Origin of the sequence: Lysinibacillus sp. FSL W8-0992, from assembly GCF_038008685.1 — a bacterium.
Taxonomy (GTDB): Bacteria; Bacillota; Bacilli; order Bacillales_A; family Planococcaceae; genus Lysinibacillus.
The window spans coordinates 4495830-4553500 of sequence record NZ_JBBOZQ010000001.1 but is presented as its reverse complement, the minus strand read 5'-3'; the positions used below and the strand labels follow the sequence as shown (position 1 = coordinate 4553500).

Here is a 57671-nt window from a genome sequence, read left to right as displayed (position 1 = left end):
TTAAATATTGTAAATTAAGAATAGTAATATAGCCTTTTTCAAAGGATAGAATGTGATGTTTTTTAAGATCGTTCAACATTCGGTTAATCATTTCTCTACTTGTAGCACATAAATTCGCAATTTCTGAATTTGTTAATGGAAAGTCGATAAAAATTGACTCATTTTCTAATGGCTTCCCATACGTATTTGAAAGGCGAATTAGCGTAGAAAATAAAGCACCTTTTTTACCATTTAACACTAAATCACGTAGACGGCTTTGATATTTTAAATTTTCTGTTTGCAACCATTTCATATACTCTACCATTAAATGTGGCTGCTCCACTAATAGATGCTCTAATGATTTACGACTTAAAACATACAACGTTGAAGGTTCTAAAACTTTAGCTGTCATCGAAAAATAAGTGAGGTTACAAAATAATGAGCCTTCACCAATTATACTATCAGGACCGCAAATTCGAATTGTTAATTCCTTTCCATTTTCGGTTTCCTGGCTAATCGAAATAGCCCCTGTTTTAATATAATAAATTTCTTTAGCTCGTTCCCCTTCTAAGAAAATTTTACTATCTTTATTCACTTTAATAAAAACGCCATTATTTTTAAAAAGTGCATGCATTTTCTCTTGAATATTATCCATTAGTACCATATATCAAACACATCTCTTTCTTTTTGTAATAAAAATTACCTGTATTACAAAAGGATGACGATAATCATTTCGATATACTAAAACAACGAAACATACCACTATTATAACGTAATTTTCCATTTTTCAGTAAAATATTTTTGAGCTTTTTTTTTGCTACAATTTGTCGATTGTTGTAAAATAAAGTTAGTCAAAAAAGGTCAAACTTTTAATGGAATCAGAATAAGGGTAAAGATATAAAAAAGAAGAGAGAAGAGGAGTGCTACAATGCAATTTCAACAAACTGATGATAAAAAACCATTAGAGCAATTTGGTCGTAACTTAGTTGAAGAAGTAAAAAACGGCAAAATGGACCCTGTAATTGGACGTGATGAAGAAATTCGCAATGTGATTCGAATTTTAACGCGTAAAACGAAAAATAACCCAGTCTTAATCGGTGAACCAGGAGTAGGTAAAACAGCCATTGTAGAAGGGTTGGCACAACGTATTGTGAAAGGTGATGTTCCAGAAGGATTAAAAGAGTGCGTATTGTACGAGCTTGATATGAGTGCATTAATAGCTGGTGCAAGTTATCGTGGTCAATTTGAAGAACGATTAAAAGGCGTACTAAAAGAGGTAAAAGAATCTGAAGGGCGCATTATTTTATTTATCGATGAAATCCATACAATTGTTGGTGCTGGTAAAACAGACGGAGTAATGGATGCTGGAAATATGTTGAAGCCTATGCTTGCGCGTGGGGAACTCCACTGTATAGGCGCTACTACGCTAGACGAATACCGTATGTATATTGAAAAAGATCCAGCTTTAGAACGCCGCTTCCAACAAGTGCTTGTTCGTGAACCGTCTATTGAAGATACCGTTTCTATTTTGCGTGGTTTAAAAGAACGCTTTGAACTGCATCATGCAGTACGTATTCATGATCGGGCTATTGTAGCTGCTGCAGAGCTTTCAAATCGCTATATTACAGAGCGTTTTTTACCAGATAAAGCGATTGATTTAATTGATGAGGCATGTGCGATGATACGAACAGAAATCGATTCGATGCCGCAAGAACTAGATGCGGTGACTCGTCGTATAATGCAGTTAGAAATTGAAGAACAAGCATTGCGTAAAGAAAAAGATGAAGCTAGTAAAAAACGTCTTGAGCAATTACAAGAAGAGTTAAAAAAGCTTAAAGATTCATCAGAAGGGATGCGAAAACAATGGGAAGCAGAGAAAGAAGCATTGCAAGGCATCCAGAAAAAACGTGAATCACTTGATAAATATCGTCGAGATTTAGACGAAGCGGAAAGTAAATATGATTTAAATAAAGCTGCTGAATTACGACATGGCAAAATTCCTGCGCTTGAAAAAGAGATTCAAGAGATGGAGAAACATCTAGAAAATGGTAGTGAGACACGTATTTTGCGTGAAGAAGTCACATCTGACGAAATTGCATCAATTGTATCTCGTTGGACAGGTATCCCTGTAACAAAGTTAGTTGAAGGTGAACGTGAAAAATTACTGCGTTTAAAAGATACGTTACATGAACGGGTTGTAGGACAGGATAATGCTGTTCAGCTTGTTACAGAAGCAGTATGGCGTGCCCGAGCAGGCATTAAAGATCCACATCGCCCAATTGGTAGCTTTTTATTTCTAGGGCCAACAGGTGTAGGTAAAACTGAGCTCGCTAAGGCACTTGCTGCACAGTTGTTTGATTCCGAGGAGCATTTTATTCGAATTGATATGAGTGAGTATATGGAGAAACATAGCGTATCACGTCTTGTTGGTGCACCTCCAGGCTATATCGGCTATGAAGAGGGTGGACAATTAACTGAAGCGGTTCGTCGTAATCCATATTCTGTCGTATTACTCGATGAAATTGAAAAGGCTCATCCAGATGTAGCGAACATATTATTGCAAATTTTAGATGATGGGCGCATTACAGATAGTCAGGGACGAATGGTGAACTTTACAAATACCGTAATTATTTTAACATCCAATATAGGCTCTAGCTATTTAATGGAAGCACAAGAAGACGATGCTGGTGTTGAGGATTTAGTAATGGCAGCGCTGCGTCAGCACTTTAAGCCAGAACTTTTAAACCGAGTGGACGATATTATTATGTTCCATGCGTTATCTGAAGAACATTTCACTGCGATTGCTTGGAAATATGTTGAGCAGCTTGTAAAACGTGTAGCTGAGCAGGAAGTTACATTAGATGTTGCTCAAGAAGTAATAGATTGGGTTGTTGAACAAGGAGCAGATCCGCAGTTTGGGGCACGTCCATTAAAACGCTTTGTACAACGTTATATTGAAACAGCAGTTGCCAAGGAGTTATTGCGTGGCGAAGTACTACCAGGAGAGACTTTGCATATTAAAATGCAAAATGGTCAGTGTGTAGTCGAAAAATAACAAATAGAAAAAAACCTGTTTCGCATTAGGCGAGACAGGTTTTTTTATGATATTGATTAATGGTGGTCTGCAGCTTCTGGAGTTGGCTCGTTTGGAATGATTGCGCCAATAACAAAAATAAGTACAGAGAATACCAATGAAAGGATCGCACCAGTTTGGAAATCAAATGGTACTCCGATTACAGCACTTACTACGTAGTTTAACATTGAAACTAGTAAGAATGACCATATGAACGTTACGATATATTGCATTTAATTCACCTCAACCGAACTTTTTTATTACATATACATTATCATATCATAACATAAGTCGAAAAAAAAAGAACCTTTTATCAAAAAGTGGCGCATACAGAGCGGTGATTTATGGCAATTTTGTAACAACATTTTAGCTTGTCGGTAGAAGAGAATTATTTAAGCGGCGATAGAACAAGTTCTATCGGCGATAACAGAAGTTTTACCGGCGATTAAGAGACTTCAATCGGCGCTAACAGAAGTTTTACCAGCGATTGAACGACTACTATCTGGTATACTTAATTTAATTCACCTTGCACCATTCCTTCATTATGAGTTATAATTATGACCAGTTACTAATAATTGATAGTAAGAAAGCAGAGGGGTTGCTATATGAACGCAGGTATTATAGGTTTAGGCAGATACGTTCCTGAAAAGGTCGTTACGAATTTTGACTTAGAAAAAATTATGGACACTTCGGATGAATGGATTCGAACTCGTACAGGAATTGAAGAACGTCATTTCGCTGCAGATAATCAGGAAACTTCAGATTTAGCAGTGGCAGCTGCGAAAGATGCTATTGCAAAAGCAGGTATTACACCTGAAGAAATAGGATTAATACTTGTAGCAACTGTAACACAAGATCAAACATTTCCAAGTGTAGCATGTATGGTTCAGGAGCAAATTGGCGCTGTAAATGCAGCAGCGATGGACCAAGCAGCAGCTTGCGCAGGATTTATATATAGCTTAGTGACAGCAAAACAATTTGTAGAATCAAGCGCTTATAAATATGTCTTAGTAGTAGGTGTTGAAAAGCTGTCCAAAGTCATTGATTGGGAAGATCGCAATACGGCTGTTTTATTTGGTGATGGAGCAAGTGCTGCCATTGTCGGTCCTGTATCAGAAGGTAGAGGGATTTTATCATTTGAGCTTGGAGCAGACGGCACGGGCGGTAAGCATCTTTATTTAACGCAGCAAGAGACAATTGCGATGAACGGTCGTGAAGTATTTAAGTTTGCTGTACGTCAAATGGGTGAATCAGCAGTTAATGTATTAGACAAAGCTGGTTTAACAAAAGAAGATGTTGATTTTTTAATTCCACATCAAGCAAATATTCGAATTATGGAATCCGCACGTGAACGATTAGCATTACCAGCAGAAAAAATGTCAAAAACGATTCACAAATATGGCAATACATCAGCAGCTTCTATTGGTATTTCTTTAGTAGAAGAGCTTGAAGCAGGTAAAATAAAAGATGATGATTTATTAGTACTTGTCGGTTTTGGCGGTGGCTTAACATGGGGTGCCGTTGCAATGAGATGGGGAAAATAACATAGAAAATTGCTTGAGAGGAGTAAGACAATGAGTAAACGACGAGTAGTAATTACAGGAATTGGCGCTGTTACACCACTAGGGAATAGCATCGAAGAAACATGGGCAAACATCAAGGCTGGTAAATCAGGCGTTGGTGAATTAACGCGCTTAAATAAAGATCTATTTGCTGCCAAAATCGCTGCTGAAATAAAAGACTTTGATATTGAAAAGTATATTGAACGTAAAGAAGCTCGCAAAATGGACCGTTTCACGCACTATGCACTAGCAGCGTCTATTATGGCGATGGAAGATGCACAGCTTACAATCGATGAAGAATTAGCACCACGTGCAGGTGTATGGATTGGCTCTGGTATCGGTGGCATGGAAACATATGAACAACAATTTTTAACGTTCCAAGAGCGTGGCGCAAGACGTGTTAGTCCATTCTTTATTCCAATGATGATTCCAGATATGGCTTCAGGTCAAGTGTCTATTCACTTTGGAGCTAAGGGCATCAATTCTTGTTCAGTAACAGCTTGTGCATCAGGTACGAATTCAATTGGTGATGCATTTAAAGTAATTGAACGTGGCGATGCTGATGTGATGATTTCAGGAGGAGCTGAATCACCAATCGTGACGATGGCGGTTGCAGGCTTCTGTGCGAATACAGCATTATCGTTAAATACGGATCCTCAAACAGCTTCTCGTCCATTTGATAAAAATCGTGACGGCTTTATTATTGGTGAAGGTGCAGGGATTGTTATTTTAGAAGAATACGAACATGCAAAAGCGCGTGGCGCAAAAATTTATGCAGAAGTTCTTGGTTACGGTTCAACTGGAGATGCGCATCATATTACTGCACCAGCTCCAGAAGGTGAAGGTGCTGCACGTGCGATGACTCAAGCATTAGAAGATGGTGGAGTAGACCCTTCACAAGTTGGCTATATTAACGCACATGGAACAAGTACACCATACAATGATTTATTTGAAACACAAGCAGTAAAAACTGCTTTTGGAGAACATGCTTATAAATTAGCGATGAGCTCTACTAAATCAATGACAGGTCACTTACTAGGTGCAGCTGGTGGTGTGGAAGCCATTTTTACAGCACTAGCATTGAAAGAGGGCATTTTACCGCCAACAATCAATTTAACAGAGCCAGACCCAGAGTGTGATTTAGATTATGTGCCGAATGAAGCTCGTGAAGCGAACATTGAATATGCAATGAGTAATTCACTTGGTTTTGGTGGTCATAACGCAAGTCTATTATTTAAAAAAATTGAGGAATAAAAAAAACGTCAGCCTAATTTACAAGGCTGACGTCTTTTTTTAAAAGCTAGCGAATAGAAAAGAAAGTAAGAAGAAATAGAAAGGATGCCGTTTATTTGTTTCGTCTTTTTATATTTTTAATGAGCTATGGATTAATGATACTTTCCATTGGCAATTTAATTTTATATTTAAATTACCGGACTCTTGGTTATTCCTGGTCAGTTGTCTTTAAATTTATTATGCATACGACAGAATTTTATATGGCAATTGGAGCTTGTATTGTACTTTGTAGCGTTGTGCTCGATTTTGGTTTTGATCGAACAGCTAATCTTAAAGATAAGGCATAAATGTTACGGGCACCGCTAATTCTACTGCTACTTTTTGGGCCAAGTCTTCACCTTGCTTATCATGATTTTTCGCTAAGTATTCCATACCTTCGATAACTGAATCTGTTTCAAGATCAATCCATTCACCAAACTTACACATCCATGTCGTCAGATCAGCTAATAACACCTCTCCTAAAGGAAGCTGTTCTAATTCTAAATTAGCGCGACAATGGCCACACCATAATGGATCTGCACCAAAGTCACTTTCTAACAGTAAGGCTTTGATTGTTTTATTGCAATGTTCACAGTGCATATGCTAATTCCTTTCTTAGCGACGTGTGCGACCTAAGCCCATAGCTTGTTCCATGCGCTTTAAAGTTGCGCTAGCAATAGCATTTGCCTTTTCTGCGCCTGCATCTAAAATGATATCTAATTCAGAGGATTCTACAAGGTTATAAAATCTTTCTTGAATTGGTGTAAGATGATCGATAACTGCTGTCGCCACACCTTGTTTAAAGCCACCATAACCGATACCATCATATTTTTTCACTAAATCATCAATAGATACACCTGTAATAGCCGATTCAATCGTTAATAAATTTGAAACGCCAGGTTTATTTTCAACATCAAAAGCCACAATACCATCAGAGTCAGTTACTGCTGATTTAATTTTTTTCTCAATATCCTTAGCTGTATCTAAAAGCTTAATTGTTGCTTTTGTATTTGGGTCGGACTTGCTCATTTTTTTTGTAGGCTCTTGTAAAGATTTAATGCGAGCACCTGCTTTTGGTAACTGAATTTCAGGAATTGTTAAAACTTCACCAAAGCGTTTGTTAAAGCGCTCTGCAAGGTCACGTGTTAGCTCAATATGTTGCTTTTGATCGTCTCCTACAGGAACAATATTCGTGTTATATAATAAAATGTCAGCCGCCATTAATGGTGGATATGTTAAAAGTGCTGCAGAAACTGTTTCTTTACCATGGGATTTATCTTTGAACTGCGTCATGCGCTCTAGCTCACCGATAGAAGCGACACATTGTAGCATCCATCCTGCTTGGGCATGGGCAGGTACTTCTGATTGGATGAATAGTGTGGACTTTTGAGGGTCAATACCAGTAGCGATATAAGTAGCAGCTAAATTACGAATGTTTTGACGTAGCTCTTTTGGATCTTGCGCAACAGTAATGGCATGTTGGTCAACGATACAATAAATGGCATTCCCTTCATCCTGTAAAGCTGGGAATTGCTTGAATGCGCCAAGATAATTTCCTAATGTCACAATACCAGTTGGCTGTACGCCTGAAAAAATTGTTGTCATAATAAGTTCCTCCTCGGGGTTCGAAAAATAAAAAAACATCATGCGTCCTCATTAGATTTTACTAATGAAGGGACGAATGATGTTCGAATCCGCGGTACCACCCTGCTTGCCTAAAAGGCCACTTAGCTTCGTAACGTGAAGAGACGAGCTTTGCTAATAGGTATCAAGTGCTTACTTGTACGTTCACAAAGCTAACTCGGAAGTCCATTCCAAATGCGTACATGATCTGTTTCCAGCAACCACAGACTCTCTATACATGTATATTGCATATGTACTACTCTTCGTCAGCGTTTTTAACTACATTATTAATGTAGAGATAATGCGCAAAATGCGCTTTTCTTATTGCACCACATTATAGTATAAAGACTTAGCTAAATGCAAGCCTGAAAAGTCAGTCTTTAGACTGAATTTTTTTAGTTTTGTAAAAAAAAGCAACCTACATTTGGAAAGTAGCGTCATAATTGTACACGTCTAAGTGACATTATTCTCGTTTGTATTTTTTAATTGAGAACAACTAGTTTCCGTATATCCATGTTTAAAATGATGTGCTAATGGGAATATTATTATTAGTTCGTTGGACATGCAAAGGAATTAGATACTTTAAGGTAGTATTAAAAGACAGAATATTTTGTAACAAAGTCATTTACTATGCATTCTTTTTTTCCTTGGAACTATATTCAAATACAGCAGAGTGCTGTATAATGGAACTGTAGTTTTACATTACATTAATTCTAATTTAACAAAGTGGCTTATAGATAACGAAAACAAAGAGAAAGGATGTGTCAGTATGATAGTTACTTTATTTACATCACCAAGTTGTACGTCTTGTCGTAAAGCGAAAGCATGGTTAGAGGAGCATGAAATCCCATATACAGAACGTAATATTTTTTCTGAACCGTTAAGCATTAGTGAAATTAAAGAAATTTTACGAATGACGGAGGATGGAACAGATGAAATTATTTCAACTCGCTCCAAAATATTCCAAAAATTGAATGTAGATGTTGAAAGCTTACCATTACAACGCTTATATGAACTAATTCAAGAATATCCTGGCTTATTACGACGCCCAATAATTTTGGACGAGAAACGATTGCAAGTAGGCTATAATGAAGATGAAATTCGACGATTTTTACCACGTAAGGTTCGGGCTTATCAATTACAAGAAGCACAGCGCATGGTGAACTAAAATCCTCCTATATTGCATAGAATAAATGTATTAGGTGTTACAAATGCAGAAGCATGCATGTTGTGACATCTATTTTTTTATGTTTTACTTATGTAAAAACCTTCAAACAAAACTAATAATTAATAGGTAAAAGTCATATATTTCCCTAAAAGTATGTTAAACTTGATTTAATCTAAATAGTTTACTACAATTTCAATAATTCAAATATCTTCTTTGAAATGGTGTATATCCTTTTCATTTTATGAAAGAACAGCATACAATAGAATTAGAGACAACTGTGAACAAAAAAATTATGATTACAGTTACTCGATGACTTTCTGTGGTGTGGTCAAAGGTTGAAAAACAAGGGAGTATGAAGGTTAAAAACAATGAATCAAAGCATACTAATTAAATAATACTGTTTTTCGACAAATGACAGTGAAGGGAGATGAGGTCTAGTGGACATCGAACGTGTAAATGAAAATACACTCAAGCTCTTTATTACGTACAATGATATAGAGGATCGCGGCTATAGTCGTGAAGAAATTTGGTACAACCGAGCAAAGGGTGAGCAACTTTTTTGGGATATGATTGATGAAGTGAATACGGAAGATTATTTTGATGTAGAAGGTCCGATTTGGATTCATATCAATGCGTCGGAAGTAGGCTTAGAAATCATTGTCACACGTGCACATATTTTAAAAGACGGTGAAACATTAGATGGTCATTCACATTATGATGAACAAAAAAGTATGTTTGCCCCATTCGACGAAGTTGGAGAGGATCTTCTTAGTCAATTAACTCAATTTGGTGACATGGATGAATCAGAGTTATTTATGGATACAGACATTTATGTTTATAAATTTAAAGATATAGATGAGTTAATCCCCGTTGCAAAACGGATGACAGACGACTTAGTGGATTCCTCATTATTCAAATATGAAGGTTGTTACTATTTAGTAGTAGACTTTGCAAACGCAGATGACGATTTAAATCGTCATGATAAGAACGCAGTCATTAAAGAGTTTTTAAGCCCTTCCAATTTCACAATTCATCGTCTTGAAGAATATGGCGAAAAAATTATGGAATACGATTGCTTCGAAACTGTTCGAAAATATTTTAGTTAACATCTTTTAGCTTCTTATCAGGAACTTTCAGACTGTAGACACACTCAAAGATTTGAGTATGTCTACAGTCTTTTTTTTATGTGGTAAAAATCAAATTTCAAAGAAAAGCAGATATTTAGTTGGCTTAAAGGATAACTTTCTTTACAATGGGTGCAAAAAGGAGAAAGATTGCCATGTTAATTGCCTATACAAAGCAGCAGCAATTATTTGTCTCATATCAACATTCGAGAGAAGCTCTGCAAATGTATCGCCAATATCAACAATTTTTTTGCCCTCAATGTCAGCAGTCTGTTCAATTAAAAATTGGTCAGCTCAATATCCCGCATTTTGCTCATATTGCTAGCCAATCTTGTGAACGACGATTTTCAGAAGGAGAATCACTGCTCCATTTGCGAGGAAAAATTCAATTATTTGAATGGTTGAAATCACTCGGGCATACAGTAGAGCTGGAGCCATTTTTAACGACACTGTCTCAACGACCGGATATTTTACTACAAAGTAAACAACGAGCAATTGCGCTTGAATTTCAATGTAGCGCGATAACAAATGAAAACTGGCAGTTACGAACTGAGGGATATGAGAAAAATAATATCCAAGCTTTATGGCTTTTTCAAACACCACAAAACAGTTATACAACGCAAGCTATTCAAAAAATTAGAATTTCTCCCATCCACCAAAACGTTATTAGTTATTCATCAAATAATGTGCCGTATTTAGTTACATATGATGCGAGAGCAGCTAAATTTAATTACTGGACGAATCTTCTTCATGTTCACGGGCATACTTTTATAGCGAACGTACTCGATATTCCACTTGAAACACAATACTTTCCATTTTATGAGCCGAAGTCAATTACGTATGAAGCATTTATTGTTTACTGGCATATTTATAAAAGAATGTGTCAACAGTATGTGAAGCAACGCTTAATGCGAAGTAAAAAAGGCGTACAAGACCTTTTTCTACGAAGCTGCTATGAATTAAAATTTTCACTCAATGCGTTGCCGCATTATATAGGTGTACCTGTTATAAATGCAAAAGCTATTCCGATTTTTTCAATTGAATGGCAAGCAATCTTGTTGGATTTTTGCAGAAAACGACAGTTACTACCATATGAGATGAGTAAAGAAGAAATTCAATTGTTTCTTACGCTACTCAATTTAGAGCCTACAAATTTAAGAGTGCAAGCTATTGAAAACTATGGAAAACTGTTAGGGTATAGTTTCCTTCAAGAAAAATACAGTATGGAAATTTTGGGAAAAGTATATGAGCATTTGTATAGTCATTTAAAAGTTTAAGAAACCTCATGAGGAGGAAAAGGTAGGTAGATTATTATTTGCAATTGTCGCAATATATTGAGAAAATGTTTAGAGTAAAGGAAAGTCATATATAAAGGGGGCTGGCTCATGGCTAGTAACAGCAATCGAGTTTTAATGAGAAATGAAGTACCAGTAGAGTTAACTTGGCGATTGGAAGATATTTTTGCCACTGATGAACAATGGGAAGAGGAGTTTAAGAAGGTCGCAGAACTGGCAAAAAAAGCACCTAGCTATGCAGGTACTTTAAAAAATGGTTCCGATGCCTTATTAGCAGTATTAACTTATTACGATGAAATTTATCAGCGTACAATGAAACTGTATACGTATGCGCATATGCGTAATGACCAAGATAAAACGAATAGTTTGTATCAAGACTTGTATGGTCGTATTCAAACGCTAGCGACAAATATTTCAACGGCACTCTCATTTTTAACGCCTGAAATTTTATCGCTAAGTGAAGAAACAATCGAAAGCTATTTAGCAGAAAATCAAGATTTACAATTATACAAGCAATCATTAAAAGAAATTTCAATGACTCGCCCTCATGTATTACCTGCTGAACAAGAAGCATTACTTGCGCAGATGGCTGAGGTGACAGGCACTGCTTCAAATACGTTTGGTATGTTGAACAATGCAGATTTAGTTTTCCCTACAGTGAAAAATGAGGACGGGGAAGAAGTTCAGCTCACACATGGCAATTACATTAAGTTTTTAGAAAGTAAAAATAGAACAGTGCGTGAAGCAGCATTTAAAGCGATGTATGAAACGTATGGCAATTTTAAAAATACATTTGCTGCTACTTTGACAGGCAATGTAAAAAAACATAACGTAAGTGCCAATATTCGTAATTATGATTCTGCACGTCATGCTGCGATGTCAAATAACTTTATCCCAGAAAGTGTGTATGACCAATTAGTAGAGACAATTCACAAGCATCTACCAGCTATGCAGCGTTATATTGCTTTGCGTAAAAAGTTATTAGGTGTGGATGAATTGCATATGTGGGATTTATTTACACCACTTGTCCAGGAAGTTGACATGAAAGTGCCATATGAGGAAGCTAAGGATATTTTAGTGAAGGCGCTAGCACCACTCGGTGAAGAGTATCAAAGCATTGTTCAAAGTGGCTTCGATAATCGTTGGGTTGATGTTATGGAAAACAAAGGTAAGACTAGTGGTGCTTATTCATCTGGTACTTATGGTACAAATCCTTACATTCTTATGAACTGGCAGGACAATGTAGATAATTTATTCACATTAGCGCATGAATTTGGACACAGTGTACACAGTTATTACACACGTAAAAATCAGCCATATGTCTACGGGGATTACTCAATTTTTGTGGCTGAAGTAGCCTCTACATGTAATGAAGAATTGTTGAATGATTATCTGCTAAAAACAATAGAAGATCCGCAGCAGAAAATTTATTTATTAAACCATTGGTTAGACAAGTTCCGTAGTACGGTTTTCCGACAAACAATGTTTGCAGAATTTGAACATATAATACACCAGATGGATAAAAATGGGGAATCATTAACAGCGGAACGTTTAACGGAAGTATATTATAATTTAAATAAGCTCTATTTTGGAGATGCAATCGTAATTGATGAGGAAATCGGTCTGGAATGGGCACGTATTCCGCATTTCTATTATAATTACTATGTATATCAATACGCTACAGGAAAATCTGCTGCCACTGCATTAAGTAAGCAAATTTTGGAGGAAGGTGAACCTGCTGTAGAACGTTATATTAATAACTTCTTAAAAGCTGGTTGCTCTGACTTCCCAATTGAAGTGCTAAAAGCAGCAGGTGTTGATATGAATGTGGCAAAACCAATTGATGATGCTTGTAACGTATTTGAACAACGGTTAAATGAACTTGAAAAGTTATTGTTAAATAATTAATTTATGTGGCTGTAGTAATCTTACTACAGTCATTTTCTTTGCTAAGTGGAATAGGTCATTCTAGAAAAATTTAATTAATAATGATTTTCTTAGATTTACAAATGAAAAAAAGTAACCATCTTGAAAAAATACTGTATTGTAATCGCTTTCTATATGACAAATTTGTGAATCTAAAGCAGGATACATTGCTTAATTTATTATTCCATGATAAAGTGAATCTTGTGAAATAAATCACAAAACAAACATACACCCCTTTGTTTGAACGTGAACATTTCTCCCATCCCCTTTGTGAAAAAGAGGCGTCTCTATCTGTCGAGGATAGAGGCGTCTCTTTTATTTTAGGTCTTTGTTGCTATTAGCAAAACGTCTTTGTGTCTTTAGTAGTTTTTTTACTAACTATCTCTTTTACTATTTTTGCTAGTGGTGCATTATTTTATTGCTAAGACTATTGAAACAATCTTTCCACTATCAATAATGTTTTTGACGCACTGCTTTTTCTTAGCAGTAGAAAATCAATTAATCTAATTACCAGTTTTATAAAACAAAAAAAAGGATAGGTCTCTGTCATATAATGAGCGAGTTCCTAACCTTTTGGAATATAAGTATAATTGCATTATTTAAGACGCCATAGTGTAGCGTGATCTGTTTGAATACGTTCTATCTTTTGTTGAAGCATACGTTTTTTTAATTCACGTTCAGCTGCTTGTTCTGTTAATGAATAAATAAAAGCTATATCATTTGTAGAAAGTGTTTGAAACTTTGAAAACAACTCTTCGATCGTTGGTAACGTTTGGCGTATAAGTTGCTCGTTCATCATCTCTTCTAAAATATGTTCATAAACCTCATAGGAATAACTACCACTCACTTTTAGACCTTCATCCTCAATGCATTCATTGAAAAATACGATACTAGGTACTTCATCAACTTCCATTTCCCGCTTTATATACAAATCGCATTGGAAGGCGCGTGCGGCTTCTTTTGAACCAAAGTCTACTACAAATTCATTCATATCTAATTGAACATCTTCGGCTATTTTTAAAAGCGTAGCATAGGAATTTACATCTTGATGGTTCAGTACAACATATTCCTGTAATTTCGATAAATAACGAGCTCCTGCGCGTTTCCCCTGTAATTCTGCCGCCTTTATAGCTATAGAAGGTAAAACAGGGTGATTAATATCCAGCTCAATCCCTGATTCACAACCTTTCATGCGCTTGCTCAGACAATTAAGTGAAGAAAGCTCTGTGCTTAAGACAATGCGCCATGAGAAATAATGATTGTACTCTAGTTGTAGTTTACGAATGATGGATTGCATACTAAAAGCTTCAGGACAAAGTGGATCTACGAAAATATACAATTCAATTGGCTTATTAGCAGTAGAAATCGTCGGTGTTGGTTCTTGCAACATTTGAATATTATTCACGTAATAATTCCCCCTCATCGTCATTAGGTGTATTAATCATGTGATGAGCTGTTAATACTAAACGGTGGTAATAGGTTTCACGGAACTTCCCTTCCAAGCCAACTTCATCCATTGCTTCAGCCATACATTCTAGCCAAGCTTGGGCACGATCGGGTGTAATTGGAAAATTCATATGACGCGCACGCATCATTGGATGTCCGTGCTCTTCAGTAAAAAGATTTGGACCACCTAAATACTGTGTTTGAAATTGAATTTGCTTGCGTGCTGTCTCTGTTAAATCTTTTGGGAAGATTGGTATAAGTTCAGGATGCTGTGCAACTCTTTTATAGAACGCATGTATGAGTTCAGAAAGTTTTTCAGCGCCCAGCTCCTCATAAGGAACAGTGTATTTTCGACTCATAAGTAAATGCTCCTTTTATTCTTTATAGGAAGTATATCGTAAAGTGCAAATCAATATGTTGATGTACAGTTTTAGCTAATACTATGTTGAATAGAAAAATGTGAATATCTTGTGACTACCTTCATTCTATCAACGTCCATTCGTTTACACAAACAAAGAGCACTTTGGAAATGTTTTCGCTAGAAAAGCACAAATTTCACCAACATGGGTGAAATTTGCTGAAAAAGACCGTAATTACAGGTTTTATGCGATTTATACAGTGTAGTAATTCATCACTTTTTTGACATAATTCTGTGTTTCCTTAAATGGTGGGATACCATTATATTTTGTTACACGAGAAGCACCAGCATTATATGCTGCCAACGCAAGTGTTGGATCATTATCAAATTTATCGAGCATTTGACGCAAATATTTGGCGCCTGCCATAATATTTTGTTCAGGATCAAAGGAATTCGTTACACCTAAAAATTGTGCTGTCTTAGGCATTAATTGCATTAAGCCCTGTGCTCCTGCATTACTGACAGCCAATGCGTTAAAGTTAGATTCTTGCTTTATAACGGCTGCAATAAGCTTGGCAGGTACATTATAGGTAGCTGCAGCCTTGTCAATAATATCGCCGTATTTGTTTGCTCCAGCAAGTGAATTTGCATAGGCAGTTGATCCAATAACATCATCTGATACATAGGAATCAAGACTAGTGCTGGATTGCATTTTTGCTAACGTAGCTTGAATAGAAGCAGGTATATATACTGAATTTGATCCACTATAGAGCAATGATTGAAGCGAGCTATTTGTAGTTCCTCCAGACATGCCTGTTAAACTACTAAGCTGATCCATGAAATTTGTTGAGCTTGATGAGCTCATTCCAAGTAGACTAGATAATTTTGCACTGTTAGTTGTTGTGGCATCGCCTAACATTTCATCAATCATATCAGAAAATAATGAATTGCTGTTTGTGAAAGAATTGGATGAAGTATTATCTGTAGAACCAAGTGTTTGCAGTGCTTGAATTTCAAGCATCGTTCTTAAAGATTGGATATCCAATTAGTTGGTCACCCTTTCGTTTGTACTATTAAGTAAGTAGCTGTAATTATTGTTTCTTAATTGATTGTAGTGCTTTCATAAAGCGGGCGATTTTTTTTTCAGCAATTTGTTTTTCTATACCATATTGCTGTAGAAATTCGTCGAAGATTGCATTTCCTTTTATTTCATCTTTTGTTTCATATTCTACCTCATAATCGTCACACTGCAAATAAAAAGAATGATCAAATACAAGAAGTCCGTCTTTATAAGGAATTTCGACACGGTCTGTAGTAAGTGAACCGAACACTGCTAATTGCTCTAATGGAATATTGTGTATCGCTAGTCTTTTTGCAACTTCAGGCGCATAAAAGCCTTGACCTGCAAGCATTTTTTCGGCATGCGCTGCTGTTAATTCGTCCGTCGTCTCTACATGTACATGTTTTGAAGATTTTTCTTTTAATGTACATTCATAATAATTGTCTATTATTCGAATACGAAGCCCACTTTGCAATTTTCGAATAGCATTAGATGGTGTGTCGAAATAATGATTTGTTTGACGATGAATAGCATTTTTTTTGATTTGGAAATCTTCTAGCAATTGCTCATATTGTTGTTTGGTTAACACATTTTTAAATTCAATTTCAAGTTGTTGTGCCATGTATGCTCACCCTTTATTATTAGTATTTAAACTTGATTTAGCTGAAGTCAGCCACATATACAATTGATTCAGTGAAGGCTTAAACCCCTGCGGAATCAACTTTAAGGTTCCATGCGGCGGTCACAGATTTTAAGAAGAGCTTTTCAAGTAGGCCCGAAAATAATCTGGATGCAAATACACCGAGACGTAATAGATTTTTAACCATAGTTTACTTGTAGTTTTGCAATTACACACTGCAACTATTTACCCCATATGATAAAATAAGAGGAAGAGAACGACGAAAAGGGGACCCACATGTGCGTAAAATATATACAATAGAATCATTTTATTTTGAAAACCAGCAACTTCATTTTAGTTTAAACGACAATAATAAAAATTTACAGTTAAAGCCTGCTGCTCAATTAATTGCAGACTCTGATGATTTTGCTTTTATTTATTTACTTGATGCAGGAGAGGACTATCATTATTTGCGTTTTCCACTAACTAGTTGGGAGAATCTTGTACATATTTTACAAGCTAAGCAAAACCCAATGTTAAAAATAGATGAGGAAGTTATTGAACTTACAAATTTTTACGATGAATTGGAAATGCTCGTGTATAATATTGAAGGAAATTACAATTACGGAGCAGAATTTGTTCAGGCAGTGGAACAACACTTCAAGGCAGTTCTCGCTGAATAAAAAGACAAAACGAACAGACGGTATTGCTTTTGTTCGATACCGAATGTCGGGAGGTTTTAGCGATGGGACAATGGGAGATTTTTTTAAGTCCTTATAAACAAGCAGTAGATGAGTTAAAAATAAAATTAAAAGGTATGCGTTCCCAGTTTGGCATTGTCAATGCAAATTCACCAATAGAATTTGTCACAGGACGAGTAAAGCCACTGGCAAGCATTTACGATAAAACGTTAGAAAAAGGACTAGCCTTTGAACCTTCGAAACAACTTGGCGACGAGCTTGGCGATATTGCGGGTGTTCGTATTATGTGCCAATTTGTAGATGATATTTCGACGGTGACAGAGCTAATAAGGCAACGTAAGGATATGCGCGTTGTTGAAGAGCGCGATTATATCACCCATAGTAAACCAAGTGGTTACCGTTCACATCATATGATTGTTGAATACCCCGTTGAAACCATTCAAGGAAAAAAGGTAGTGCTAGCTGAGATTCAAATTCGTACATTAGCTATGAATTTTTGGGCATCAATAGAACATTCACTAAATTACAAATACAAAGGCATGTTTCCAGAGGAAATAAAAAATCGTCTGCAAAGTGCCGCAGAGGCTGCATTCCGATTGGATGAAGAAATGTCATCGATCCGTAGTGAAATCCAAGAAGCACAGGCCTATTTTAGTGAATATAAAGAGGCATCGAATCCTAGTTTACTATCAGAGAAGGAGCGTGACTCACAATGAAATTTTCCATTCAATCACGTAGAGATGCACAATCGAATGAATTAATGGAGCTAGCAAAAACATATTTGCAAGACTTTGGATTAACATATGACGAAGAGACGCCTGAAATTGTTGTATCAATAGGTGGGGACGGAACGTTATTACATGCCTTCCATCGCTACTCACATCTGCTAGATCAGGTTGCGTTTGTCGGTATTCATACAGGTCATTTAGGATTTTATGCGGATTGGAAGCCTTCGGAATTAGAGAAATTGGTGTTATCCATTGCCAAGAAGGATTTTAATGTTGTTGAGTATCCTTTACTGGAAGTAAAAGTGGAGCATCATAATACTGATTCCAATACTTATTTGGCGTTAAACGAAGCGACGGTGAAATCACCGGATGTTACGCTCGTAATGGATGTAGAGTTAAACGGGAATCAGTTTGAGCGATTCCGTGGCGACGGTCTTTGTGTTTCGACTCCTTCAGGTAGTACAGCCTATAACAAAGCTCTTGGAGGAGCTATTATTCATCCAACATTAGCGGCACTTCAAATTACTGAAATAGCATCTATAAATAATCGTGTTTTCCGTACGGTTGGCTCACCATTGATTTTACCAGCACATCATCACTGTGTTTTACGTCCAGTCAATGAGCAAAACTTTAATATGACAGTTGATCATATTCAAGTTACACAAGGCGATGTGAAATCCATTGCTTTTAATGTAGCCAATGAAAAAGTCCGCTTTGCACGCTTTAGACCTTTTCCATTCTGGGAACGTGTGCATGAGTCATTTGTTGCAAATGAATAATAGCGATACACGTTTTACGCTCCGTTTTTTAGCTGAAAAGGATGGCCAATTATTACGTGAAGCTTTAGCAGAATGGCAAATATCCAAACGAGCCTTAACAGCTATTAAATTTGAAGGGGGCTTATTGACGGTCAATGGTACCGAACAAAATGTACGTTACCCTCTTCATATAGGCGATCAGATAGAAGTAAAATTTCCACCAGAAGAGAAAAGTGATGGGCTTGCTATTGAATATGGCAAGCTTGCTGTTATTTACGAGGATGAGGCTCTGTTAGTGCTCGATAAACCAGCACATCAAAGTACCATTCCATCTCGTGAGCATCCAACTAAAAGTATTGCAAATGATGTTTGCGGCTATTTCGAACAACAGAGTTTAGCTTCTACTATTCATGTTGTGACAAGACTTGATCGGGATACATCTGGCTTGTTATGCATTGCAAAACATGCGCATATTCATCATCTAATGGGTCTAGCCCAACGCCTTGGTGAAGTGTCACGTGAATATGAAGCAATTGTACATGGACATTTAACAGAAGATTGGCAGTCTATCGTGGCGCCCATTGGACGAAAAGAATCGAGCATTATTGAGCGTGAGGTACGACAGGATGGCCAATATGCTCATACGGATGTAACAGTATTACAGCGTTTTTCTGTTCAAGGAGAGCCGATGACTCATATTCGCCTAAAGTTGCATACAGGTCGAACACACCAAATTCGTGTGCATATGAGTTATTTAGGTCATCCGCTCGTTGGTGATGATTTATATGGAGGGAGTCGCGAACTGATAGATCGGCAAGCATTACATTGCGTATCGTTATGTTTGCAGCACCCTCTAACAAAAGAGAAGCAATATTTCACTAGTCCGATAAAGGATGATATGAAACAAATATTAAATAATTGAGGAGGTGTTCGCAAAATCGGGCATCTCCTTATCATTTTTACTAAAAATAATTATCTTAATAGCATGTTAACAGAAAAATAACCAATTGTAGGGTATAGTATAGTAGAAAGTTGATGTTATCTAAAAAAAGAGTTTGCACAAACAGTACATGCACACTATTATATAAAAGGTAGATTTACATCAACGTATGTAAAATGAATTCAACGCTCGGAAGGAGGGGACAAGCATGATAGAGGAAAGAAATGAAAAGGATGATGTGCAATTCGACGAGGCACATTTACGAGGTATGCTCGAGACCAATGATATTACCGCATTCCGTGATGAGTTTTTAGAACTTCATCCATATGATCAGGCAACGTTTTATGAAAAGGTGGAGCCTGATATACGAAAGATCATCTATTCGTACTTGTCTCCGACGGAAATGGCTGATATTTTTGAGGCAATCGAATTAGATGATGATGAATATAAAGCATATTTAGCAGAGATGGATCCAGCATATGGTGCGGAAATGCTTTCCCATATGTATGCGGATGATGCCGCAGACGTTTTAAATGAGCTGGATACTCAGCAACGAGAAAGCTACTTAGGCATGATGGATGAAGAAACAGCTGGAGAGATTAATGAGCTTTTGAGCTATGATGAATATACAGCTGGTTCTATTATGACAACTGAATACGTGGCCATTCCTGAAAATTCTACAGTTCGTTCGGCCATGGCGATATTACGTAAAGAGGCACCGAATGCCGAAACGATTTATTATATTTTCGTAGTAGATGAAGTTCATCGACTTACAGGTGTTATTTCTCTTCGTGATTTAATTATTGCTGACGAAGATACACTTATTCGCTCAATTATGAATGAACGAGTTGTAATGGTACATGTTGGAGATGACCAAGAGGAAGTAGCACAAATTATGAAAGATTATAATTTCTTGGCGACACCGGTTATTGATGATAAAGGTGAGCTTTTGGGGATTATTACAGTTGATGATATTATCGATGTTATTGATGAAGAAGCATCTGAGGATTACTCTAAATTAGCGGGTATTTCAGATATGGATAAATTTGATACAAGTCCTTGGCAAGCAGCGAAAAAACGATTGCCATGGCTTGTCGTATTATTGTTTTTAGGTATGCTAACAGCGAATTTAATGGGGCAGTTTGAAGATACATTAGATAAGGTTGCACTACTGGCGGTCTTTATTCCCCTCATCTCGGGTACATCGGGGAATAGTGGGACACAAGCATTGGCTGTTGCCATTCGAGGTATTGCTACAGGTGACGTTGAAGAACATAGCAAAATGAAACTGTTACTTCGAGAGGCTGGTACTGGAATTTTGACTGGTATTGTTTGTGGTATCATTGTTATCGGTATTGTATATATATGGAAAAACGAATTAATATTAGGCATGCTTGTAGGTGCGGCTATTTGTGGATCAATTTTAGTGGCAACTCTTGCTGGATCATTTATCCCTTTATTGATGCATCGCATGAAAATTGATCCAGCTGTTGCATCTGGTCCGTTTATTACAACGTTAAATGATATTACGAGTATTTTAATTTATTTAGGACTAGCGACAATGTTTTTAAGTCAAATAGGCTAAGAACCAATTTCTTCATTTTTGCATATTGTAGGGAAAAAAGGGAAGTGATAATTGTGGAGCGAGAGCCACGCTTATATATAAAATCACCAACTTATTTCTTAAACATTTCCAAAATGCTGCATGAGCTTGATTTGGATGAAAGTACGTCTGTGTACGTAAGGGATCAATATGAAAACGAGTCGAGTGAAGACGAAATGCTGCCAAAACAAATTGAAGAAAAAGTAGAAATACAAGTACAAGATCAAATGGATGAATATATAATTAAACAGTTACAGTTTTTGGAAAAACCGTTTCGTCAGAAGGCCTATCAGCCATTATTAATAAGTTTGAAAGATGGCAGAAAGTTGAGTGGAACTGCCTCAGATATGCAATTAGATTCACTTATGTTAACGTCGAGGGAATTTAATACGCAAGAAATAATTCACTTTGAAGATATCGAACAAATATTATGGCGTGGGAAACAATTGCCAACATTATAAAAAAAGTGTACAGCAGAGGATGCTGTACACTTTTTTTTTATGTGTAGTGTGTCAAAGGAGAAAGACTTAATCACAAATCCCTAAGTCAACATCAGCGATACATTGTACAGCGCAGAAACAAGATAAATCCACAGTAATACAGCTATCAGTTGAGTTCCAATCATCTACTTTACAAATTTTCTTCATATTGACGCAGCAGCCATCACGACTTAATAAGTCAACTGTGCTTTCAGTAGAGTCATAAGTACATAAAGGTTCTAAAACACGTAAAGTAGCACAGCATTCATCAAACATATCTTCGACACGGAAAAATACTGATGTACATTTACATGGATCTGCTGATGGTGAGCTAAAGAATGCTTTAAATGGAGTACCGTCTTTTGTAATTAACATGAATACGCGTGTATCTGCTGCTGAACGTGCAGGACTTACAATCCCGCCTAGTGGTTCTAAGAAACAATTTGCTGTACATGGGGAACACTCATCTCGCACCGCTTGATTTTGAATATCTAAAATTGCACGAACTACGTCACAAACGCAGCCTGCTGAATGGATAGGTCCAATAGGATTTGTTGGTTTACCACAACCCATATCGTCACCTCCTTTCTTTCTAACTACTTCTACAATATGTACTTTTAGAAAATGGAATCGGGCTTTCGTTTACTTATTCAAATGAATAGTTTTTTTCTGTGTGGAGAAACTGAGAAGAAAAGGAGGGTAAATACTTGAGGTTATTAAGAATGATGTTGCCTCTTTTAGTCTGTATGACATTGCTTATTGGATGCACGGAAAAAGAAAAATTTATTGTCTATGGTTCTCCGCAAAATGAAGAAGAGCTTGAGTCCTTATTAAAAGAAGAAAAATTTGTTGAAAAAACAACTGTTATTCAATATGACGATAAAATGCTTGTAGCAGTGCAAATTAAACCAATAAAAAAATGGAACAAGACTAAATTAGAGAAAAAACTACAAAAGAAGTTTGATGAAAAATACCCTAACAAAGAAATTTTCGTTTCAGCTGATTATAAAATATTTTATGAAGCAAATAAAATAAAAAAGGATCAACTTGAAGATAATAAACTAAGCGAAAAAATTAATGAGCTAGAGAAGCTTGCAAAGGAGGAAACATAATGGAAAAAGAGCAATATCAAAAACTTGAGCAAAATATAACACCGACTCCACCCTACTTAAAAAATGCTGTAAAAGCATTCGTAGTAGGAGGTCTAATTTGTACAATCGGACAAGCAGTTTCTCTTTTTTATATCGTTTTCTTTAATTTCACGGAAGCAACTGCTGGGAATCCAACGGTAGCAACAATGGTGTTTTTCGCAATGATTTTGACTGGCTTAGGTTTATACAAAAAAATTGGTCAATTCGCTGGAGCTGGTTCGGCAGTTCCAGTTACAGGGTTTGGTAACGCCGTTATATCGGCTGCAATTGAACATAAATCTGAAGGTCTCGTACTTGGTGTTGGCGGTAACTTATTTAAATTAGCTGGATCTGTCGTGTTATTTGGAGTAGTATCTGCATTTTTTGTAGCACTTATTAAATATATTCTTGTGACGATAGGGGTGGTTTCATGGTAATCATATTTCCATCAAAACCATCGTTGTTAGCTGGTGGCGTGGTGGCAGGACCGTTAGAAGACCGTAGTACTTTTAAACAATATTTTGATACAATCTACGACGATGAGCGCTGGCAAATGGAAACAAATGAACAAGGCCATCGAAAAATGATTGAAGAAGCATGTGAAATTGTGATGAAAAAAGGTGGCATTTCAACTGGAGAAGTCGATTTTTTGTTAGGTGGCGACTTAGTTAATCAAATGACACCTACTAATTTTGCTGCAAGGGAATTAGCCATCCCATTTATCGGATTATTTTCAGCATGCGCTACCTCTGTTTCTGCTGTTATTGTAGCTAGCCTTTTAACTGAGCTTGGAGCAGCGAATTTATCAATTGCCGGTGCTTCAAGTCAGCATAATGCGATAGAACGCCAATTTCGCTATCCTATCAATTATGGGGCGCAAAAACCTCAAACGGCGCAGTGGACAGTAACGGCTGCTGGGTATGCGCTTATTGGAAAACATCAAGAAGACGCTCCATTTATTGAAGCGGCGACGGTTGGAAAGGTTATTGATTATGGAATGGATGATCCATTTCATATGGGCGCTGCAATGGCACCTGCAGCCTTTCAAACGATTAAGTCACATCTTGAGGACCGCAAGCAAGAAATATATCATTATGATTTAATTTTAACGGGTGATTTAGGACAGCTTGGCTTAAAACTTCTTAAAGGGATGCTTGTAGAGAGTGGCATAAAAAATGAAGAACTAACACTTTTACGCGATGCTGGAGCAGAATTTTACGGTCAAGATGAAGCATTTCAATCTGGGGCAAGTGGAGCAGGTTGTTCAGCGGCTGTTTTTTTTAGTTATGTTATTCAAGAACTCCGAGCAGGCACATATAAACGAGTGCTTCTTGTAGCGACAGGTGCGCTACTATCTCCACTTTCATTCCAGCAAAAAGAAACAATTCCATGTACGGCACATGCGATAGAAATTACAATGAAATGAGGCAAAAGCATGGTTACGACATTTATTTTTGCATTTATTATAGGAGGCATTATCTGTGTTATCGGTCAATTATTAATGGATGTTGGTAAATTGACACCAGCACATACATTAAGTACGTTAGTTGTCGTTGGTGCCATTTTAGATGGAATGGGTTTATACGAGCCGCTCATTCATATGGCGGGTGCAGGTGCCACAGTACCTATTACATCATTTGGTAACTCTTTAACACATGGTGCAATGGCGGAAGCAGAAAAACATGGATTAGTAGGCGTGTTAACTGGAATGTTTGAAGTAACAAGCTCAGGAATCAGCGCTGCTATTGTTTTCGGATTTATAGGAGCATTAATTTTTAAACCAAAAGGGAATATTGACTAGACGAATACCCCTCTCTAATCTGCAACTTTACATATTATAGGTTGTAGAAGGGAGGGGTGCTTTTATGGGATATCAGGGCTGGTGTGCACAACCTTATGCAGGGATGAATAGCTGGAACAATAATTATTGTGGAGGTAATAACAATAGTGGCTATGGCTCAACATTTGTCTTAATAGTTGTCCTATTCATTCTTCTAATTATTGTTGGTGCTACTTTCGTTAACTAATTTTCTAGCTATTAGTGATTGATAAAAAGTTTTATATTATTTAGGCTTTAACTTCAATTCTGTGAGTATATAAATAACTTACTAAATTAGGTTAAAGCCTCCAACAGTTGTCATAGATGTTTTGTACAAAAGCTATGGGCTACAAATCATTAGCGACAATGATGTTGAGGTGGAATTGATAGGAGGGGGAACATGCATCGCTCGTTTTTTAATTCGATTGAGCAAAAGACAGGCGTTTCAATGGATGAAATCTTTGCATTAGCAAATGCAATTCAACATGCTGATTTTACCAATGAAAAACAAGTAAGAAAAATTGTACGTCGTGTCGGCAAAGTGTCTAATAGACAAATCACACAAGAGCTTGAAGATAAAATAGTAAAGTCTATTATTCAAGATGGTGCTTCACTAGACTTCGACAAGCTTGCTAAAATGATGAAGTAATGCTGAAAGCTAGCGTTATTTAGTATATAAAAGAGCTTAAATAGCTACTTAAAATAGAAAACTAGCTTCAAAAAAAGGTGTTACGATTATGCTTTGGCATATCGTAACACCTATTAATTAAATTATTTTTTCCATTGCTCGATGTGGTATACCGGCATCCATAAATTCTGGAGATGTTACCGTATAGCCAAGCTTTTCGTAAAAAGGAACAGCGTAGCTTTGCGCATGGAGTTTTAATTTCTTCTGGTCAATGGAAGTCGCGTAGTTTTCCATTTCCTTCATTATTAGGGCACCCAGTTTTTTGCCACGCTGACTTTGCAAAATACATACGCGTTCAATTTTTGCAGTATGCTCTTCAATGCTACGAAGACGAGCAGCACCAACAGGTTCATCGCCCTCATACATAATGAAATGTGTTGCAGTTTCATCTTGCGCATCACATTCTAAATGAAGTGGAACACCCTGTTCCTCTACAAAAACCTTTTTTCGAACAGCAAATGCATCGTCATGTTCTTTCTCTGTTTCAACTATCTTAACGTTATACAAAAATTATTCAGCTCCAGTCAATCGGAATGTTTCATATGTTGTCCATGACCCATCTTCCAATTGATATAAAAGATGAATACGATCAATACTATCTTTTTCATCAACCCCTGTCATGCGGAGTTGGCCAAAAATATCATCATGCTCTGAATCAGTCATTTTTTGTGCAATTGTAATGTGTGGGACAAAAACATGTTTAGAATCCCCAAAAGGAATTTTTTCTTCAATCACACGATGGAATGCTTGTAATTGTTGAGTTGGTTCGATGCGGAAATAAATCGCATTTGTTGTTGGGAAAAACGAACTAATGCGTGATGCGTGAATGCTTAAAGGTGCATGATTGGCAGCAATGTCATCTAATTGCTTCACGATGGATTGAATATCCTCTTCCGTTGCATCAAAGCTGTCCTTTAACGTCATATGCGGTGTAATCTTTGCATAATGCGGATCGTAACGTTTGCGATACGTGTTCGCTAAATCTTGCAATTTTTTTGATGGAAAAGCCACAATTCCGTACTTCATAGTCCATTACCTCCCGTAAATAAACAATTTTTCTATCTAAGTATAACAGAAAATTAAAAATACGTAATTTGAATCGCCCAACATTAATTGAAATTTTCAATTAATGCACGTCTTAAATCAGGTTTCCAATATTTCCATGTATGATTTCCATCGAACTCTTCATAAAATGTAGAAAAGCCTTTGCTTAACATAAGATTATGCAACTGACGATTTGGTGTTAAGAAATCTTTTATAGTTTTATCCATTGTTACAACTTTATCTTCGTTTTTGCCAACGATATGATAAATAGAAATTGCCCCTGGATCTTTGAAGTGTTCAACAGCTTTCAGTACATCTTCATCAACATAAGGTGATTGCAAAATAACTTTTCCAAAAATGCTTGGGTACTTTAAAGCAGCCATTAAGGAAGCGGTTGCAGCCATAGAATCACCGATGACAGCACGGCTCATACCCATCTGGTATGTTGCATATTCAGCATCCAAATAAGGAACAAGTTCATGTGCTAGAAAGCGCAAATAGGCTTCGTGTTGTTCACCACTCGGAATATATTTATGACGGCGATCTTTAATATCTTTATATGGAACAAATGCAATGATTAAATTCTCGATTTCATAGTCATCGATAAGTTCATCGGCTAGTTTTGTAATACCTCCTAGTTGGAAATAGTCCTTACCGTCTGATGCGATTAAAATATTATATTTGTATAGTGGAGAATAATTAGCAGGGACATAAATATATAGCTCTAATTCCTCCTGCAATGCTTCACTATAGAATTTTAAATCTTGTACAGTTCCCTTATCCAATGATGACACTCCTTCATGTGTTTGTGACAAAATTGTACCATATTACGTAAGTAAAGGTATAATAGGTTGGGCTAGCGTTATACTAGCAAAAAATCTGAAATGAGGGTTAGTTATGCATGATAAAAGTATTCGCGTACATTCAGAAGAAGTGGCGAAAGCAGCTCAAGCTGCACTAATTCGTCGTGGTGTAGAGTTAGAGGACATTGCTGAAATTGTTTATGAAATGCAAAAATCCTATAATGTAGGGTTAACATTAGAGCATTGTATTCATTCGGTTGAACGTGTATTGCGTAAACGTGAAGTCCAGCATGCTGTATTAGTTGGAATAGAGCTAGATGAATTAGCTGAAAAAGGGCTATTATCATCACCTCTTCAACAAATTATCGAATCCGATGAAGGATTATTCGGAGTAGATGAAACAATTGCGCTGGGGTCTGTGTTTACATATGGAAGTATAGCTGTAACAACATTTGGACATTTAGATAAACAAAAAATCGGTATCATAAAAAAACTCGACACAGAGCCAGGACATCATGTTAATACATTTTTAGATGATTTAGTTGGCAGTATTGCGGCTTCTGCAGCTTCACGTATTGCTCACCGTATGCGTGACTTAGAAGAAGAAGGCGAAACATTTGCAGATATTGAGCCAGAAGAGCTTGGTCCAAAACCAAAACCACATAATGAAATTTAAAATATTATTTAAATAAAGAGCCTCTCAAAAGTTTTGGGAGAGCTTATAATGACAAAAGGTATCAAGAAGTTTCAATCTTGATGCCTTTGTTGTTTTTTTATGTTGATTAAAGTGAAGGGCGTCGACTCCTGCGGGAACAGCACAAAACGTAAGACGCAACAAACCGCGCGTAAGCGAGGGTTGCGGCTTACGATGTGCCCGCGGAAAGTGTGCGCCCGTAACGGAAATCAACGGCAGAAGTCTTTTATATTTATTTCGACTAAACCTTTTTATGCCATGACCACAAATTTTTTATTGAAAGTAGCCTGTTTTTCGTGCTTATTAAGTTGATTGAAGTGAAGGGCGTCGACTCCTGCGGGAACAGCACAAAACGTAAGACGCAACAAACCGCGCGTAAGCGAGAGTTGCGGCTTACGATGTACCCGCGGAAAGCGCGCCCGTAACGGAAATCAACGACAGTAATCCCCTTTGACGTTATAGTGTTTAGTAATTTTTATGACCTATTAGCAATGTTCCACCATCTACATAACTTGCATAACATAGCTTGATATTTTATTTGAGACGGAAGATTTTTTATTGGTAGAGTCATACTCGGAGTAAAATTGAAAAATTCTTCAGAAGACAAATCAAATTCATTGTGATATTAGTCGACTTTATTGATAATATAATTAAATAAAGTTTTGTAATAATGATGTAAGAAGAGAGGTACTGAAAATGAGTGACAAAGATATTAAAACGTTAATTACTAGCGGAACAATTATTTTTGCTGTTATTTTGTATTTAATATTCAGATAAATTTTAAATCTTCAGTTTAAAATAACTGAGGATTTTTGATTTTAGAGAAATAAGTGTATGGAATTTAAAAATATAGTTTAACTTTAAGGAAGTAGGATATTGAATTGAAAAAATTATTATTAGCTTTGTTCTTTTCAACATTGATTATTAGTGGATGTACAGAAGAATCTAGCACCGTAAGTGGTAAAGCTGAAGATATACAAGGAATTGTAGCTTCAACAAAGGAAACTGCTGAAAAGCATGATATAAGTAAATTTGAAGAATATGAGCTACAGGATGTAATTGACGGCGACACAATAAGAATAAAATATAATGGTAGCTCTGAAAAAGTGCGTTTTCTACTTGTAGATACTCCTGAAACGAATCACGAAACGTTAGGAGTACAACCTTTTGGGCCAGAAGCGAAAGAATTTGCAAAGCAACTACTAGCTGGACAAGATACAGTTTATTTAGAATTTGATGTTTCGTATCGGGATAAATATAAAAGATTACTAGCATATGTATATACGAAAGATGGAATTAGTGTTCAAGAGCAACTATTGAAAAATGGATTAGCACGCGTGGCTTATATTTATGATCCAAATACAAAGCATGTCGATTGGTTTAAATCCATTCAAAAAACTGCGCAACAATCTGCTATTGGTATTTGGTCAGTTGAAGACTATGTAACAAATCGCGGTTATGATAAAGAAGCGTATTATGATGCTGTGAAAGATGAAAATCCAACTAAAGCAGATGAAGATGACTCAAATAATACTAGCAGTAATGAGAGCTGTAAAATTAAAGGGAATATTAATTCCAAAGGTAATAAAATATACCATATGCCAGGACAACGGGATTATGACAATACAGTAGCAGAAGAAATGTTCTGTACTGAGGAAGATGCAGTGGAAAATGGGTTTGTTCCAGCAAAGCAATAAAATAGTTGAAGTTTTATGTTTTTAGATTTGAAGCATCGACAAATAAAGTAATAAACGTTCATGTAATCTATGGGTAAGCGCCAAATACAACACACCTTCAACGAATTAAACTGACATGGGACAATTATGGAAACGAATGTAGTTGGAGGTTTTTTTTATGAAATGATTAGAACGTAAGCTGTTATGGCAATCTCGTATTTAAGCTTTTCACATAAGTGGCGAATCAAGCCGCTTGGTGTCCAAAAAAACTTGGCGTAAATCCAATTCATTTCCGAACATCGCATGCCCAAATACTAAAAAAACCGAACGACTTTCCAATAGTCGTTCGGTTTTTTAAATTTACTTTTTACTTTTTTGCGTTTGTTTATCCTCCTCTACGGGCTTCGGTAAACCGATGACCGGGTCACCGAGTAAAGGTGTAGATAGGGCATACATGCCATGGTTTGAAAATGCCCAAATTAAATTTCGGTCCCATTCGACGAAAATGCCGTGTACCGGATTAGAATGGTCGCTTGTTGTAGTTGTGCCATCTTCATTTGGAATTTCTCCAGACATTTTCGGCACAAAGTATGCTTCGATTGTTGATTCTGTTGGGTTGGTTACGTCAAAAATTTGGACACCTGCATTGTAGAAGGCGTAAGGGATATATTGGTCGCTCGGAACACCTGGATTAATGGTTGCATAGCCACTCCGCTTCGGTCCAAAGCTGCCGCGACGTTGGCAAAAGTCTGTGAATGGTGCTGATTCTGGTGGTGTCGGGCGTTTTAACGTACTAATGATTTTAGGCTCAAGCGGATTGTTGACATCGATTGCGTAAATTTCCTTATAAGGCTCATGGCAGTCTTCGCTAAGTGGATAGCCGCTATAGTAAACAATGCCTGTGCTTTCGACTTTGGAAACGTCAATATTATCCCCTTCAGTACCGCTAACACTCATTGGCATGTCAATATGTGAAACCGTTTTCATATTTGCCGGATCGGATATGTCGACAATATAAAACCCAAAGCCACCCATTGCTGCATAGCCGTATTTGCCACCCTTTTCTACAGGTGTCGGAATAAATAGCGGCATGCGAGCACCCATCCATGTTGTTTTGTTGCCAGCGTGGGGGTTTTTATTATAGGCTGCTTCTTCGCCTACACGTTGACCTGGCACCCACCAAGTTGAAAGACGTTTCGGATTAGACGGGTCTGAAATATCAAAGGCCATTTGTGCGCCTGAGTATAAATAGCTTTTATACTCTGTATTGATGAAGGAATCATCAGGTGCACCTGCAACAAATAAATAATCTCCACCATCATAGACAGGTACGTCTTGACAGCCAGAGCCTTCTTGTACAAGGTCACTTGCATTTGCTTTGGCATCTAAAGGTGTTTCAGATAGCAGCTCCCATTCTGAAAATAATGGGCTTGTCACTTCAAAAATGCGGAATCCACGCAGCATTTCTTTTTCTTTAATAGCCTTAACTTGCTCAGGGTATTCATACTTATTCGATAGAACACCATAACGTGGTACTTCGTAACATTGAACGGCAATTGTTTTGTCCAACTTTTTATTGTATTTTACTGTCATTGGACCGAAGCGTTTGTCTCCCTTATCTGTGTCAATTAATTTATTGGCGATACGCTTGGCATTTTTAGGATCTGTAATATCGAATACATTGTACATATCTGTTTCAAGATCGTATAAATAGCGACGACCGTCTAGATCGAATGTAGCTTGCCAGCTATGTCCCCAACCAATAACGTATGGATAGAATGCTTCTACATTCATATTTTTTGTATATTGATTTTGATCTAGATAAGGCAAACTCCCTTCAAATGGTTGTGGACCTTCATTATCCGGTGTTGCGGCTGGGTGAGTGAAAATCCCTGTCTTCGCATCATAGCCCCAGCTGTCAGGCGCGGGCTCTTTTGGTTCACCTGGTAAAAGCTTTGTTGTGCCTTCCGTTTTATTTGGCAGCGGTGCATCAGGTGCATTTTTGTTCAGACCTGTGCGCGGTGCTTCCTGCTTTTCTTCTTTTTTAGCTTCATCGTTCGCAAAGGCAATGCCTAAAGACAAGAAGAAAATAATGGCCATCATAAGAAAGGCAAAAGCTGAATTACTCAGAAAAGGATGTAACTTAATTTTTTTCATCAACGCAATCCCCCTAGAAATCTATGAATTTTTTAAAGCGTAAGAGCATTTTACTAAAGACATGTAGATTGTATAGGTGACAAATAAGTTGAAGCTGAAAAATTGTGAAATTTAGTTGTTCCGGAACTAAATAAATACTACAATCATATATGACACGGTGTCAACTTTTTATTTTCTGAATATTTAGACTATCGTAAATTTGAGTCTTCTATCCTACCTATACGCTAAAATTAGATCTCAAACAAAAAAACAGATTAAGATGAATCTCCTATGGACTAACCTAATCATAAGACAATATAAAACACCTCTAAAATGGGCTTGCTATATGTAAAACATTTGGGAGGTGTTTTTTTATGGCGAAAGTCTTCAGAAGATAAATCGTAAAGGATATGAGGAAGGGATATAAAAATATTAGGCTACTTAACTCCCCTAGAATTTGGGAAGCAAGTAGCCTAATTGGGTTGTTTTCTATGTGATTCAAATGACTAGGTCAGTTCTTAATCTGGGTTTTTTATTTGTATAACCCATCGATATACATCGTTGTAATCGTCCAAGCAATATCCTCAATGGACTCGGACGTATCATCACGCACGAGGTCCCATTGGTGGTTTTCATTGATTAAAAACCATGAGCGTGCGACGATATCGATTTTTAAATCTGACCGTACTAAGCCTTGACTTTGCGCATATGTAATATCGCGGATAATAAAATGAATGTTCGTTTTTCGGATGTCATCCCACTTTTCATTCACGGCAGGGGAAAGGCTAATCGCTTCTGCGAATACTTTCATAATATCTTTATTGGATTTTGCCATCGTTAAAAAAGCAGTGACTTGATTCAGGACAAGCTCTTTTGCTTCTTCTTTGCTAGTAGGTAAGAAAGGTGTGTGGGCCATATCAAGAAATTCTTGCATGACTGTTTCCATGAGAGCAATTAAAATCTCGTCTTTTCCTTTGAAGTGTACGTAAGCAGTCCCATAACCAGTTTCTGCTCTCTTAATAATTTGAGTAATAGTAGTTTTTTTAAAGCCAAATTCGTAGAATAAGTCACGCGCGGCATCCAATAATTTTTGTTTCGTTGCGATAGAGCGCATATTTCTTCCGTCGATTTGCTTCGTTTCTTCACTCATTAAATGACCTCCAAGATATGACTTATTTTATTTATAATAAGCGTGCTATTGCTTGATAATCCAATGATTTATTTCATTTAATCATAGCCCATTAGAAATATTTTTACAAATGACGTTGAAAAAATTTGGTAAAAATAATATTGACACTATGTCAACTTTATTTTAGACTATGAACATATTCAGAAAATTTAAAAAATGGGGGAAAGAATTTTGGGAACTAGAGAAAGCGTTTACAACAAAGAGCATGCAAAACAATATGATGCGAATGATTCATTTCGATCATACCGCGATGAATTTTATTTACAATCAGGTGTTATTTACATGGATGGCAATTCCTTAGGCTTAATGTCCAAAAGAGCCGAGGAAAATGTCCATGAATTAATGGAATCATGGAAAGCATACGGAATTAAAGGGTGGACAACTGGTAAGTATCCATGGTTTTTCATTTCAGAGAAGCTCGGTGAAATGTGTGCACCGCTAATCGGAGCTGAGAAAAACGAAGTCATTATTGCCGGTTCAACGACTTCCAATATTCATCAAGCTGTCGCAACATTTTATAAACCAGAAGGGCGACGAACAAAAATTTTAGCGGATGAATTAACATTCCCATCAGATATTTATGCCTTACAGAGTCAAATAAAGTTAAAAGGCTATAATCCAGATGAGCATTTAGTACGTGTGAAAAGTCGTGATGGCAAGCTAATTTTAGAAGAGGATATTATCGCAGCGATGACAGATGAGATAGCGCTCATATTGCTGCCAACTGTCCTTTACCGAAGTGGTCAGCTACTAGATATAAAACGCTTAACTGCCGAAGCACACGCAAGAGGCATTTGCATTGGCTTTGATGCTTGTCATTCCATTGGGGCAATTCCGCATTACTTCAGTGAGTGGAATGTTGATTTTGCTATATGGTGTAACTATAAGTATCTCAACGGTGGTCCTGGTTCAGTCGCTGGCTTGTATGTGAATAAAAAACATTTTGGCATTCATCCGGGCTTAGCTGGCTGGTACAGCTCCAAAAAAGATAAACAGTTTGATATGGCACATTCATTAGATGTGGAAGAATCTGCAGGGGCATTTCAAATGGGTACACCGCACGTGCTGAGCTTAGCCCCTATTATCGGCTCATTAGAAATGTTTGCGGAGGCTGGTATCGAAAATATTCGTCAAAAATCATTAAAGCTTACACGTTATATGATGGACTTAATCGAGCAAGAGCTAACTGAGCTTGGCTTTTCAATTGGCAATCCAAATGAAGATGATAGACGAGGGGGGCATGTTTGCTTAGAGCATGATGAGGCGATTCGAATTTGCAAAGCTTTAGTTGATAAGGGTGTCATTCCAGACTTTAGACCGCCTAACATTATTCGTCTCGCACCAATCGCCTTTTATACGTCATTCGAGGAGGTGTGGGAAACCGTCGAAATATTAAAGGAAATCGTGACTGAAAAGCAATATGAAAAGTATGGGATGGAAAGAAATGTAGTATCTTAAACGACAATATCAAAGGGGGAAAATGTATGTCACAAGACAATCGTTTGCAAGATATCGTTGAAAGAGAAAAGGGATTAAGTCAGAGCTTAACAACACGCCAGCTAACGATGATTGCCATCGGGGGAGCAATCGGGACCGGGTTATTTTTAGGGAGTGGCTTGGCAATTGGCTTGGCAGGACCGAGTGTCATTATTAGCTATACAATCGGTGCATTAATTGCATTATTACTCATGGGCTGCTTAGCAGAAATGACTGTAGCTCATCCAGTGACAGGGTCGTTTGGTGCCTATGCAGAGAAGTATATTAATCCATGGGCTGGCTTTTCGGTACGCTATTCGTATTGGTTTAGTTTAGTATGTGCAATCGGGACGGAGGTTACAGCTGTAGCCGTTTATATGAAGTATTGGTTTCCGACCGTGCCTGCCATCGTTTGGATAATCTTGTTTGCAGCAGTGCTTTTGTATGTGAATGCAACAACGGTCAAATTATTTGGTGCTGTTGAATATTGGTTTTCAGTCATTAAAGTAGCTGCGATTGTTGGATTTATTATTTTAGCAGTATATGTCATTGTTGGCGCGGATAGTGGCACAGCTATTGGGACTCAAAATTATACAAATAACGGTGGTTTCTTCCCTAATGGGGTATGGGGCATGTGGATTGCTATATTTGTATCGTTGTTCAGTTATTTAAGTATTGAAATGATTGCTGTCAGTGCTGGTGAAGCAAAGGATCCGGAAAAAGCAGTGCCGATTGCGCTTCGTTCAGCCGTTGTTCGACTTGTGCTGTTTTATTTATTAACGCTATCTTTAATGCTAATGATTGTGCCATGGGGGATGGCAGGAATCGATAAAAGTCCATTCGTAAAAGTAATGGAAATTATGAATATCCCAGGAGCAGCAGCTATTATGAATTTCGTCGTACTTGTAGCAGCGCTTTCTGCAATGAATAGTCAATTATACATTTCTACACGTATGATGTTTTCTTTATCAAGAGGTGGCTACGCGCCGAAAGTATTGGGGAAATTAAATAGCAAAAACGTACCTTCAGTTGCATTATTTGCTTCTGTTATCGGTATCGCCATCGCGACAATTTTTACAGTTGTCAGACCAGATGCGGCTTTTGCAACGATGATTTCGCTTTCTAGCTTTGGTGCGATGTTTGCTTGGTTTATGATTTTTATTACACACTTGTTCTTCCGTAAAAAATGGAATGAAACGAACGGGCGCAAATTACCGGTAAGAATGATTGGTTATCCGTACTTAACAATTTTCGGTGCAGTCCTGTTAACGTCTGTTGTACTATCAACATGGTTCTCACCTGACTTTAAACCCACATTAACACTCGGATTCCCTTGGTTAATCTTTATTACAGCTTGTTATTTCTTGTGGAAGAAGGCGAACACGAAATCTCCGGTTATTGTAGAAGATACTACAGAGAGTTCGGGAAGCGGGATTATTTAGCAGTAGGCAATCATGGTAATTAAAGTCGGTAAGCGATTTCAACACGGTATTAAAATAAATAAAAAAATATAAATATAAAATTTTAGAGGAGTGGGTTTCGTATGGCAAAATTACAAGCATTTAATCTATTAAAATGGATCGAAGAAAATAAGGACTCTTTAAAGCCACCTGTTAACAATAAAGTGCTATGGGAGGATTCGGAGTTTATTTGTATGATTTTGGGCGGACCTAATCGCCGTCGAGATTTCCATGTCGATCCATCTGATGAGTTCTTTTATCAAATTAAAGGCGATTGCTTCGTTGAGATAATTAATGAAGGAAAGCGTGAAGTGATTACAATTAAAGAAGGGGAAGTGTTCATGCTACCAGCGAATGTGCCGCACTCTCCTCATCGAATTGCCGACACATTTGGACTTGTCGTAGAAAGGAAGCGGGCAGAGGGAGAGCTAGAGGACTTCGTATGGTTTTGTGAAAACTGCGATCAACAAATGCACAAAAAAACGGTGCAATTAACAGATATCGAAACACAAGTGAAAGGTGCAATCGAAGAATTTAATGGTAGTTTAGAGCTGCGCACATGTAAAAATTGCGGTCATGTAATGTCTGAAGAAGTGAGTTTATGGCAATGCGAGTAGATTTCCATACTCATATTATTCCAGAAGATATTCCTAACTTTGTGGAGAAGTTTGGCGGAGAGCGCTGGCCAACATTAGAAAAAACTTGTACATGTGGTGCGAATATTATGGTAGCAGGTCAAGTGTTTAGAGAAGTGACAGACCAAGTATGGAGCCCAGAAAAACGCATACAGGATATGGATGCTGAAGGGGTGGATATACAAGTATTGTCCCCGATTCCTGTGACGTTCTCCTATTGGGCGGAGGCACATGCGGCAGAGGAAATGGCTCGTATTCAAAACGACTTTATTGCGAATACGGTGAGGCAATATCCGAAGCGATTCATCGGTATTGGCACAGTGCCACTCCAAGATGTAGAGGTAGCTATTCGTGAAATGGATCGTTGCATACATGAGCTAGGGCTTAAAGGCATCGAAATCGGGACGAATGTAAACAGCAAAAATTTAGACGACCCAGCTTTTACAGCATTTTTCGAAATGGCGGAGAAATGGGAAGTGCCTTTATTTATTCACCCGTGGGAAACGCTCGGGAAGGACCGAATGCCGCGCCATAATTTTATGTACACGGTAGGGATGCCGAGTGAAACTGCGCTTGCTGCTGCTAGTCTTATTAACGGCGGAGTTATCGAAAAATTCCCAAAACTTAAAGTGTGTTTTGCACACGGTGGCGGCTCTTTTCCTTATATTTTACCTCGCTTAGATCAAGGGTGGAAAGTATGGCCGCATCTACGCTTAACGAGTAAACCACCGAGCTATTATGCGAAAAATTTCTATTTCGATTCTTTAAATTATGATCCGCTAAATCTTCAATATTTAATCGACCGATTTGGAGCAGACAAAATTGTGATGGGCTCAGACTATCCCTTCTTATTAAGGGAAATCCCACCGGGGAAAATAGTGGATGAGACACTTCATCTTTCAGAAGAACAAAGAAGGGATATTTTAGGGAGAAATGCCTTAGCCTTTTTAAATATCGAGATAAAGGAAGAGATCGAATCATGACACCAGAGGAAAGACTTGCACAGTTAGGACTTGAATTACCACCTTTACGTCCTGCTTGGGGAGACTATGTAGGTTGTGTAAGGACAGGCAATCTCTTATTTACCGCAGGACAGGGTGTGGATCAGTACCACGGTAAGCTAGGGAGAGATTTGACGACAGAAGAAGGCTATTTAGCAGCACAACAATCGATGCTAAACCTACTCAGTGTAGTGAAACATGAAATAGGCGAATTAAGTAAAGTGAAGCAATTTGTCAAAGTATTAGGGATGGTAAATTGCACGGAGGATTTCATTGAGCAGCCAAAAGTAATGAACGGAGCCTCAGATTTAATTGGGAAAGTTTTCGGAGAGAAGGGTAAGCACGGGCGCTCTGCTGTTGGAATGGCTCAATTACCTAATAATACAGCAATCGAAATAGAGATGATTATTGAAATCGAAGAATAGGAGGAGTGGCATTGATTAATGAAAAAGTAATCGAAGAAAAATATTTAAAAGATGCCAAACTATTCATTGGTGGCGATTATGTAGACGCCTTATCAGGTGAAACTTTCAATACGATTAATCCCGCTACAAATGAAATATTAGCATCCGTAGCAAATGGCGGACAAGAGGATGCAAAGCGCGCAATTGAAGTTGCACATAAAGCATTTGCTAGTGGTGTATGGAGCAAGATGCCTGTTGAGGAACGCTCGCGGATTTTATGCAAAATGGCTGATTTAATAATGAAGAATGTTGAAAAACTTGCCTATGTCGAAACGTTAGACGTAGGTAAGCCAATACGGGAGAGTCTTGAATTTGATATTCCACGAGCGGCTGCTAACTTCCGTTTCTTCGCTGAGATGGCGAAATATATGACGCACGAGCATTATGATCAAAGCAAGCATTTTTCATATGTACAATATGCCCCAGTCGGTGTGACAAGCTTAATTATTCCATGGAACTTGCCGTTTATGCAAATGACGTGGAAGGCATCTGCTGCTCTTGCTGTAGGTAATACCGTTGTAATCAAGCCTGCTTCATATACACCGCTAAGTGCCATCATGCTTGGAGAAATAGCAAATGAGGCGGGATTACCTCCAGGTGTGCTAAATATTTTGACAGGTCCAGGTGGTATTGTAGGAACAGAAATGGCGACAAACCCTGCTGTGAGGAGAATCTCCTTTGTAGGTGAATCAAATACAGGAAAAACGGTTATGCGTAATGCTGCTCAAAATTTAATCCCAGTTTCGTTAGAGCTTGGTGGGAAATCAGCTAATATTGTGTTTGAAGATGCTGATTTAGAAGAAGCAGTAGCAGGATCCATCGAAGCCATTTATCGCAATCAAGGAGAAATTTGCTTAGCAGGTTCCCGTATTTTAGTGCAGGAAAGTATTTATGATCAATTTTTAGATAAATTCGTGGCAGCTGTGAAACAAATTAAAGTTGGAAACCCGCTCGATATGACAACAGATATGGGTGCTTTAGTTTCTAAGGGGCATTTAAAGCTAGTAGATGAGTATGTGCAAATTGGTCTAGCTGAGGGGGCGAAATTAGCATACGGCGGTAAGGCTGTCGCTTCACTATCTGAAGGGAACTTCTATGAGCCGACCGTTTTGTACGATGTCAATAATGGTATGCGCGTTGCTCAAGAGGAAATATTTGGTCCTGTCCCTGTCATTATTCCATTTAAAACAGAAGAAGAAGCTATTCAGATAGCGAACGATTCTATTTATGGATTAGCAGGGGTAGTATGGACGAATGATTTACGGAGAGGACAGCGTGTGACAGCCCAAATTCATGCGGGCTTATTATGGGTGAATTGCTGGTACGTGCGGGATTTAAGAACCCCATTTGGTGGAGCGAAAGCTAGTGGTATTGGGCGCGAAGGCGGTCGTCATAGCTTTGAGTTCTATAGTGAAATAAAAACAATTACCGTAAAAAAATAAGGAATGAATAAACAAACAAACAAACAAAAGCTGGTATAGCAACCGCCTTTTGTTTGTTTTACTAAGGAGAGTGAATGGTGGTGTCAGAGAAAATTAAGCAATATGCCACACAGTTACTGACAGCTGAAAAAACAAAGCAAAGCATCGTTCCTTTAACAGAGTCGGATGCAAGTTTAAGCATAAAGGATGCTTATGAAATACAGCTTGAAATAGTAAAAATGAAGCTGGACGAAGGTCGACACATCGTTGGTAAAAAGGTTGGTTTAACAAGCGTAGCGATGCAAAAAATGCTCCATGTAGATGAGCCAGATTATGGTCATTTATTAGATGATATGGTGTTTGGAAATGAAGCTATTGTAAAAGTGTCTAGCATGCTCTCCCCAAAAATTGAAGCGGAAATTGGTTTTGTACTAGGAGAGGATTTAGTAGGACCGAATGTAACCTTTCTCGATGTCATGATGGCTACTGACTATATCGTGCCAACAATTGAAGTAATTGATAGTAGAGTAGAGGATTGGCGCATTAAATTAATTGATACAGTAGCTGATAATGGCTCGTCTGCAAAGGTCATCGTCGGGCATGAAAAGACGAAGGTAAATGAAGTGGATTTACGGACAGCAAGTATGGCACTTTACAAAAATGGGGAGCTACTTGCGACAGGGGCAGGGGCTGCTGCACTGGGACACCCGGCACACGCTATTGCTTGGTTGGCAAATAAATTACATGAGTTTGGCATTACACTTAAAAAGGGCGAGCTTATTTTACCTGGCGCTTTATCTGCGGCAGTTGTAGTAAATGCTGGAGATAGTATTGAAGCAAAATTTGGGGGCATCGGTACAGTAACGGTTCACTTTGAATAATGTGAAAGGAGAGAAGGATATGGGCAAAATCAAAGCGGCTATACTAGGCACAGGAAACATAGGCACTGATTTGCTTTATAAATTAGAGCGCAGTGAAGTGATTGAAGTTGTGGCGATGATTGGGATAGATTCACAATCAGAAGGTTTGAAGCGTGCAGCAGAGAAAGGGTATGCGACATATTCAAATGGCATCGAAGCTATCGTTGCCAATCCTAACATGGCGGCTATCGTGTTTGACGCCACATCAGCGAAAGCTCACGTACGCCATGCGAAAGTATTGAAGGAACTAGGAATTTTAGCGATTGATTTAACACCAGCAGCAAGAGGACCGTTCTTTTGTCCGGCAGTGGGGACTACGGAAAACTTACTCGATTTACACAATGTCAATATGATTACATGTGGTGGCCAGGCGACGATTCCAATCGTCTATGCGGTCAACCAAGTTGCAGATGTACTATATGGGGAAATTGTGGCGACTATTTCAAGCTTAAGTGCAGGTCCAGGGACGAGGGAAAATATTGACGAGTTTACGATTACGACGCGCCGTGGAATCGAAGAAGTAGGTGGAGCAAATACTGGAAAAGCGCTCATTATTTTAAATCCGGCAGACCCACCTATCCTTATGCGAGACACGATTTATTGTGAAGTGAAAAATATGAAAGAAGAGGAAATTCGCGACTCTATTTATACAATGGTAGAGAAAGTGAAGGCATATGTGCCAGGCTATCGTTTAAGACAGGAGCCATTATTTGATGGCAACCGTGTAACAATCTTTATAGAAGTAGAAGGTGCTGGAGATTATTTCCCTCCATATGCAGGGAATTTAGATATTATGACAGCTGCTGCGACACGTGTTGCAGAAGATTTTGCGCGGGCCATGTTAGAGAGAACTACATTAGAAACGCATTAAGAAAGGGGGCAGTATACATGAATTCGCAAGTTAATAAACCAATTCGATTAACAGAAGTGTGCCTCCGAGATGGCAGTCATGTCGTGGCACATCAATTTACAGAGCAGCAAGTACGAGATGTTGTGAGAGGGTTAGATGATGCAGGCATGCATTATATAGAAGTAAGTCACGGAGATGGCCTTGGGGGCTCCACTTTTCAGTATGGCAAATCACTCGTTAATGAGATGAAGCTCATTGAAGCAGCTGTTGCTGCATGCACTAAGTCAAAAGTTGCTGTGCTGTTAATACCAGGGATTGGTACTGTACACGAATTGAAGCAGGCAAATGACTTAGGTGCTCGCTTAGTGCGTGTTGCTACACATGTAACAGAGGCGGATGTGTCAGCTCAACATATGAGCAAGGCACGCGAGCTAGGGATGGAGACAGTAGGTTTTTTAATGATGGCTCATTCTGCACCTGTGGAAAAGTTAGTGGAGCAAGCGAAGAAAATGGAAAGCTATGGTGCTGAAGCGGTCTATATAACAGATTCTGCTGGCGCATTGCTGCCGCATGAGGTGCGTGAGCGTGTGCGCGCTTTACGACAATCGTTGCAAATAGAAGTAGGATTTCACGCTCATAACAATTTATCTATGGCAGTGGCGAACACGGTCGTTGCTATAGAGGAAGGAGCGACACGTATTGACGGGAGTGTGCGCTGTTTAGGAGCAGGTGCAGGGAATACTCAGACAGAAGTGCTATTAGCTGTGCTAGACCGCATGGGAATAGATATAGGTATTGATTTATATAAAATGATGGATGTCGCAGAAAATATTGTAGGCCCTCTTTTGCCAGGCTCGCAGGAAATTCGAAAGGGGAGCTTAGTGTTAGGGTATGCAGGAGTGTACTCAAGCTTCCTGCTTCATGCAGAGCGTGCGGGGAAGAAATTTGGTCTTGATCCACGCGATATACTTATCGAATTAGGTAAACAAAAAGTAGTAGGTGGTCAGGAGGATATGATTATTGATGTCGCTGCTGAGCTCGCAAAAAAAAGGGAAATTGAGGTGTGAAAATGACGGTACAAATAAATCAGCAAAAAATGGTTGATTATTTATATGAGGCAGAGCGTGATGTAAAGGAAGTCATCAAGCTGACAGACGACTACCCACAGTTGACGATACAGGAGGCTTATCGTATACAGGATGCTTTACTAGCACGCAAGCTAGAGGAGAATGGCACGAAGCAAGTAGGCGTGAAGCTAGGTTTAACGAGTAAAGCAAAGCAGCAGATGATGGGAGTCAATGAAGCGATTTATGGCTATTTACATAGTGATATGCTCGCACTAGAATGGGAAGCGATTGAATTTTCACAGCTTATTCACCCGAAAGTTGAGCCTGAGATTGCCTTTTTTTTAGGTGAGGACTTGGCAGGGGAGGCGGTTACAGAGGCGGATGTTGTAAAGGCAACGAAATACGTCGCACCTGCCCTTGAAGTAATAGATAGCCGTTATAAAGATTTTGGCTTTACATTAGCAGATGTTATCGCAGATAATTGTTCCTCGGCGAAATTTATAGTGGGTAGTAAGTGGGTTTCTCCTCACATGCTTGATTTGGGACAAATTGGCATGGTTCTAAGTAAAAACAGTACTGTGGAGCAAACAGGCTCAAGCGCTGCTGTATTAGGGCATCCTGCTACTGCCATTGTGTGGGCAGTGAAAGAATTAGCCAAGGTAGGAAAAGGCTTTAAAAAAGGCGATATTATTTTAAGTGGTGCGATGTCTGAGGCGATTTCTTTTCAGCCAGGGGATACAGTTGTAGCAGATTTCGATGTGCTTGGCAGTGTGACATTATCTTGTAATTAAACGACAGTGCTTCTTTCTTCTCAATTGTGAAAAGTCGATTGCAACCTCCTTTACTTTAAATGAGAGCATCTGGAAATGAAGTTTTATTTCCAGATGCTCTTTTAACGGTTTATAAAGGGAGAATCGCTGTTTAATGTGGAAACGGTCTTTTTATGAAACTGTCTAAATAATAGGGTTCAGTTCAATCTTTTTCAAAATGGACTTTTATTAGTTAATTTTAAATATAAAATTACAAGAGGTTTTCAATCATATTTAATTTTTGCTTTTATGATAAATAGAAAGAATTACAAAGGACATAACAGACAACAGACCGATTCCAAATAAGCTCGTAGAAAACGCATGTACAAAAGAGGCTTTGTCTAAGGTCGTATTCAAAGCTGTAGAGAATACTATGCTAATACCTGCAACTGCTAAGGAATTGGCTAAATACATGATTGTTGTAAACACCCCAGAGGCAACACCGACATGATTCTTAGGTATTTTACTCAGAATGGCATTCGCTAAAGGTGTTGTGGCAAGCCCTAGACCAAGGCCGTAGACGAATAAAAGCACTAAAGTATAAATTGTAAATAAATTATACGGCTCGAAAGCAAGAATGCCGATAAGTATAAAAATACAAATACTCATTGTCAATGCACCAATTTTTAATACAATTAAGCCGAATAAATGAACTATTTTTGATGATAGAATCGATGTGAAAAAAAATCCAATACCAATTGGTAAAAAGATCAAGCTTGTCTCCTTCGTATTATACTGCAAGCCAAATTGTATAAAATAGCTAAGGATAAAGAAGAACGAGAACATACTCAAATAAATTGACAGTACTGAACCAATTCCAATGACAAAAGAACGGTGCTTGAACAAAGATAGATCCACAAGTGGTGTTTGATGCTTTTTTTGTTTTGATTTTTCAACAAAAATAAACGAAGCAAGCATAACACATGACAGAATAATACAACCGAAAAACCAAGGCTGCCACCCATATGTTTGACCTTCTGATAATGGATAGATGAAAAATAATATACTAAACATCAATAAAATGGCGCCCATCCAATCAATATTATTGTTTTTCACAACAGTGGATTCAGGTATTATAGGAAGTAGTAATAGCACAAGAATGCCAAATGGGACATTGAAGAAAAAAACAATTCGCCATCCTCCATTAAATAGATTCAAACTGACTAGTAATCCCCCTAATATTAAGCCAAAGGTAAAAGCAATCCCAATGACAGCACCATACAAGCCAAAGGCTAAATTTTTCTCCTTCGAAGGGAAGATTTCTTGAATAATCGATAAAATTTGTGGTTGTATAAAAGCTGCTGCAAAACCTTGCACAATTCGGACGCCAATTATAAGTAATGGATCCGATAGCATTCCTCCGACGAAGGAGGTAAGAGTAAAAAAGAATACACCAATCCATAATAATTTTTTTCTTCCGTAGATATCTCCAAGTTTACCGCCAATTATTAGAGCTGTTGCAAGTCCAATCGAATATCCAGAAAATATTAATTGCGCTCGCGAAAAACTTGCGTGTAAGTCATTTTGAATGTTCGGCAAGGCAATTTGAATCATATAAGTATTTAAAGAGATTAGCAGTGTCGGAAGTAGGATAATCGCTAAGGCCAGCCATCTATATGCATAATGTTTGCTCGAGTTATTGGATTGAAGAGTACTCATAGATTTGGCTCCTTTTATCGTTGTTTAAAATTGAGTGATTGTCAGTCAATTAGTTAAAGCTTTATTAAATAGTTAGGGTTGGATGATACGCTATGACTAAGTTTTTAGTATGTTCATTTTGATTAATGTGACAGTCAACGTCATAAACTTTTTTTACTAATTCAGGAGTTAATAATTCTTCTGGCTTGCCGTGTGTATAGATGCGCCCATTTTTTAGTACATAGAGGTACTCACAATACATGGCTGCTATAGAGAGATCATGTAATGCAGCAAGTGTACCAATTTTTAATGATTGTACAAGGGATAAGATTTGAATTTGATATTTAATGTCCAAATGATTTGTTGGCTCATCTAAAATTAAAAACTGGGGCTCTTGTGCTAAAGCACGTGCAAGAATAACACGTTGTTTTTCACCACCAGAAAGATAGGAGAAATGCTTTGAAGCATGATGTTCCAAGTTCACCTTTCGTAACACATTATCTACAAGATCATAATCTTGGTTTGTGTCAGATTCCATTATCTTTTTATGTGGAGTTCTTCCCATCAACACCATGTCACGTACAGTAAAGTCAAAATTTGCATTGTTAAATTGACCAACAACACCCAGTCTTCTTGCAATTGCTTTAGGGGAGGCTTTTACTATATCTAAATCATCTAAGAAAATCATGCCTGTTGTCGGCTTTGTTACTTTATAAATGTTTTTTAACAATGTCGATTTTCCACAACCATTTGGTCCGATGATTCCGACAAATTGCCCTTCTTGCACCCTTAACGAAACATCTTTTATAATGTCAACATCAGATACCGAGAAGGATACATTTTGTACTGTTAATTCCATACTAATTACCTCCAAAACCATATTTTTTTTTTATTAACATGTGCATAAAAACTGGAGCTCCTAATAATGATGTCACAATCCCAATCGGTAATTCGCTATTTGGAATAATTGTTCTTGCTAGTAAGTCTGTCCAAGTTAAGAAGATAGCGCCGACTAATATGACAGTGGGTACTAAATAACGATGATTAGAACCTGTAAAGATTCGCACTATATGAGGAATAATGAGACCGACAAATCCAATAATTCCACATATCGATACAATAACACCTGTCAAAATAGCAGTAATGACTAAATAGACTCTTCTATAAATATTTAAGTTAATGCCTAATGACATTGCAGCATCGTCTCCCATAAGCATTGCGTTCATAACACGCCATTGTGATAAAAAGAATAGGCCTACAATCGTAACGATTGCAGCAATCAACGGTAAGTCCTTCCAATCAGCAGAAGCTAAACTTCCCATCGTCCAAAATGAAACAGAACGGACGCCTTCAGCGTCTTTGGCAAAATATATGAATAAATTTGATAGAGCTGTGAATAAGGCATTGACCACGGTACCCGCTAGAATGAGTTTAATGACCGACATTTTTTCTCCGACACTTGATAACAGTAATACTAGAAATGTTGCAAGTAAAGCACCTAAAAATGCCCATACAATTAAGTCGAATTCTCCAAAGAAACCGCTAAAGCGATGACCTAGAATAATCGAAAATGTTGCACCTAGTGAAGCACCTGAAGAGATGCCGAGAATATAAGGATCTGCAAGTGGGTTTTGTATCGATGCTTGCATTACACTTCCACAAAGAGCTAAACCTGCACCTACTATTAATGCTAGTAAAATTCTTGGAGTGCGAATTTGCCAAACGATTTCGAATGTCATTTTAGAAATAACTGTATCAACATGACCAATATTGATCCCTGTAAACTGATACAAAAGAATTTTACAAGAATCGAGAAATGGAATGCTTACTTGTCCAATAGAAGCGGAAACAATCATTGAGACGAAAACTAGTCCTATCAATAATAAAAGAAGCACGGAGAAAGGACGTTTACTATTCACCATCATTTACTACTCCAACAAAAACATCAGGATGAATGAATTTAGCGACCTGTTCATATAAGTCAGCAAGTTCAATACCACCATTGATAGCCCCAGTATATTCAGCAACCATAACGTCTTTATTTTGGATTGCTTTTATATTTTGCAGTTTTTTATCATTGATCAAGTTATTTTTCGTTTTTTCTTGGTCGGGTTGTTGAAATTCTGTGATAATAATTTTATCTGGGTTTGCTGCTATTATCGCCTCTGTTGAAAGTTCGATATAGTCTTCTTTGGATAGCTCAATATATTCAGCTCCAGCACCTTCAATCATTTCATCAATAATTGCCCATTTAGGTGAGTAATAGAAATACTTTCCACGTGCTCCACTAACTAATAGAACATTAGGGTGATCTTTAATAGTTTTAGCCTTTGCAGTAATTTTATCAATACGAGCTTGTTGCTCTTTCAAGTATTTATTAGTTTGATTTTCGATATCGAATACTTTCCCGAATGTTTTGATTTCATCAAAATAAATGTCGATACTACGTCCAATTGTAAAGTTTGTAGAAGAAACAACAGGAATCCCACGATTGCTCCAAGAAGGGATGCTCCCAATTAGTTCCTCTCGAAATGCAGAGGCAATAGAATAAATTAAGTCAGGTTGTAGCGCTATAATGGATTCTTTTGAGGGCCACATTTCACTAACTAAATGCATTTTCTCAATCTCTTCCGTAAAATTTGAATGGGCTTGATCATTATAGGCAAATCCAACGACTTTATTTTGTTGTCCAAATTTAACCATTAATTCTGCGACTGCTGATCCAATAATCATTACTTTCTCAGGAGCTTGGTTAATTGTCTGAGTGACTTTTTCCCCCTCATATGTATGAACATCAAATGACATTGGATACTTTCCGCTATTGCTGATGTTCGTCACTTCTTCAGATGATTTTCCCTCTGATTGTGAGCAACCTGTAGTAACTAAAATGAATGAAAATAATAATAGACATAGAGATTTTTTAAACATTTGAATCCTCCTAATATTTTTTTGACCGACAATCACTCAGTATAATTAAATATAAAGTACATTCATTTCTTTTTCTTAATTTGACTAGTTATTAGTCAAATGCTTAAATTAAAAAAGGGGGTAGTACAAGCGATGGTTAGAGTAACAAAGAATGCATCAGAACGGCGAAATGAAATATTAGATACCGCAGAATCTCTTTTTAGCCAAAAAGGTTATGAAAAAACTTCAACGACTGATATTACTAAAACGTTGGGAGTAGCACAGGGCACACTGTATTACTACTTCAAATCAAAAGAAGCCTTGGCAAATGCATTGATTGATAGACAGCTAAAAGTGATAAAAGAGCATTTTATCGAAGTAATTTATGACGAAACACTTTCTGCTTATGAAAAAATAGCTTGGATTTTTGTATACGAGCTTGATGATCCAACAGGGCATGTTGAAATTTTTAAGTATTTACAACACGATAGTAATGCTATCCTTCGTCAAATATTACATGTACAAACAATTTGCCAATTCACACCAATTTTAGCTGATCTAAATATTCAAGGTAATGAAGAGGGTATCTTTCATATTGATAATCCAACACTAGTAGCAGAATTTTTCCTTTCAACAATCCATCATTGGGTTGATTCATCACTATTCAAATGGAATTCACAAGAACGTATCGCAAGGATTGAAGCGATTCAATCCACATTTGAACATTTATTTGGCGTTCCTAGTGGAAAGTTTGATTTAGCTCTTTTAAGAGAAACTGTGAAAACTAAATTTAATTACTGAGTGAAAAACATCTTGATTGATAATCAATATCAATTAAGATGTTTTCATTATAATTATTGACTGACAACCTGTCAAATTAATTTTACAAGCGAAATATTTGCAGAAAAACGACTAGTGGAGGAACAAAGCCTTTCGATAATAGGGTTGAGTGCCAACGAACTGAAAACCAACCATAGTTCTTTTAAACTTTTAAAAACAAGCAATTTACAGCAAGTTCCTCAGTTACATGGGGAATAGCATGACAGAGAGCCTAGTGTAATCTTGTCCATGAACTGCTTCCTTTACTAGTGGATTTGGACGTATTAACATCTGACTTCATTCAATGAAATGGGCTTTTTTATGCACAATGAAATTGATTAATATTTATAGAAATTTCGAAATTTAATTTATTTTAATGTAACGCCAGTAATACATATAGATTTTCAGATTTATGTATTGCGCCTACAATTGCTTGTGATGAGTCTCGTAGAGTGCATGTTTCTTTCCTACTGGTTTGACCGAATCCTATCCCACATGTGTACTAAATCATCATTCAGCAAACCTGATTAGACAATAATGCATATTAGTATTTGTGATTTGTGTATTTGTATTTGTTCCAGACCTTGTTAAACTATAGTTTATAATGCGAATCTTTATTAATTAATATCCTTTTAGTAGCAACATCTGATTAGAGTATTTCATGGGCGCAAAACTATTTTTACTTTAATAGCTTCAGTCATTGTATTGGCTGAGCAATGGTCGTGCTGGCGGGAATATTGTCAGTGAAAGTAGACCAGATGTACAATGTTTGGATAGGGAGCAGGTGTATTATCATGATAGACTTAGATAAATTAGCCGAGATATTTGCTAGAGGTTTTTATGATATAGAAGGTGTCCACCGTTTAGTGATCCAGCCGAAAAGTATATTAAGTGAATTTAGAACCGTCCGCCATGGATTTCTTTTTGTAATTCGTGGGGAGGCTAGAATGCGTGTGAATGGAACTGTCTATGAATTACATCCTGGCTCAGTAATTCACGTGGCTCCAAGCATGCAAATGGACGCGCAAGTTATAGGTCAATCAGAGTACGAGTACTATTTACTGTTTTATAGATTTGACAAGTTAGACGAAATATATAGCGTTAATGAATGCGACTCCCATTTCAAACTGGAGGCGGGAGCAAATCCGAGAGTACTAGAATTGCTTATTATGCTGCACCAGAATGCCAATACACTTAGTGGTATTGGGAAGCTTCGTGTCAAAGAATTATTTTTAAGTGTCATGCATCAAGTGTTGGTGGGTTGCAAGCTTCGAGTGATTGGCAGTTCTCCAAGTGAAAAGGTAATAGAGGAGGCTATTGCATACATACACAGGCATTATATGAACCCGTTAACACTCCATGAATTGGCGGAGCTACATGCAATGAATACCAAGCGCTTCTCATATTTCTTTCACAAATATACTGGGCTTCGTCCAATCGACTATCTTATCAATTATCGTATGGAAAGAGCAAGTGACTTACTTAAAGTGGGGAATTTCGCCATCAACGATATTGCTATCAGTGTCGGATATGCCAATCCGCTTTATTTCAGTAGAGTGTTTAAAAAGAAATTTGGTGTGTCTCCTTCCGCATACACACATAAATTAGATAATCGTATAAATTGAGTGACTGATTTATGTTTTACGCCTGCAACTGGTGATGAACCTAGAGTGCAGGCTTTTTCCCCTTTGTCTTATTATTTCCTTCCAGAGCCCTATCCTACAAGTGGCTAAATTATCTTTCAGCAAAACTAGATTAGATAATAATACATATCGTATTGGTGATTTGTGTATTTGCATTTGTTGCAGACCTTGCTACACTATGGTTGATAATGAGAATCATTATTAATTAATAGCCTTCTAGAAACAACATCTGATCAGAGTATTTCATGGGTGCAAAACTATTTTTACTATATAGAAAGGGTTGGTAATATTGACGACAAATAGACAATTATGTATTGGATTAGTCTTATCTACTTGGGTGAAAGGAGGCGACTGGCGGCGCCCAGACAGCGGTGTGGAAAAAATGGATTCAATTGACCCTTACATTGATTTGGCAAAGATGGCGGAGAAGACAAAGCTCGATTTTCTTTTCAGGGCGGATTATCTTTTTGTTAGTCCACAGATGCTTGGCGATTCTGCTAATTTTGGTAGCCCTGACCCCACTATGATATTTGCAGCGATTGCTCGTGAAACTGAGCGGATCGGTCTAGTAACGACTATTTCTACCACTTTTAATCCACCATATGTTGTTGCTAGACAGCTTCAGACTTTGCATTGGCTGAGCAATGGACGTGCTGGCTGGAATATTGTCACTTCTATTGAAGGTGCCGAAAATTTTGGTGAGTCACCTATGCCTTCTTCCAAAGAAAGATATGCGAAAGCAATTGAATTTACTGAGGTCGTACGTAAACTCTGGGAAAGTTTTCCGAAAGAAGCCATTGTTATTGACCGTGAGACAGGTATATTTTCCGATAAGGATAAAGTTTCTCCAATTAATCATTCAGGTGAGTTTTTTAGTGTTAAGGGACCACTTACTTTGCCTGCTCATAAATCGGGACCAATTCCATTATTTCAAGCAGGTGCGTCGGACACAGGACGAAATTTTGCCTCTTCAATAGCAGATGCTATTTTTGCTGCGATGCCAGACCTTGAATCGGGAGTAGAATTGCGAAATGATCTGAGAAGAAGAACTATTGAGCATGGACGTGATCCGGACACCATAAGAGTTTTGCCAGGTTTATATTTTTTCTTGGCTGAAACTCGCGAGGAAGCCCATGAATTACATAAGGCGGCACACGCACATTTGACTATTGAGCGCAGACATGCATCGCTTAAATCAGTACTGGGTCTTGATTTGAGCAGCTTTGCTTTGGATCGTCATGTAACTTCCGATATGCTTCCCGATCCGAATCAGCCAGTCCGCAGCCGAACACATGCAGAGCTGTTGCGCCGGTATATTACAAATCATCAGCCTACAGTGGAAGAGGTATTGGCAAGGCCGGAGGTTGTCGGGTCTGCTCACTGGGTTTCCGTTGGAACGGTTGAAGACGTTTTGAAAGATATAATTGAGCGATTTGAGGCTGGAGCTATTGACGGATTTATAGCTATTCCGGGTGGTTCAGAAAAATCTTTGAAATTATTTTTTGAAAAGCTGATGCCGCAGTTGGTTGAAAGAGGCTTGTTCAGAAGTGAATATACGGGTGTCACTTTGCGGGACCATTTAGGGATTAATATTACTGATCATTAATATAGGGGTACTTTTGAAAAGGGTTTAGGAGAAAAATGAACAAAAAAACTTATAACAAAATAAAATTTTAGGTGGATTATTCATGTCATTAACAGTAGAAACACAGCAAACAAAAGTGATAAAAACTACTCCAATATTAATTTCTTTCTTAATTGCTGGTTTCATTGGATTATTCAGTGAAACGGCTTTAAACATGGCTCTCGGAGATTTAATACAAGTATTTTCTATTAGTTCTTCCAAGGTACAATGGCTGACAACAGGTTATTTATTGACCTTGGGAATATTAGTTCCTGTCACGGGTCTCTTACTTCAATGGTTTAGTACACGTCAAATATTTATTGTGTCATTGATTTTTTCAATTATTGGGACACTAGTCGCAGCTCTTGCACCAAGCTTCGGAATATTAATGTTTTCTCGAGTGATTCAGGCTATAGGTACTGGATTATTGTTGCCTCTGATGTTTAATTCGATCTTATTGATTTTTCCCATCCATAAACGAGGTGCAACAATGGGACTAATAGGGTTGGTCATTATGTTTGCACCTGCAGTTGGACCCTCAATCTCAGGACTAATTCTAGAAAAACTGACTTGGCATTGGATTTTCTGGGTTTGTCTACCGTTTTTAATTCTTGCGTTGGTATCGGGTATCGTGTATATGCAGAATGTATCAACCATAACTAAACCTAAAATTGATATATTATCTATTGTTCTATCTTCGATTGGTTTTGGCGGGATTGTCTATGGTTTTAGCAGCGCGGGTGAGAATGGCTGGGGAAGCGCGATTGTAATCACGATGATTATAATGGGTCTTACTGCACTTTCCTTGTTTTCTTGGCGACAATTAAAAATGGATAAACCGATGCTTGATTTACGTGTATTAAAATATCCAATGTTTACTCTAGGTTTATTGTCCGTATTTATTTGCTTCATGGTAATAATGTCCACAATGATTTTGTTGCCATTATATTTGCAAACGGGACTAGCATTGACTGCATTCACTGCGGGGCTTGTTTTGTTGCCAGGTGGTGTGCTAAATGGATTAATGTCCCCAATCACAGGTCGTATCTTTGACAAATTCGGACCAAGAGGACTTGTTATACCTGGATTTGCAATCATGCCTATCATGTTATATATCATGTCAAACGTAACCATTGAAACGTCGGTTAGTATGGTGATTGTGATGCATTCCATTCTATTTATAGGTGTATCAATGGTTTTGATGCCTGCTCAGACAAATGGACTAAATCAATTACCTAAAAATCTTTACCCAGATGGGACTGCTTTAATGAATACATTACAGCAAATGTCGGGAGCAATTGGCACTGCAGTTGCAATTACGATTATGTCCGCTTCTCAGAAAAGAAATATGAACAATATAACTGATCTATCAGACCCCTCTTCAATTGGAGCTTCATTAACAGCGGGAGTACAGGACTCCTTTAGATTCACTCTAATTATAGCTATGATTGGTTTAGTTATTTCCTTCTTCATCAAATCTTCCCGTGTTAAATAGGGCTTACTGAATAATTTAAAACTCTCATTTCACGACTCAAAACAAAAATAGAAAAACATCTGCAAATCCTGTATTGTTGTAAGTCCTAATCAAACAAAATGTTTAGTGAATCTGTTGCAAGGATAATAAATACGTAGTAAATTCAATAAATAACTTTTGCTCATTTTTATTCATTAAAATAAGCAAATAGAAACTACTTGTCTATTCAAGAAAAAGCTATGATTATGGAATGTTTAAGACGAATTCTGTGAGATACAGCAGGAAGCACAACAATTAAAATTAAATATTTGGTCGCACGATAATTATTTCCAATTAGACAAATCGTCTGCTGTTGAAAATCATTTCATGCAGTAAACTGCCCCATAAAAGTTAGACATAAAATCTAACCTTTACGGGGCGTTTTAATTTTTATTGAATGGAAACTCGATCCTATAACTTTGAAGCGTTCTAACAAAATAATTAGGTAAGAGCATATTGATTGAGAACTTCTAATTTAATTAAGAGATAATCCTTCCTTTACCGAAGGGTATACATAAAGGCGTACCGTATATAGGATCATTTGTCATCTGACATTCTAAATCGAAAACATGTTTTACTAATGCAGTTGTCATAATTTCTTCAGGTTTTCCCTCTTGATAAACTCCTCGATCACGCACCGTAATAATGTGATCAGCATATCGACATGCCAAATTAATATCGTGTAGAACCATAACGATTGTTCTATTTTGTTTATTTAATTCAAAAAGTAAATCTAAAATTTCAATTTGATGTGTTAAATCTAAATAAGTAGTAGGTTCATCTAACAGAATAATATCTGTATCCTGAGCTAGCGTCATAGCAATCCAAGCGCGTTGACGTTGACCACCTGAAAGCTCATCCACTGGTTTATCCTGTAAATGATCCACGCCCGTCGCTTTTAAGGCGTTTAACACTATTTCTTCATCTTTTTCTGTCCATTGTTTTCGCCAGCTTTGATGAGGGTAACGACCTTGTTTTACAAGTTGTAAAACTGTTAACCCTTCTGGTGCTACTGGTGATTGAGGAAGAATAGAAAGCTTTTTAGCTACTTGTTTTGTGGACAATTTAAAAAGGTCTTGTCCATCTAATAATACCGTGCCTTGTTTAGGCTTTAATAAACGAGCGATTGAGCGTAAAAGTGTAGATTTTCCACAACCATTGGCACCAATCAACACAGTAATTTCATTCATAGGAATCGATAAATTTAGATTTTCAATAATATTGGAATCACCATAATTTAGTGTAAGTGATTTAGTTTCTAAAGTTTTAGTCATGAAGTTTGACTCCTTTATTTTCTAGGATTTCTCAATAATAAATAGATGAAATAAGGGGCACCAATAGCAGCTGTAAACACTCCTGCTGGCACTTCTAAAGGACTAAATGCAGTGCGTCCAATAATATCTGCAACCATTACTAATAAAGCACCAATAGCAGCGGATGTAGGAATTAATACACCGAATGCTGGACCTATAATACGTCTTGCAATATGTGGCGCCATTAAGCCGACGAAACCAATAGCTCCTGCAAATGAAATGGCACTAGCAACGAGACTTGAACTCAAGAGTAATAAGAAAAAACGAGTTTTTTGTACAGTTTGACCTAAACTTGCAGCTGTGTCATCACCCAATTCTTGCACGTTTAACTGTCGAGTAATAAAGACTGTTAGAAGCAGAAGGATTATAATTATTGGAACGATAATTTGAACTTGATTCCAATCTGCACTTTTGACGCTACCTGTAATCCACTTATTGGCTTCACTAGCTTGATAAATAGGACCGATAACCATCAACATCGTCGTAATAGCCTGCATAAAAGCAGAAACCCCGATACCAATTAATACAAGACGGGTTGCAGTCACACCATCTTTCCAAGCAAATATATAAACAATAAATGCAACGGCAGTAGCTCCAATAAATCCTGCAAGAGGTAGCCATTCAATACTAACTGTTAAAGAATGATTGGAGTCACTGAAAATAGCTAAAAAACCAACTACCGCAGCTCCACCACCAGCAGAAATACCGATTATGTCTGGTGAAGCAAGTGGATTTTTAATCAGACCTTGTAAAATAGCACCTGCCACTGCTAAAGCCATACCTGCAAACGCTGCAATAAAAATTCTTGGCAGTCGAAAGTCAATAATAATTAATTGATCAAAATCAGAACCTTGTCCGATTATCGTTTGCATTACTTTTAACGGATTTATAAATGAATCACCAAACGATGCACTGAAGAAAAAAACAAATAGTGCTGTGATACTAAGAAAAGTTAGCTTTTTAGAAGCTTTTACATCTAGTAAAAAAGAAATTTTATTTTGTAGTAAACGAACTGTTTTTAATTGTTTCATTATTTTTTTCCACCTTTTCGCGCAAGGTAAATAAAGAATGGTGTGCCAATCATGGCTGTCATTACGCCAACTGGCACTTCTTGAGGCATAATAATATAGCGTGCTGCCACATCTGCTAACAGTAAAAGAATCCCACCTAATATAGCAGCCATCGGAATAAGCCAACGATGATCAGTACCAACAAACTTTCGCGCAAAATGGGGTACTACAATTCCAACAAATCCTATAGGACCAGCTATTGCAACTGAGCTACCTGCTAAAAAAATAACAATAATGCCAACTGCTAATTTCATCATGCCTAGTGGTAACCCGAGACCTCTTGCTATATCATCCCCAAGGGCAAGAATATTCATTTTAGAAGAGATAAGTAGAGCTGCAATCCAACCAATAACTAAATATGGTAACACAGATATTAGAATCTCCAGCTTTCTCCCTTGTACAGATCCAGCTAACCAAAACAGTACTTGCTCAAGTTCTGCTTCGTTTGTTGCAAGTAAACCTTGTGTAAAAGAAGCGAAAAGTGCACTGATTGCGGCTCCAGCTAACGTTATTTTGACTGGAGTTACGGCATCTCGTCCAGATGAACTAATGCCATAAACTGATAGAGCAGCTATTGCGGCACCTAAAAATGCAACCCATGCTAAAGATTGTAAAGCTGAAATATGGAAGAAAATCATTGCAAATACGACTGCAAAGCCAGCTCCAGTATTGATTCCTAAAATTCCAGGGGATGCTAGTGGATTTTTCGTTAATGTCTGCATCAGTACCCCTGTAATAGCTAAAGAAGCCCCCACACATGTAGCAATTAGAGCCCTAGGAATACGAACATTTTGAATAATGATATGCTCGTTTGAATTATTAAACTGGGTAAAAGATTCAATCGTCGTTTGAATGGAGGTATTTGCATAGCCATATACAATACTTATTCCCATGCAAATAAGTAAGAGAAGTGTTCCTACTATTAACGCTAAAGATTTTGAAGAATTATTTTTAAAAATCATATATTCATACTCTTTCTTCTATATAGAATGTACTCGCATTTTATTAAAAATATATTGACAGTAATAAATTCTTGCAATATTATTGACTTCGTTCTTAATAAAAATGATAATCATTATCACCAAACAATTTTATCATATACAATGGGGGAAAAAAAGATGCAAAAAGCATTTCAAAAGTTATTAGTATTGCTATCTGTTATGGCTATTTTTGTTCTTGCAGCGTGTGGCAATTCTAAAGATAACGAGAAGGAAGAAAGTTCAAAAGAAAGCAATGCTTACAGTGTCGAACATGCAATGGGGACAACTGAAGTAAAAGACACACCAAAACGTATTGTTGTATTAACAAATGAAGGAACAGAAGCACTTTTAGCTTTAGGTATTAAGCCAGTAGGTGCTGTTCAATCTTGGTCAGGTGATCCTTGGTATGATCATATTAAAGATCAAATGGACGGTGTAGAAGTAGTTGGTGTTGAACATGAAATTAATATTGAAAAAATCGCTTCTTTAAAGCCTGATTTAATCATTGGTAATAAACTAAGACAAGAAAAAGATTATGCAAAACTTAGCAAAATTGCTCCAACAATTTTTTCAGAAACATTACGTGGTGACTGGAAAGAGAATTTTAAATTATATGCAAAAGCAGTGAATCAAGAAACAAAAGGTGAAGAAGTATTAACAGCCTACGAAGATAAATTACAAGCACTTAAAGAAGAACTTGGTGATCAAACGAATAAAGAAATTTCGTTCGTACGTTTTATGGCAGATAAATCTCGCATCTATTACACAGATTCATTCTCAGGTGTCATCTTTGATGCATTAGGATTTAAACGTGTTCCAGCTCAAGCAGACTTATTTAAAGATAATGCAAAATTAGGGAAGTTGGCTATTGATTTAGGAAAAGAAGCAATTCCTCAAATGGATGGCGATGTTATTTTCTACTTCACCTACATGCCAACGGGTGATGATTCTGCGTTAGCAACTGAACAAGAATGGACACAAGATCCACTTTGGAAAAACCTAACTGCTGTTCAAAAAGGCAACGCACACAAAGTGGATGATGTCATTTGGAATACTGCTGGAGGCATTCTAGCTGCTAATATTATGTTAGACCAAGTTAAAGAATATTTTATTAAATAAGATTTTCACTTTCTAACAATTAATCAATTAACTATAAGAAGCGTTATAC

58 protein-coding genes and 1 other annotated feature (1 of these 59 only partly in view) are annotated in these 57671 nt (G+C 37.5%); of the genes, 37 read left to right on the top strand and 21 right to left on the bottom strand.

Annotation, left to right across the window (positions count from 1 at the left end):
• Positions 1 to 643: the 5' portion of a Crp/Fnr family transcriptional regulator gene (locus tag NSQ74_RS22655; protein WP_445669070.1), read on the bottom strand. Its footprint begins 53 nt before the window's first position; the window shows 643 of its 696 coding nt (coding positions 1-643); it begins with the start codon at positions 641 to 643; the stop codon falls past the left edge of the window.
• A 264-nt stretch (positions 644 to 907) separates the two neighbouring features.
• On the opposite strand from NSQ74_RS22655, the gene NSQ74_RS22650 reads away from it, so the two are divergent.
• Positions 908 to 3034 (top strand): ATP-dependent Clp protease ATP-binding subunit, encoded by a 2127-nt coding sequence (locus NSQ74_RS22650; protein WP_340826296.1) that lies wholly within the window; start codon positions 908 to 910, stop codon positions 3032 to 3034.
• Between the two features lie 56 nt (positions 3035 to 3090).
• On the opposite strand, the gene NSQ74_RS22645 is transcribed toward NSQ74_RS22650, so the two are convergent.
• Entirely contained in the window at positions 3091 to 3285 is a 195-nt protein-coding gene (locus tag NSQ74_RS22645; protein WP_340826294.1) for a YjzD family protein, read from the bottom strand.
• A 372-nt stretch (positions 3286 to 3657) separates the two neighbouring features.
• Here NSQ74_RS22645 and NSQ74_RS22640 point away from each other — a divergent pair, with 372 nt between their 5' ends.
• The 3 genes from NSQ74_RS22640 (at position 3658) to NSQ74_RS22630 (ending at position 6194) form a co-directional block, all read left to right on the top strand.
• The gene (locus tag NSQ74_RS22640) at positions 3658 to 4596 is read left to right on the top strand and encodes a beta-ketoacyl-ACP synthase III (RefSeq protein ID WP_340826293.1); all 939 of its coding nucleotides are present in this window, start codon (positions 3658 to 3660) and stop codon (positions 4594 to 4596) included.
• Between the two features lie 30 nt (positions 4597 to 4626).
• Positions 4627 to 5868, top strand: coding sequence for a beta-ketoacyl-ACP synthase II (fabF, locus tag NSQ74_RS22635; protein ID WP_340826292.1), 1242 nt, complete (start codon positions 4627 to 4629; stop codon positions 5866 to 5868).
• A gap of 95 nt (positions 5869 to 5963) precedes the next feature.
• On the top strand, positions 5964 to 6194 hold the full coding sequence (locus NSQ74_RS22630; RefSeq protein WP_340826291.1) for a hypothetical protein: 231 nt from the start codon (positions 5964 to 5966) through the stop codon (positions 6192 to 6194).
• Here NSQ74_RS22630 and NSQ74_RS22625 read toward each other — a convergent pair.
• Together NSQ74_RS22625 and trpS are read right to left on the bottom strand one after the other, a co-directional pair.
• The gene (locus NSQ74_RS22625) at positions 6178 to 6486 is read right to left on the bottom strand and encodes a hypothetical protein (RefSeq protein ID WP_340826290.1); all 309 of its coding nucleotides are present in this window, start codon (positions 6484 to 6486) and stop codon (positions 6178 to 6180) included. The genes NSQ74_RS22630 and NSQ74_RS22625 overlap by 17 nt on opposite strands.
• Before the next feature lie 15 nt (positions 6487 to 6501).
• Positions 6502 to 7491: a tryptophan--tRNA ligase gene (gene trpS, locus NSQ74_RS22620; protein ID WP_340826288.1), complete on the bottom strand. Its 990-nt coding sequence runs from the start codon at positions 7489 to 7491 to the stop codon at positions 6502 to 6504.
• 65 nt (positions 7492 to 7556) lie between these two features.
• Positions 7557 to 7788 (bottom strand) — a binding site (T-box leader).
• Positions 7789 to 8281: 493 nt separating this feature from the next.
• Between trpS and spxA the strand changes: the two genes are divergently transcribed.
• From spxA to pepF, 4 genes are all read left to right on the top strand, one after another.
• Complete coding sequence (gene spxA / locus NSQ74_RS22615) at positions 8282 to 8677, top strand: transcriptional regulator SpxA (RefSeq protein ID WP_024362527.1); 396 nt, start codon at positions 8282 to 8284, stop codon at positions 8675 to 8677.
• 437 nt (positions 8678 to 9114) lie between these two features.
• Complete coding sequence (gene mecA / locus NSQ74_RS22610; protein ID WP_340826286.1) at positions 9115 to 9783, top strand: adaptor protein MecA; 669 nt, start codon at positions 9115 to 9117, stop codon at positions 9781 to 9783.
• 173 nt (positions 9784 to 9956) lie between these two features.
• On the top strand, positions 9957 to 11078 hold the full coding sequence (locus tag NSQ74_RS22605) for a competence protein CoiA (protein WP_340826284.1): 1122 nt from the start codon (positions 9957 to 9959) through the stop codon (positions 11076 to 11078).
• 108 nt (positions 11079 to 11186) lie between these two features.
• Positions 11187 to 13004: an oligoendopeptidase F gene (gene pepF, locus NSQ74_RS22600; RefSeq protein WP_340826283.1), complete on the top strand. Its 1818-nt coding sequence runs from the start codon at positions 11187 to 11189 to the stop codon at positions 13002 to 13004.
• A gap of 613 nt (positions 13005 to 13617) precedes the next feature.
• On the opposite strand, the gene NSQ74_RS22595 is transcribed toward pepF, so the two are convergent.
• From NSQ74_RS22595 to NSQ74_RS22580, 4 genes are all read right to left on the bottom strand, one after another.
• On the bottom strand, positions 13618 to 14427 hold the full coding sequence (locus NSQ74_RS22595; RefSeq protein WP_340826282.1) for a ClpXP adapter SpxH family protein: 810 nt from the start codon (positions 14425 to 14427) through the stop codon (positions 13618 to 13620).
• The gene (locus tag NSQ74_RS22590; RefSeq protein WP_173478079.1) at positions 14420 to 14827 is read right to left on the bottom strand and encodes a globin domain-containing protein; all 408 of its coding nucleotides are present in this window, start codon (positions 14825 to 14827) and stop codon (positions 14420 to 14422) included. Before NSQ74_RS22590 ends, NSQ74_RS22595 begins: the two co-directional genes overlap by 8 nt.
• A gap of 252 nt (positions 14828 to 15079) precedes the next feature.
• On the bottom strand, positions 15080 to 15871 hold the full coding sequence (locus NSQ74_RS22585; protein ID WP_340826280.1) for a lytic transglycosylase domain-containing protein: 792 nt from the start codon (positions 15869 to 15871) through the stop codon (positions 15080 to 15082).
• A 46-nt stretch (positions 15872 to 15917) separates the two neighbouring features.
• Positions 15918 to 16508 (bottom strand): CYTH domain-containing protein, encoded by a 591-nt coding sequence (locus NSQ74_RS22580; RefSeq protein ID WP_340826279.1) that lies wholly within the window; start codon positions 16506 to 16508, stop codon positions 15918 to 15920.
• Between the two features lie 296 nt (positions 16509 to 16804).
• Between NSQ74_RS22580 and NSQ74_RS22575 the strand changes: the two genes are divergently transcribed.
• The 6 genes from NSQ74_RS22575 to NSQ74_RS22550 all read left to right on the top strand — a co-directional run bounded on the left by NSQ74_RS22575 (position 16805) and on the right by NSQ74_RS22550 (position 21696).
• Positions 16805 to 17188, top strand: a complete 384-nt coding sequence (locus tag NSQ74_RS22575) for a UPF0738 family protein (protein ID WP_340826278.1) — start codon at positions 16805 to 16807, stop codon at positions 17186 to 17188.
• Between the two features lie 62 nt (positions 17189 to 17250).
• On the top strand, positions 17251 to 17922 hold the full coding sequence (locus NSQ74_RS22570) for a GTP pyrophosphokinase (RefSeq protein WP_340826276.1): 672 nt from the start codon (positions 17251 to 17253) through the stop codon (positions 17920 to 17922).
• Positions 17919 to 18713, top strand: coding sequence for an NAD kinase (locus tag NSQ74_RS22565; RefSeq protein ID WP_340826274.1), 795 nt, complete (start codon positions 17919 to 17921; stop codon positions 18711 to 18713). The genes NSQ74_RS22570 and NSQ74_RS22565 overlap by 4 nt, the downstream gene beginning before the upstream one ends.
• On the top strand, positions 18688 to 19614 hold the full coding sequence (locus tag NSQ74_RS22560; RefSeq protein WP_340826272.1) for an RluA family pseudouridine synthase: 927 nt from the start codon (positions 18688 to 18690) through the stop codon (positions 19612 to 19614). Before NSQ74_RS22565 ends, NSQ74_RS22560 begins: the two co-directional genes overlap by 26 nt.
• A 226-nt stretch (positions 19615 to 19840) precedes the next feature.
• Positions 19841 to 21217, top strand: a complete 1377-nt coding sequence (gene mgtE / locus NSQ74_RS22555) for a magnesium transporter (protein ID WP_340826271.1) — start codon at positions 19841 to 19843, stop codon at positions 21215 to 21217.
• Between the two features lie 53 nt (positions 21218 to 21270).
• A complete protein-coding gene (locus NSQ74_RS22550) occupies positions 21271 to 21696 on the top strand; it encodes a hypothetical protein (RefSeq protein ID WP_340826270.1) in 426 nt (141 codons plus the stop codon).
• A 66-nt stretch (positions 21697 to 21762) separates the two neighbouring features.
• On the opposite strand, the gene NSQ74_RS22545 is transcribed toward NSQ74_RS22550, so the two are convergent.
• A complete protein-coding gene (locus NSQ74_RS22545; RefSeq protein WP_340826268.1) occupies positions 21763 to 22287 on the bottom strand; it encodes a CotY/CotZ family spore coat protein in 525 nt (174 codons plus the stop codon).
• Positions 22288 to 22421: 134 nt separating this feature from the next.
• Between NSQ74_RS22545 and NSQ74_RS22540 the strand changes: the two genes are divergently transcribed.
• The 6 genes from NSQ74_RS22540 to NSQ74_RS22515 all read left to right on the top strand — a co-directional run bounded on the left by NSQ74_RS22540 (position 22422) and on the right by NSQ74_RS22515 (position 25312).
• A complete protein-coding gene (locus NSQ74_RS22540; RefSeq protein ID WP_340826266.1) occupies positions 22422 to 22826 on the top strand; it encodes a YhcN/YlaJ family sporulation lipoprotein in 405 nt (134 codons plus the stop codon).
• Entirely contained in the window at positions 22826 to 23281 is a 456-nt protein-coding gene (gene spoVAC, locus NSQ74_RS22535; protein ID WP_340826265.1) for a stage V sporulation protein AC, read from the top strand. Before NSQ74_RS22540 ends, spoVAC begins: the two co-directional genes overlap by 1 nt.
• Positions 23275 to 24270: a stage V sporulation protein AD gene (locus NSQ74_RS22530; protein WP_340826263.1), complete on the top strand. Its 996-nt coding sequence runs from the start codon at positions 23275 to 23277 to the stop codon at positions 24268 to 24270. The genes spoVAC and NSQ74_RS22530 overlap by 7 nt, the downstream gene beginning before the upstream one ends.
• 9 nt (positions 24271 to 24279) lie before the next feature.
• On the top strand, positions 24280 to 24645 hold the full coding sequence (gene spoVAE / locus NSQ74_RS22525) for a stage V sporulation protein AE (RefSeq protein ID WP_340826262.1): 366 nt from the start codon (positions 24280 to 24282) through the stop codon (positions 24643 to 24645).
• Positions 24646 to 24709: 64 nt separating this feature from the next.
• Positions 24710 to 24871 (top strand): YjcZ family sporulation protein, encoded by a 162-nt coding sequence (locus NSQ74_RS22520; RefSeq protein WP_401009779.1) that lies wholly within the window; start codon positions 24710 to 24712, stop codon positions 24869 to 24871.
• A gap of 192 nt (positions 24872 to 25063) precedes the next feature.
• Positions 25064 to 25312, top strand: a complete 249-nt coding sequence (locus NSQ74_RS22515) for a stage VI sporulation protein F (RefSeq protein WP_340826260.1) — start codon at positions 25064 to 25066, stop codon at positions 25310 to 25312.
• A 117-nt stretch (positions 25313 to 25429) separates the two neighbouring features.
• On the opposite strand, the gene NSQ74_RS22510 is transcribed toward NSQ74_RS22515, so the two are convergent.
• From NSQ74_RS22510 to NSQ74_RS22500, 3 genes are all read right to left on the bottom strand, one after another.
• Entirely contained in the window at positions 25430 to 25858 is a 429-nt protein-coding gene (locus NSQ74_RS22510) for a GNAT family N-acetyltransferase (RefSeq protein WP_340826259.1), read from the bottom strand.
• Positions 25859 to 25861: 3 nt separating this feature from the next.
• A complete protein-coding gene (locus NSQ74_RS22505; protein WP_340826258.1) occupies positions 25862 to 26377 on the bottom strand; it encodes a YjcG family protein in 516 nt (171 codons plus the stop codon).
• A gap of 83 nt (positions 26378 to 26460) precedes the next feature.
• Positions 26461 to 27180: an alpha/beta hydrolase gene (locus NSQ74_RS22500; RefSeq protein WP_340826256.1), complete on the bottom strand. Its 720-nt coding sequence runs from the start codon at positions 27178 to 27180 to the stop codon at positions 26461 to 26463.
• Positions 27181 to 27292: 112 nt separating this feature from the next.
• On the opposite strand from NSQ74_RS22500, the gene NSQ74_RS22495 reads away from it, so the two are divergent.
• Together NSQ74_RS22495 and NSQ74_RS22490 are read left to right on the top strand one after the other, a co-directional pair.
• On the top strand, positions 27293 to 27874 hold the full coding sequence (locus NSQ74_RS22495; RefSeq protein WP_340826254.1) for a phosphatidylglycerophosphatase A family protein: 582 nt from the start codon (positions 27293 to 27295) through the stop codon (positions 27872 to 27874).
• An 899-nt stretch (positions 27875 to 28773) separates the two neighbouring features.
• Positions 28774 to 29589 (top strand): thermonuclease family protein, encoded by an 816-nt coding sequence (locus tag NSQ74_RS22490; RefSeq protein WP_340826253.1) that lies wholly within the window; start codon positions 28774 to 28776, stop codon positions 29587 to 29589.
• 339 nt (positions 29590 to 29928) lie between these two features.
• Here the strand turns inward: NSQ74_RS22490 and NSQ74_RS22485 are convergent, their stop codons facing one another.
• On the bottom strand, positions 29929 to 31725 hold the full coding sequence (locus NSQ74_RS22485) for an LVIVD repeat-containing protein (protein WP_340826252.1): 1797 nt from the start codon (positions 31723 to 31725) through the stop codon (positions 29929 to 29931).
• Between the two features lie 511 nt (positions 31726 to 32236).
• Complete coding sequence (locus NSQ74_RS22480) at positions 32237 to 32854, bottom strand: TetR/AcrR family transcriptional regulator (protein WP_340826251.1); 618 nt, start codon at positions 32852 to 32854, stop codon at positions 32237 to 32239.
• 210 nt (positions 32855 to 33064) lie between these two features.
• Here NSQ74_RS22480 and kynU point away from each other — a divergent pair, with 210 nt between their 5' ends.
• The 10 genes from kynU (at position 33065) to NSQ74_RS22430 (ending at position 42978) form a co-directional block, all read left to right on the top strand.
• Positions 33065 to 34351 (top strand): kynureninase, encoded by a 1287-nt coding sequence (gene kynU, locus NSQ74_RS22475; RefSeq protein ID WP_340826250.1) that lies wholly within the window; start codon positions 33065 to 33067, stop codon positions 34349 to 34351.
• Between the two features lie 26 nt (positions 34352 to 34377).
• Positions 34378 to 35811 carry an amino acid permease gene (locus tag NSQ74_RS22470; protein WP_340826249.1) on the top strand — a complete coding sequence of 478 codons (1434 nt, stop codon included), beginning with the start codon at positions 34378 to 34380 and terminating at the stop codon, positions 35809 to 35811.
• 101 nt (positions 35812 to 35912) lie between these two features.
• Complete coding sequence (locus NSQ74_RS22465; protein WP_340826248.1) at positions 35913 to 36446, top strand: 3-hydroxyanthranilate 3,4-dioxygenase; 534 nt, start codon at positions 35913 to 35915, stop codon at positions 36444 to 36446.
• Complete coding sequence (locus NSQ74_RS22460; protein ID WP_340826247.1) at positions 36431 to 37447, top strand: amidohydrolase family protein; 1017 nt, start codon at positions 36431 to 36433, stop codon at positions 37445 to 37447. Before NSQ74_RS22465 ends, NSQ74_RS22460 begins: the two co-directional genes overlap by 16 nt.
• Positions 37444 to 37890: a RidA family protein gene (locus NSQ74_RS22455; RefSeq protein ID WP_139859705.1), complete on the top strand. Its 447-nt coding sequence runs from the start codon at positions 37444 to 37446 to the stop codon at positions 37888 to 37890. Before NSQ74_RS22460 ends, NSQ74_RS22455 begins: the two co-directional genes overlap by 4 nt.
• 11 nt (positions 37891 to 37901) lie before the next feature.
• On the top strand, positions 37902 to 39371 hold the full coding sequence (locus NSQ74_RS22450; protein ID WP_445669069.1) for an aldehyde dehydrogenase: 1470 nt from the start codon (positions 37902 to 37904) through the stop codon (positions 39369 to 39371).
• A gap of 80 nt (positions 39372 to 39451) precedes the next feature.
• The gene (locus NSQ74_RS22445) at positions 39452 to 40231 is read left to right on the top strand and encodes a 2-keto-4-pentenoate hydratase (RefSeq protein WP_340826245.1); all 780 of its coding nucleotides are present in this window, start codon (positions 39452 to 39454) and stop codon (positions 40229 to 40231) included.
• A gap of 19 nt (positions 40232 to 40250) precedes the next feature.
• Positions 40251 to 41141 (top strand): acetaldehyde dehydrogenase (acetylating), encoded by an 891-nt coding sequence (locus NSQ74_RS22440; protein ID WP_340826244.1) that lies wholly within the window; start codon positions 40251 to 40253, stop codon positions 41139 to 41141.
• A 17-nt stretch (positions 41142 to 41158) separates the two neighbouring features.
• Positions 41159 to 42187, top strand: coding sequence for a 4-hydroxy-2-oxovalerate aldolase (gene dmpG / locus NSQ74_RS22435; RefSeq protein WP_340826243.1), 1029 nt, complete (start codon positions 41159 to 41161; stop codon positions 42185 to 42187).
• A gap of 2 nt (positions 42188 to 42189) precedes the next feature.
• Entirely contained in the window at positions 42190 to 42978 is a 789-nt protein-coding gene (locus tag NSQ74_RS22430; protein WP_340826242.1) for a 2-keto-4-pentenoate hydratase, read from the top strand.
• Positions 42979 to 43230: 252 nt separating this feature from the next.
• Here the strand turns inward: NSQ74_RS22430 and NSQ74_RS22425 are convergent, their stop codons facing one another.
• The 4 genes from NSQ74_RS22425 to NSQ74_RS22410 form a co-directional block, all read right to left on the bottom strand.
• Positions 43231 to 44655, bottom strand: a complete 1425-nt coding sequence (locus NSQ74_RS22425) for an MFS transporter (protein WP_340826241.1) — start codon at positions 44653 to 44655, stop codon at positions 43231 to 43233.
• Between the two features lie 64 nt (positions 44656 to 44719).
• Entirely contained in the window at positions 44720 to 45493 is a 774-nt protein-coding gene (locus NSQ74_RS22420; RefSeq protein WP_340826239.1) for an ABC transporter ATP-binding protein, read from the bottom strand.
• A gap of 1 nt (position 45494) precedes the next feature.
• The gene (locus NSQ74_RS22415) at positions 45495 to 46559 is read right to left on the bottom strand and encodes a FecCD family ABC transporter permease (RefSeq protein ID WP_340826238.1); all 1065 of its coding nucleotides are present in this window, start codon (positions 46557 to 46559) and stop codon (positions 45495 to 45497) included.
• Complete coding sequence (locus NSQ74_RS22410; protein ID WP_340826237.1) at positions 46546 to 47562, bottom strand: ABC transporter substrate-binding protein; 1017 nt, start codon at positions 47560 to 47562, stop codon at positions 46546 to 46548. Before NSQ74_RS22410 ends, NSQ74_RS22415 begins: the two co-directional genes overlap by 14 nt.
• A gap of 132 nt (positions 47563 to 47694) precedes the next feature.
• On the opposite strand from NSQ74_RS22410, the gene NSQ74_RS22405 reads away from it, so the two are divergent.
• The 4 genes from NSQ74_RS22405 (at position 47695) to NSQ74_RS22390 (ending at position 53122) form a co-directional block, all read left to right on the top strand.
• Entirely contained in the window at positions 47695 to 48342 is a 648-nt protein-coding gene (locus tag NSQ74_RS22405) for a TetR/AcrR family transcriptional regulator (protein WP_340826235.1), read from the top strand.
• 812 nt (positions 48343 to 49154) lie between these two features.
• Positions 49155 to 49985, top strand: a complete 831-nt coding sequence (locus NSQ74_RS22400) for a helix-turn-helix transcriptional regulator (protein WP_340826234.1) — start codon at positions 49155 to 49157, stop codon at positions 49983 to 49985.
• Between the two features lie 307 nt (positions 49986 to 50292).
• Entirely contained in the window at positions 50293 to 51609 is a 1317-nt protein-coding gene (locus NSQ74_RS22395) for an NtaA/DmoA family FMN-dependent monooxygenase (protein ID WP_340826233.1), read from the top strand.
• 82 nt (positions 51610 to 51691) lie between these two features.
• Positions 51692 to 53122 carry a DHA2 family efflux MFS transporter permease subunit gene (locus NSQ74_RS22390; RefSeq protein WP_340826231.1) on the top strand — a complete coding sequence of 477 codons (1431 nt, stop codon included), beginning with the start codon at positions 51692 to 51694 and terminating at the stop codon, positions 53120 to 53122.
• A gap of 497 nt (positions 53123 to 53619) precedes the next feature.
• Here the strand turns inward: NSQ74_RS22390 and NSQ74_RS22385 are convergent, their stop codons facing one another.
• From NSQ74_RS22385 to NSQ74_RS22375, 3 genes are read right to left on the bottom strand one after another with little or no spacing between them, the layout of a single operon-like run.
• Positions 53620 to 54414 carry an ABC transporter ATP-binding protein gene (locus NSQ74_RS22385; RefSeq protein WP_340826230.1) on the bottom strand — a complete coding sequence of 265 codons (795 nt, stop codon included), beginning with the start codon at positions 54412 to 54414 and terminating at the stop codon, positions 53620 to 53622.
• Positions 54415 to 54428: 14 nt separating this feature from the next.
• The gene (locus NSQ74_RS22380) at positions 54429 to 55484 is read right to left on the bottom strand and encodes a FecCD family ABC transporter permease (protein ID WP_340826229.1); all 1056 of its coding nucleotides are present in this window, start codon (positions 55482 to 55484) and stop codon (positions 54429 to 54431) included.
• Positions 55484 to 56485: a FecCD family ABC transporter permease gene (locus NSQ74_RS22375; RefSeq protein ID WP_340826227.1), complete on the bottom strand. Its 1002-nt coding sequence runs from the start codon at positions 56483 to 56485 to the stop codon at positions 55484 to 55486. Before NSQ74_RS22375 ends, NSQ74_RS22380 begins: the two co-directional genes overlap by 1 nt.
• Positions 56486 to 56641: 156 nt before the next feature.
• On the opposite strand from NSQ74_RS22375, the gene NSQ74_RS22370 reads away from it, so the two are divergent.
• On the top strand, positions 56642 to 57622 hold the full coding sequence (locus tag NSQ74_RS22370) for an ABC transporter substrate-binding protein (protein WP_340826226.1): 981 nt from the start codon (positions 56642 to 56644) through the stop codon (positions 57620 to 57622).
• Positions 57623 to 57671: the final 49 nt, after the last annotated feature.

What these genes read in the sequence shown, in the direction of transcription:
- NSQ74_RS22650 (WP_340826296.1), top strand. Translation starts at nt 908, where the DNA reads ATGCAATTTCAACAAACTGATGATAAAAAACCATTAGAGCAATTTGGT.
- NSQ74_RS22645 (WP_340826294.1), bottom strand. Translation starts at nt 3,285, where the DNA reads ATGCAATATATCGTAACGTTCATATGGTCATTCTTACTAGTTTCAATG.
- NSQ74_RS22640 (WP_340826293.1), top strand. Translation starts at nt 3,658, where the DNA reads ATGAACGCAGGTATTATAGGTTTAGGCAGATACGTTCCTGAAAAGGTC.
- fabF (WP_340826292.1), top strand. Translation starts at nt 4,627, where the DNA reads ATGAGTAAACGACGAGTAGTAATTACAGGAATTGGCGCTGTTACACCA.
- NSQ74_RS22625 (WP_340826290.1), bottom strand. Translation starts at nt 6,486, where the DNA reads ATGCACTGTGAACATTGCAATAAAACAATCAAAGCCTTACTGTTAGAA.
- trpS (WP_340826288.1), bottom strand. Translation starts at nt 7,491, where the DNA reads ATGACAACAATTTTTTCAGGCGTACAGCCAACTGGTATTGTGACATTA.
- NSQ74_RS22605 (WP_340826284.1), top strand. Translation starts at nt 9,957, where the DNA reads ATGTTAATTGCCTATACAAAGCAGCAGCAATTATTTGTCTCATATCAA.
- pepF (WP_340826283.1), top strand. Translation starts at nt 11,187, where the DNA reads ATGGCTAGTAACAGCAATCGAGTTTTAATGAGAAATGAAGTACCAGTA.
- NSQ74_RS22590 (WP_173478079.1), bottom strand. Translation starts at nt 14,827, where the DNA reads ATGAGTCGAAAATACACTGTTCCTTATGAGGAGCTGGGCGCTGAAAAA.
- NSQ74_RS22580 (WP_340826279.1), bottom strand. Translation starts at nt 16,508, where the DNA reads ATGGCACAACAACTTGAAATTGAATTTAAAAATGTGTTAACCAAACAA.
- NSQ74_RS22570 (WP_340826276.1), top strand. Translation starts at nt 17,251, where the DNA reads ATGGGACAATGGGAGATTTTTTTAAGTCCTTATAAACAAGCAGTAGAT.
- NSQ74_RS22565 (WP_340826274.1), top strand. Translation starts at nt 17,919, where the DNA reads ATGAAATTTTCCATTCAATCACGTAGAGATGCACAATCGAATGAATTA.
- NSQ74_RS22560 (WP_340826272.1), top strand. Translation starts at nt 18,688, where the DNA reads ATGAGTCATTTGTTGCAAATGAATAATAGCGATACACGTTTTACGCTC.
- mgtE (WP_340826271.1), top strand. Translation starts at nt 19,841, where the DNA reads ATGATAGAGGAAAGAAATGAAAAGGATGATGTGCAATTCGACGAGGCA.
- NSQ74_RS22545 (WP_340826268.1), bottom strand. Translation starts at nt 22,287, where the DNA reads ATGGGTTGTGGTAAACCAACAAATCCTATTGGACCTATCCATTCAGCA.
- spoVAC (WP_340826265.1), top strand. Translation starts at nt 22,826, where the DNA reads ATGGAAAAAGAGCAATATCAAAAACTTGAGCAAAATATAACACCGACT.
- NSQ74_RS22530 (WP_340826263.1), top strand. Translation starts at nt 23,275, where the DNA reads ATGGTAATCATATTTCCATCAAAACCATCGTTGTTAGCTGGTGGCGTG.
- spoVAE (WP_340826262.1), top strand. Translation starts at nt 24,280, where the DNA reads ATGGTTACGACATTTATTTTTGCATTTATTATAGGAGGCATTATCTGT.
- NSQ74_RS22520 (WP_401009779.1), top strand. Translation starts at nt 24,710, where the DNA reads ATGGGATATCAGGGCTGGTGTGCACAACCTTATGCAGGGATGAATAGC.
- NSQ74_RS22515 (WP_340826260.1), top strand. Translation starts at nt 25,064, where the DNA reads ATGCATCGCTCGTTTTTTAATTCGATTGAGCAAAAGACAGGCGTTTCA.
- NSQ74_RS22505 (WP_340826258.1), bottom strand. Translation starts at nt 26,377, where the DNA reads ATGAAGTACGGAATTGTGGCTTTTCCATCAAAAAAATTGCAAGATTTA.
- NSQ74_RS22495 (WP_340826254.1), top strand. Translation starts at nt 27,293, where the DNA reads ATGCATGATAAAAGTATTCGCGTACATTCAGAAGAAGTGGCGAAAGCA.
- NSQ74_RS22485 (WP_340826252.1), bottom strand. Translation starts at nt 31,725, where the DNA reads ATGAAAAAAATTAAGTTACATCCTTTTCTGAGTAATTCAGCTTTTGCC.
- NSQ74_RS22480 (WP_340826251.1), bottom strand. Translation starts at nt 32,854, where the DNA reads ATGAGTGAAGAAACGAAGCAAATCGACGGAAGAAATATGCGCTCTATC.
- NSQ74_RS22470 (WP_340826249.1), top strand. Translation starts at nt 34,378, where the DNA reads ATGTCACAAGACAATCGTTTGCAAGATATCGTTGAAAGAGAAAAGGGA.
- NSQ74_RS22465 (WP_340826248.1), top strand. Translation starts at nt 35,913, where the DNA reads ATGGCAAAATTACAAGCATTTAATCTATTAAAATGGATCGAAGAAAAT.
- NSQ74_RS22460 (WP_340826247.1), top strand. Translation starts at nt 36,431, where the DNA reads ATGGCAATGCGAGTAGATTTCCATACTCATATTATTCCAGAAGATATT.
- NSQ74_RS22455 (WP_139859705.1), top strand. Translation starts at nt 37,444, where the DNA reads ATGACACCAGAGGAAAGACTTGCACAGTTAGGACTTGAATTACCACCT.
- NSQ74_RS22440 (WP_340826244.1), top strand. Translation starts at nt 40,251, where the DNA reads ATGGGCAAAATCAAAGCGGCTATACTAGGCACAGGAAACATAGGCACT.
- dmpG (WP_340826243.1), top strand. Translation starts at nt 41,159, where the DNA reads ATGAATTCGCAAGTTAATAAACCAATTCGATTAACAGAAGTGTGCCTC.
- NSQ74_RS22430 (WP_340826242.1), top strand. Translation starts at nt 42,190, where the DNA reads ATGACGGTACAAATAAATCAGCAAAAAATGGTTGATTATTTATATGAG.
- NSQ74_RS22425 (WP_340826241.1), bottom strand. Translation starts at nt 44,655, where the DNA reads ATGAGTACTCTTCAATCCAATAACTCGAGCAAACATTATGCATATAGA.
- NSQ74_RS22420 (WP_340826239.1), bottom strand. Translation starts at nt 45,493, where the DNA reads ATGGAATTAACAGTACAAAATGTATCCTTCTCGGTATCTGATGTTGAC.
- NSQ74_RS22415 (WP_340826238.1), bottom strand. Translation starts at nt 46,559, where the DNA reads ATGATGGTGAATAGTAAACGTCCTTTCTCCGTGCTTCTTTTATTATTG.
- NSQ74_RS22410 (WP_340826237.1), bottom strand. Translation starts at nt 47,562, where the DNA reads ATGTTTAAAAAATCTCTATGTCTATTATTATTTTCATTCATTTTAGTT.
- NSQ74_RS22405 (WP_340826235.1), top strand. Translation starts at nt 47,695, where the DNA reads ATGGTTAGAGTAACAAAGAATGCATCAGAACGGCGAAATGAAATATTA.
- NSQ74_RS22400 (WP_340826234.1), top strand. Translation starts at nt 49,155, where the DNA reads ATGATAGACTTAGATAAATTAGCCGAGATATTTGCTAGAGGTTTTTAT.
- NSQ74_RS22390 (WP_340826231.1), top strand. Translation starts at nt 51,692, where the DNA reads ATGTCATTAACAGTAGAAACACAGCAAACAAAAGTGATAAAAACTACT.
- NSQ74_RS22385 (WP_340826230.1), bottom strand. Translation starts at nt 54,414, where the DNA reads ATGACTAAAACTTTAGAAACTAAATCACTTACACTAAATTATGGTGAT.
- NSQ74_RS22380 (WP_340826229.1), bottom strand. Translation starts at nt 55,484, where the DNA reads ATGAAACAATTAAAAACAGTTCGTTTACTACAAAATAAAATTTCTTTT.
- NSQ74_RS22375 (WP_340826227.1), bottom strand. Translation starts at nt 56,485, where the DNA reads ATGATTTTTAAAAATAATTCTTCAAAATCTTTAGCGTTAATAGTAGGA.
- NSQ74_RS22370 (WP_340826226.1), top strand. Translation starts at nt 56,642, where the DNA reads ATGCAAAAAGCATTTCAAAAGTTATTAGTATTGCTATCTGTTATGGCT.